At 71.3% G+C, this 57,671-nt stretch carries 47 protein-coding genes and 1 pseudogene (2 of these 48 running past the window's edge); 20 read left to right on the forward strand and 28 right to left on the reverse strand.

The window, feature by feature from the left end; all coding sequences use genetic code 11:
- The 3 genes from ACSHXC_RS04300 to ACSHXC_RS04310 form a co-directional block, all read right to left on the reverse strand.
- A protein-coding gene (locus ACSHXC_RS04300; RefSeq protein WP_438290247.1) for a GMC family oxidoreductase crosses the window boundary here: on the reverse strand, window positions 1-1,034 show its 5' portion. It extends 568 nt beyond the left edge of the window; the window shows 1,034 of its 1,602 coding nt (coding positions 1-1,034); its start codon is at window positions 1,032-1,034; the stop codon falls past the left edge of the window.
- A gap of 150 nt (window positions 1,035-1,184) precedes the next feature.
- Window positions 1,185-1,436 (reverse strand): WhiB family transcriptional regulator, encoded by a 252-nt coding sequence (locus ACSHXC_RS04305; protein ID WP_438290248.1) that lies wholly within the window; start codon window positions 1,434-1,436, stop codon window positions 1,185-1,187.
- 125 nt (window positions 1,437-1,561) lie between these two features.
- Window positions 1,562-2,347 carry a VOC family protein gene (locus ACSHXC_RS04310; protein ID WP_438290249.1) on the reverse strand — a complete coding sequence of 262 codons (786 nt, stop codon included), beginning with the start codon at window positions 2,345-2,347 and terminating at the stop codon, window positions 1,562-1,564.
- Between the two features lie 122 nt (window positions 2,348-2,469).
- Here ACSHXC_RS04310 and ACSHXC_RS04315 point away from each other — a divergent pair.
- Window positions 2,470-3,069 (forward strand): annotated as a pseudogene (locus tag ACSHXC_RS04315) (PTS transporter subunit EIIC); the annotation flags it as partial.
- A 197-nt stretch (window positions 3,070-3,266) separates the two neighbouring features.
- Window positions 3,267-4,319, forward strand: a complete 1,053-nt coding sequence (locus tag ACSHXC_RS04320) for an SIS domain-containing protein (protein ID WP_438290250.1) — start codon at window positions 3,267-3,269, stop codon at window positions 4,317-4,319.
- Here the strand turns inward: ACSHXC_RS04320 and ligD are convergent, their stop codons facing one another.
- Window positions 4,320-5,333 (reverse strand): non-homologous end-joining DNA ligase, encoded by a 1,014-nt coding sequence (gene ligD / locus ACSHXC_RS04325; protein WP_438290251.1) that lies wholly within the window; start codon window positions 5,331-5,333, stop codon window positions 4,320-4,322.
- Window positions 5,334-5,388: 55 nt separating this feature from the next.
- On the opposite strand from ligD, the gene ACSHXC_RS04330 reads away from it, so the two are divergent.
- On the forward strand, window positions 5,389-6,465 hold the full coding sequence (locus ACSHXC_RS04330; RefSeq protein ID WP_438290252.1) for an ATP-dependent DNA ligase: 1,077 nt from the start codon (window positions 5,389-5,391) through the stop codon (window positions 6,463-6,465).
- Here the strand turns inward: ACSHXC_RS04330 and ACSHXC_RS04335 are convergent.
- From ACSHXC_RS04335 to ACSHXC_RS04400, 14 genes are all read right to left on the reverse strand, one after another.
- The gene (locus ACSHXC_RS04335; RefSeq protein ID WP_438296425.1) at window positions 6,451-7,554 is read right to left on the reverse strand and encodes a lytic transglycosylase domain-containing protein; all 1,104 of its coding nucleotides are present in this window, start codon (window positions 7,552-7,554) and stop codon (window positions 6,451-6,453) included. The genes ACSHXC_RS04330 and ACSHXC_RS04335 overlap by 15 nt on opposite strands.
- Window positions 7,555-7,643: 89 nt before the next feature.
- Window positions 7,644-8,411, reverse strand: a complete 768-nt coding sequence (locus ACSHXC_RS04340) for a hypothetical protein (protein ID WP_438290253.1) — start codon at window positions 8,409-8,411, stop codon at window positions 7,644-7,646.
- Window positions 8,412-8,441: 30 nt separating this feature from the next.
- On the reverse strand, window positions 8,442-8,969 hold the full coding sequence (locus ACSHXC_RS04345; RefSeq protein ID WP_438290254.1) for a hypothetical protein: 528 nt from the start codon (window positions 8,967-8,969) through the stop codon (window positions 8,442-8,444).
- 47 nt (window positions 8,970-9,016) lie between these two features.
- A complete protein-coding gene (locus tag ACSHXC_RS04350) occupies window positions 9,017-9,778 on the reverse strand; it encodes a hypothetical protein (RefSeq protein ID WP_438290255.1) in 762 nt (253 codons plus the stop codon).
- Between the two features lie 25 nt (window positions 9,779-9,803).
- A complete protein-coding gene (locus ACSHXC_RS04355) occupies window positions 9,804-10,310 on the reverse strand; it encodes a hypothetical protein (protein WP_438290257.1) in 507 nt (168 codons plus the stop codon).
- Entirely contained in the window at window positions 10,307-11,599 is a 1,293-nt protein-coding gene (locus tag ACSHXC_RS04360) for an MCE family protein (RefSeq protein WP_438290258.1), read from the reverse strand. Before ACSHXC_RS04360 ends, ACSHXC_RS04355 begins: the two co-directional genes overlap by 4 nt.
- Window positions 11,599-12,729, reverse strand: coding sequence for an MCE family protein (locus ACSHXC_RS04365; RefSeq protein ID WP_438290259.1), 1,131 nt, complete (start codon window positions 12,727-12,729; stop codon window positions 11,599-11,601). The genes ACSHXC_RS04360 and ACSHXC_RS04365 overlap by 1 nt, the downstream gene beginning before the upstream one ends.
- On the reverse strand, window positions 12,726-13,865 hold the full coding sequence (locus tag ACSHXC_RS04370) for an MCE family protein (protein ID WP_438290260.1): 1,140 nt from the start codon (window positions 13,863-13,865) through the stop codon (window positions 12,726-12,728). Before ACSHXC_RS04370 ends, ACSHXC_RS04365 begins: the two co-directional genes overlap by 4 nt.
- Window positions 13,862-14,935 carry an MCE family protein gene (locus tag ACSHXC_RS04375; protein ID WP_438290261.1) on the reverse strand — a complete coding sequence of 358 codons (1,074 nt, stop codon included), beginning with the start codon at window positions 14,933-14,935 and terminating at the stop codon, window positions 13,862-13,864. Before ACSHXC_RS04375 ends, ACSHXC_RS04370 begins: the two co-directional genes overlap by 4 nt.
- Window positions 14,932-15,963, reverse strand: coding sequence for an MCE family protein (locus tag ACSHXC_RS04380; RefSeq protein ID WP_438290262.1), 1,032 nt, complete (start codon window positions 15,961-15,963; stop codon window positions 14,932-14,934). Before ACSHXC_RS04380 ends, ACSHXC_RS04375 begins: the two co-directional genes overlap by 4 nt.
- Window positions 15,960-17,213: an MCE family protein gene (locus ACSHXC_RS04385; protein WP_438290263.1), complete on the reverse strand. Its 1,254-nt coding sequence runs from the start codon at window positions 17,211-17,213 to the stop codon at window positions 15,960-15,962. The genes ACSHXC_RS04380 and ACSHXC_RS04385 overlap by 4 nt, the downstream gene beginning before the upstream one ends.
- Window positions 17,210-18,013: an MlaE family ABC transporter permease gene (locus ACSHXC_RS04390; RefSeq protein WP_438290264.1), complete on the reverse strand. Its 804-nt coding sequence runs from the start codon at window positions 18,011-18,013 to the stop codon at window positions 17,210-17,212. Before ACSHXC_RS04390 ends, ACSHXC_RS04385 begins: the two co-directional genes overlap by 4 nt.
- 4 nt (window positions 18,014-18,017) lie before the next feature.
- Complete coding sequence (locus tag ACSHXC_RS04395) at window positions 18,018-18,851, reverse strand: MlaE family ABC transporter permease (RefSeq protein WP_438290266.1); 834 nt, start codon at window positions 18,849-18,851, stop codon at window positions 18,018-18,020.
- Window positions 18,848-19,831 (reverse strand): ABC transporter ATP-binding protein, encoded by a 984-nt coding sequence (locus ACSHXC_RS04400; RefSeq protein WP_438290267.1) that lies wholly within the window; start codon window positions 19,829-19,831, stop codon window positions 18,848-18,850. The genes ACSHXC_RS04395 and ACSHXC_RS04400 overlap by 4 nt, the downstream gene beginning before the upstream one ends.
- A gap of 866 nt (window positions 19,832-20,697) precedes the next feature.
- On the opposite strand from ACSHXC_RS04400, the gene ACSHXC_RS04405 reads away from it, so the two are divergent.
- The 9 genes from ACSHXC_RS04405 (at window position 20,698) to ACSHXC_RS04445 (ending at window position 35,280) form a co-directional block, all read left to right on the forward strand.
- Entirely contained in the window at window positions 20,698-21,252 is a 555-nt protein-coding gene (locus tag ACSHXC_RS04405) for a hypothetical protein (protein ID WP_438290268.1), read from the forward strand.
- A gap of 130 nt (window positions 21,253-21,382) precedes the next feature.
- A complete protein-coding gene (locus ACSHXC_RS04410; protein WP_438290269.1) occupies window positions 21,383-22,909 on the forward strand; it encodes a DUF6801 domain-containing protein in 1,527 nt (508 codons plus the stop codon).
- 111 nt (window positions 22,910-23,020) lie between these two features.
- A complete protein-coding gene (locus tag ACSHXC_RS04415; RefSeq protein WP_438290270.1) occupies window positions 23,021-23,968 on the forward strand; it encodes a hypothetical protein in 948 nt (315 codons plus the stop codon).
- 226 nt (window positions 23,969-24,194) lie between these two features.
- On the forward strand, window positions 24,195-25,403 hold the full coding sequence (locus tag ACSHXC_RS04420) for a helix-turn-helix domain-containing protein (RefSeq protein WP_438290271.1): 1,209 nt from the start codon (window positions 24,195-24,197) through the stop codon (window positions 25,401-25,403).
- A gap of 165 nt (window positions 25,404-25,568) precedes the next feature.
- Window positions 25,569-29,717, forward strand: a complete 4,149-nt coding sequence (locus ACSHXC_RS04425; RefSeq protein WP_438290272.1) for a Pls/PosA family non-ribosomal peptide synthetase — start codon at window positions 25,569-25,571, stop codon at window positions 29,715-29,717.
- Window positions 29,714-31,132, forward strand: coding sequence for a M1 family metallopeptidase (locus tag ACSHXC_RS04430; protein ID WP_438290273.1), 1,419 nt, complete (start codon window positions 29,714-29,716; stop codon window positions 31,130-31,132). The genes ACSHXC_RS04425 and ACSHXC_RS04430 overlap by 4 nt, the downstream gene beginning before the upstream one ends.
- Before the next feature lie 303 nt (window positions 31,133-31,435).
- Window positions 31,436-32,434 carry an urea transporter gene (locus ACSHXC_RS04435; RefSeq protein ID WP_438296427.1) on the forward strand — a complete coding sequence of 333 codons (999 nt, stop codon included), beginning with the start codon at window positions 31,436-31,438 and terminating at the stop codon, window positions 32,432-32,434.
- 73 nt (window positions 32,435-32,507) lie between these two features.
- Window positions 32,508-34,580 (forward strand): MDR family MFS transporter, encoded by a 2,073-nt coding sequence (locus tag ACSHXC_RS04440; protein WP_438290274.1) that lies wholly within the window; start codon window positions 32,508-32,510, stop codon window positions 34,578-34,580.
- An 82-nt stretch (window positions 34,581-34,662) separates the two neighbouring features.
- Window positions 34,663-35,280, forward strand: a complete 618-nt coding sequence (locus ACSHXC_RS04445; protein ID WP_438290275.1) for a TetR/AcrR family transcriptional regulator — start codon at window positions 34,663-34,665, stop codon at window positions 35,278-35,280.
- Between the two features lies 1 nt (window position 35,281).
- Here the strand turns inward: ACSHXC_RS04445 and ACSHXC_RS04450 are convergent, their stop codons facing one another.
- Complete coding sequence (locus tag ACSHXC_RS04450; protein WP_438296429.1) at window positions 35,282-36,511, reverse strand: FAD-dependent oxidoreductase; 1,230 nt, start codon at window positions 36,509-36,511, stop codon at window positions 35,282-35,284.
- A 213-nt stretch (window positions 36,512-36,724) separates the two neighbouring features.
- Between ACSHXC_RS04450 and ACSHXC_RS04455 the strand changes: the two genes are divergently transcribed.
- Entirely contained in the window at window positions 36,725-39,598 is a 2,874-nt protein-coding gene (locus tag ACSHXC_RS04455; protein WP_438290276.1) for a glycoside hydrolase family 2 TIM barrel-domain containing protein, read from the forward strand.
- Here the strand turns inward: ACSHXC_RS04455 and ACSHXC_RS04460 are convergent.
- Entirely contained in the window at window positions 39,588-40,007 is a 420-nt protein-coding gene (locus tag ACSHXC_RS04460) for a YchJ family protein (protein WP_438290277.1), read from the reverse strand. The two genes, ACSHXC_RS04455 and ACSHXC_RS04460, sit on opposite strands and share 11 nt — an antisense overlap.
- Before the next feature lie 489 nt (window positions 40,008-40,496).
- Between ACSHXC_RS04460 and ACSHXC_RS04465 the strand changes: the two genes are divergently transcribed.
- From ACSHXC_RS04465 to ACSHXC_RS04480, 4 genes are all read left to right on the forward strand, one after another.
- Complete coding sequence (locus ACSHXC_RS04465) at window positions 40,497-41,744, forward strand: hypothetical protein (protein ID WP_438290278.1); 1,248 nt, start codon at window positions 40,497-40,499, stop codon at window positions 41,742-41,744.
- Between the two features lie 94 nt (window positions 41,745-41,838).
- On the forward strand, window positions 41,839-42,447 hold the full coding sequence (locus tag ACSHXC_RS04470) for a GOLPH3/VPS74 family protein (protein WP_438290279.1): 609 nt from the start codon (window positions 41,839-41,841) through the stop codon (window positions 42,445-42,447).
- 180 nt (window positions 42,448-42,627) lie between these two features.
- Window positions 42,628-43,287: a hypothetical protein gene (locus tag ACSHXC_RS04475; RefSeq protein WP_438290280.1), complete on the forward strand. Its 660-nt coding sequence runs from the start codon at window positions 42,628-42,630 to the stop codon at window positions 43,285-43,287.
- A 100-nt stretch (window positions 43,288-43,387) separates the two neighbouring features.
- A complete protein-coding gene (locus ACSHXC_RS04480; RefSeq protein WP_438290281.1) occupies window positions 43,388-45,163 on the forward strand; it encodes a hydroxysqualene dehydroxylase in 1,776 nt (591 codons plus the stop codon).
- Window positions 45,164-45,193: 30 nt separating this feature from the next.
- Here ACSHXC_RS04480 and ACSHXC_RS04485 read toward each other — a convergent pair whose 3' ends face one another.
- The 3 genes from ACSHXC_RS04485 to ACSHXC_RS04495 all read right to left on the reverse strand — a co-directional run bounded on the left by ACSHXC_RS04485 (window position 45,194) and on the right by ACSHXC_RS04495 (window position 47,198).
- Complete coding sequence (locus ACSHXC_RS04485; RefSeq protein ID WP_438290282.1) at window positions 45,194-46,000, reverse strand: SAM-dependent methyltransferase; 807 nt, start codon at window positions 45,998-46,000, stop codon at window positions 45,194-45,196.
- A gap of 70 nt (window positions 46,001-46,070) precedes the next feature.
- A complete protein-coding gene (locus tag ACSHXC_RS04490) occupies window positions 46,071-46,337 on the reverse strand; it encodes a DUF397 domain-containing protein (RefSeq protein ID WP_438290283.1) in 267 nt (88 codons plus the stop codon).
- The gene (locus ACSHXC_RS04495; protein WP_438290284.1) at window positions 46,338-47,198 is read right to left on the reverse strand and encodes a helix-turn-helix domain-containing protein; all 861 of its coding nucleotides are present in this window, start codon (window positions 47,196-47,198) and stop codon (window positions 46,338-46,340) included.
- Between the two features lie 206 nt (window positions 47,199-47,404).
- On the opposite strand from ACSHXC_RS04495, the gene ACSHXC_RS04500 reads away from it, so the two are divergent.
- Window positions 47,405-47,869 (forward strand): ATP-binding protein, encoded by a 465-nt coding sequence (locus ACSHXC_RS04500; protein WP_438290285.1) that lies wholly within the window; start codon window positions 47,405-47,407, stop codon window positions 47,867-47,869.
- A 5-nt stretch (window positions 47,870-47,874) separates the two neighbouring features.
- Entirely contained in the window at window positions 47,875-48,345 is a 471-nt protein-coding gene (locus ACSHXC_RS04505) for a hypothetical protein (protein ID WP_438290286.1), read from the forward strand.
- Here ACSHXC_RS04505 and ACSHXC_RS04510 read toward each other — a convergent pair.
- The 4 genes from ACSHXC_RS04510 to ACSHXC_RS04525 all read right to left on the reverse strand — a co-directional run bounded on the left by ACSHXC_RS04510 (window position 48,342) and on the right by ACSHXC_RS04525 (window position 55,573).
- Window positions 48,342-49,256: a LysR family transcriptional regulator gene (locus tag ACSHXC_RS04510; protein WP_438290287.1), complete on the reverse strand. Its 915-nt coding sequence runs from the start codon at window positions 49,254-49,256 to the stop codon at window positions 48,342-48,344. The two genes, ACSHXC_RS04505 and ACSHXC_RS04510, sit on opposite strands and share 4 nt — an antisense overlap.
- Window positions 49,257-49,302: 46 nt before the next feature.
- Complete coding sequence (locus ACSHXC_RS04515; RefSeq protein ID WP_438290288.1) at window positions 49,303-50,484, reverse strand: glycine C-acetyltransferase; 1,182 nt, start codon at window positions 50,482-50,484, stop codon at window positions 49,303-49,305.
- A gap of 43 nt (window positions 50,485-50,527) precedes the next feature.
- Window positions 50,528-51,556 (reverse strand): L-threonine 3-dehydrogenase, encoded by a 1,029-nt coding sequence (tdh, locus tag ACSHXC_RS04520; protein ID WP_438290289.1) that lies wholly within the window; start codon window positions 51,554-51,556, stop codon window positions 50,528-50,530.
- Between the two features lie 438 nt (window positions 51,557-51,994).
- Window positions 51,995-55,573, reverse strand: coding sequence for a BTAD domain-containing putative transcriptional regulator (locus ACSHXC_RS04525; RefSeq protein ID WP_438296431.1), 3,579 nt, complete (start codon window positions 55,571-55,573; stop codon window positions 51,995-51,997).
- Between the two features lie 131 nt (window positions 55,574-55,704).
- Here ACSHXC_RS04525 and ACSHXC_RS04530 point away from each other — a divergent pair, with 131 nt between their 5' ends.
- The gene (locus ACSHXC_RS04530) at window positions 55,705-57,552 is read left to right on the forward strand and encodes a hypothetical protein (protein WP_438290290.1); all 1,848 of its coding nucleotides are present in this window, start codon (window positions 55,705-55,707) and stop codon (window positions 57,550-57,552) included.
- A gap of 13 nt (window positions 57,553-57,565) precedes the next feature.
- On the opposite strand, the gene ACSHXC_RS04535 is transcribed toward ACSHXC_RS04530, so the two are convergent.
- Window positions 57,566-57,671 carry the final stretch of an alpha/beta hydrolase family protein gene (locus tag ACSHXC_RS04535; protein ID WP_438290291.1) on the reverse strand. It continues 863 nt past the right edge of the window, so the window shows 106 of its 969 coding nt (coding positions 864-969); the start codon falls outside the window, past its right edge; it ends in the stop codon at window positions 57,566-57,568.

A 57,671-nucleotide genomic window follows, 5' to 3' on the forward strand; every position in this document is an offset into this window, starting at 1 on the left:
AAGGCCGCGGCCTCGCCGACGTTGGAGGTGAGCGGGCCCCGGCCGCGCAGCAGGAAGCGGGCCACGTTGGCGAGCGAGTCGGCGCCGGTGAGGCTGACGGGCTGCGCACAGCGCACCGTGACCGCGTACGACAGGTGGTCCTGGAGGTGGCGGCCGACCTCCGGGGATGCGGCCCGCACCGTGACGCCCGCGGCGCGCAGCCGCTCGGGGTCGCCGATGCCGGACAGCATGAGCAGGTGGGGCGAGCCGATGGCGCCCGCGCTGAGGATCACCTCACGGCGGGCGGTGAGCGGCTCCGGCAGCCCTTCGGCGGTGATGCCGGTGACGCGGGAGCCGTCGAACCGCAGCCCGCTCACCCGGACGTCGGTGAGGACGTCCAGGTTGGGCCGGCGCGCGGCGGGCTTGAGATAGCCGTCGGCGGCGCTCCAGCGGCGCCCGCCGCGCTGGTTGACCGGCGTGCTCGCACAGCCCGAGTGGTCCGGGGCGTTGAGCTCGGGCAGTTCGGGCAGGCCCGTCCCTCTGCAGGCGGCGAGGAACGAGGCGGTCGTCGGGTTCGGGTCGCGCTGGGGTGAGATGAAGAGCGGGCCGTCGGTGCCGTACACCGTGCCGTCGGCCGTGGGGCCCGTCCAGCGCTCGGCGCGCCGGAAGTAGCGGACGAGCCGGTCGTAGGACCACTCGGGCCCGGCCGCGGTGCCCCAGGCGTCATAGTCGTCGCGGTGGCCCCGCACCCACATCATCGCGTTCATCGACGACGAGCCGCCCAGGGTGTGGCCGCGCGGCCAGTACAGCTCGCGGCCGCCGAGGGCCTCCTGCTTGGCGGTGGTGAAGTCCCAGTCGTAGGCCGTCTTGAAGAGCTTGGGGAAGGCCGCCGGGATGCGGATCTCGCTCTTGCGGTCGCGCGGGCCGGATTCGACCAGGGCCACCCGGACGGTCGGGTCCTCGGAGAGCCGAGCCGCGACGACGCACCCCGCGGATCCCGCGCCCACCACGATGTAGTCGTACGTTCCGCTGACCGCTGTTCCCCGAGCGTTCAACTCGGCTCCCTTTTCCCGTAGTTGTGGATGCGGGGCCAGCATGGACCGCCCGGGCGGCGCGGCGCCAGGGGACATCGGGCGATCCGGCGCGATCGGAACGGGTGGGCCCGGGCAGGGTGGTGAGGGCCCGGAGGGTCCGGACGCGCGCGGTCAGCGCTGCCGGTTGCGCTGCAGGTTCAGCCGCTCCTTCTCGGAGAGGCCGCCCCACACGCCGAACCGTTCGTCGTTGGCCAGGGCGTACTCAAGGCAGGCCTTGCGTTGCTCGCACGCTCCGCAGAGCTGCTTGGCCTCCCGGGTGGAGCTGCCCGGGGCGGGGAAGAAGAACTCGGGCCCCGCCTGGGCACACAACGCGGTCTCCTGCCAGGCGAGTTCCGGGTTGATGGCGATGGTGTCGTTCAGCATGCTCCCCACGCTGCCGGGCACTGATCAACGTCCGGTCAACGAATGTTGAACGTGGGAGTTGATCGGCGCCCGGCCCCGCTCACGTGCCCGGAGTCGATCGGCGCCCGGCGCCGCTTACGGCCCGCCTACGCCGTCGCCCCCTTGATGATCGCTATGCGCGCGCCGTGCGGGTCGGCGAGTTTGGCGAGGCGGCCCACGCCCTCGATGTCCACGGGCGCCATCCGGACCGTGCCGCCCAGCTCCTGCGCCTTGGTGGCGACCGCGTCGACGTCGGCCACTTCGATGTACGGCATCCAGTACGCCCCGGCCTCGGCCTCCAGCGGGTCGCTGTCGAGCGGGACGACGCCGCCGAACATCGAGTCGGGGCCGGCTGCCGCGGGGTTGACCGTCGTGTACGTGCCGCCCGGGAAGGTCACTTCGGAGGTCTCCCAGCCGAACACCGCGTGGTAGAAGCCGGTGGCCGCCTTGACGTCCGGGGTGTACAGCTCGACCCAGGACAGCGTGTTCGGCTCGCTGGCGGCTTCCATGCCGCTCATCTGTTTCGGCTGCCAGGCGGCGAAGCCGACGCCCGCCGGGTCCCGGAAGTACGCGCTGCGGCCGAGCTCCATGACGTCCATCGGCTGGAGGACGACCGTGCCGCCGTCCCGCTCGACGGCCTTGGCCGTTTCGTCGGCGTCCGGCGTCCGGAAGTACACGTTCCAGGCGGGATCGCCCTGCTCGGCCGTGATGGCCATGCCGCCCGCGACGGTCTTGCCGTCGGCCTGGAACGTGCCGTACCCGCCGACTTCCGGGCCGCCGGGCTGGAAGGTCCAGCCGAAGACTCCGGTGTAGAACGCGGCCGCCGCGTCCAGGTCGGGTGTGCCGAGGTCGAACCAGCTGGGAGAGCCTGTGACGTAACGGGTGCTGAGCATGGTGAGCTCCTTCGTGGGTCCCGTTGTCCTGCCATCTTGAGTCTTGCACCAGGCACTGACAATTCGGGACGGAGCCATTCCGGGGCGCCCTGAAGCGGCGCCGGTGTGCGCGGGCGCGGACCCTCGGCGCAGGCCGGTTCGGCGTGGTGATCCGGGCGCTGATCCCGATCGGGATGCACCACTTCTTCTCGTTCTTCCCCTGGTTCGAGGCCGGCACGTTCGTCAACCCCCACACCGGCGCCGAGGTCCACGGCGACATCGCGCGCTTCCTCGCGGGCGACCCGAGCGCCGGCCAGTTCATGACCGGCGGCTTCCCGATCTACATGTTCGCGCTGCCCGCCGCGGCCATGGCCATCGCGCACACCGCGCGGCCCGAGAACCGCACGATGGTCAAGGGCATGATGATCTCGGTCGCGCTCACCGCGTTCGTCACTGGTGTCACCGAGCCCGTCGAGTTCAGCTTCGTGTTCGTGGCCCCGCTCCTGTACGCCGTCCATGCGCTGCTCCCCGGCGTCTCCATGGCGGTCTGTTACGCCCTTGGCATCCGCGACGGCTTCGGCTTCTCCTCCGGCGCGATCGACTACGTCGTCAACTACGGCATCGCCACCAAGCCCTGGCTCCTCATCCCGACAGGACTGGCGTTCGCGGCGCTCTACTACGTGATCTTCCGGTTCGCAATCGTGCGCTTCAACCTGCCGACGCCCGGCCGTGAACCGGTGGAGGGCGAGTCGGGCGCGGGAGATGCCGCCGACATATCCGCCGACGCACCGGCGGACACTCCCGTGCGCTCCCCTGACGCCATTCCCCCGGGCGCCGCCCGGGAGGACGATCCGGCCTCCAAGGCCTGACGCTCCGCCCGCTCCTCCCATTCCGCACTCCCGCCGCCCGCACGCGGCGGGGCCCACGAAAGGATCCCTTCATGTCCGGATCGCGTATCACCTTCCTCGACGGCCAAAGTGGTCAGCCGCAGGCGCTTGAGCGCGTGATCGCCCGGGTGCGGCGGCAGCTCGACGGCCCGGCCCTCGACCGGCTGCGCACGGCCGAGCGTCCGCTCCTGGCCGGGATCGGCGCCTCCTACGCGGCCCTCGCCGTCCCGGTCGAGGTGCTGCGCGGTCACGGTGTGCCGACCCAGCGGGTGCTCGCCAGCGAGATCGAGGACGGGCTGCACGGCTTCGACACCGATCTCCTGATCGGGGTCTCTCAGGGCGGCCGCAGCTCGGAGACGATCGCGGCGTTCAGGGCGGCGGAGGACGTGCCGACGCTCGCCGTCCTCAATGTCACCCCCTCGCCCCTCGGCGAACTCGCCGACCTGACCGTCGACATGGGCAACGAGCCCGACTCGTACGCTTCGACCATCGGGTTCACCGCCACGGTCGTCGCCCTCGATCTGATCGCCGGCGCCATCGCGGGCCGCCGGGGCGACCCGTGGGACGGCATCGCCGCGCACGCCGAGGCCGCCCGTGCCCGCGCGGGCCAGGTGGTGGCGGCCCTCCGCTCTCGCGCGGCCCGGTGCGTGGCGGCCGACTGCGTGGCCTCCGGCGCCTCCCGCGTCAGCGCCGAAGAGGCGGCCCTGCTGCTTCGCGAGGTGCCCCGGATGCCGGCCGCGGCCTCGGTCACCCGCAACTACCTGCACGGCGAGATGGAGTCGGCGGGCAACACGCTGCACCTCGTGTTCGGCGACGGCCGCGAGGTCGAACTCGCCCGATCCCTGTCGGCGGCCGGCCATCTCACCCTCCTGATCACCACCCAGGACGTCGAGGTGGCCGACAGCCTCGGTGTCGTACGCCTCCCCCGGTGCGCCCCCAGTGCCCGGGTCGTCCTGGAGACGGTCGTGGTGCAGGAGCTCGTGGCGGCGCTCAGCGACGAACGCGACGTGCCCATCGAGTCGTTCGTGTTCGCCAACGACGACACCAAGGAGGGTGGCGTCGACGCGGCGGACTTCGAGCTGGCCTCGCCGGTCGCGGTCGCCTAGCTACTTGTCCTTGGCACGGCTCGGCTGTACCCGCTTGGGCTCCCCCGGCATCTTCGGGTAGTCCGGCGGGTACGGCATGTCGCCGAGCTCGTGGTCGCGTTCGTCCCGCTCGGCGAGTTCGAGGAGCGGCTCCAGGCCGAAGGCGTGGGTGTCCATGTCCGCGTGCAGATCGCCGAGTTCGGCGTAGCGCGCGGGCATGGTCCGCAGGTCGAAGTCCTTGGGGTGTACGTCGTCGAGCTCGTCCCAGCGCAGCGGCGCCGAGACCGGGGCGTGCGGCTTGGGGCGTACCGAATAGGCGGAGGCGATGGTGCGGTCGCGGGCGGTCTGGTTGTAGTCCACGAAGATCCGCTCGCCGCGTTCCTCCTTCCACCAGGCGGTGGTGACCTTCCCCTCCATACGGCGCTCCAGCTCGCGGCCGATCGCGATGGCACAGCGCCGTACCTCGGTGAACGTCCAGCGGGGCTCGATCGGGATGAACACGTGAATGCCCCGGCCTCCGGACGTCTTGGGCCAGCCCGTGATCCCCAACTCCGCGAGCAGCGCACGGAGTTCATGGGCGACGGGCACCGCGTCGTCGAAGTCGGTGCCCGGCTGCGGGTCGAGGTCGATGCGGAGTTCGTCGGGGTGGTCGGTGGCCTCGCGCCGTACCGGCCAGGGGTGGAAGGTCAGACAGCCGAGCTGGGCGGCCCACAGGACGGCGGCGGGTTCGGTGGGGCAGATCTCGTCGGCGTGGCGGCCGCTGGGGAAGGCGATGCGGGCGGTGGGGATCCAGTCGGGGAGGTTCTTCGGGGCCCGCTTCTGGAAGAACGACTCGCCGTCGACGCCGTCGGGGTAGCGCTCCAGGGTGGTGGGCCGGTCGCGCAGGGCGCGCGTGATGCCGTCGGCGACGGCCAGGTAGTAGTTCGCCACGTCCAGCTTGGTGTAGCCGAACTCCGGGAAGTAGACCTTGCCCGGGTTGGAGAGCCGGACGGTCCGCCCGCCGGCCTCCAGCTCGATCGCCTCGCCCTTGCCCATGCAGGCCACGGTAGGCGGCGGGCACCAATGCCGCATATCGGTGAGAATCGGTTGTATGGATCTTCCGGTGATGCCGCCCATGAAGCCGATGCTCGCCAAGTCCGTGGCGAAGATTCCGCCCGGCATGCAGTACGAGGCTAAGTGGGACGGGTTCCGGGCGATCGTGCACCGCGACGGCGCCGAGGTCGTCGTCGGCAGTCGCAACGGCAAGCCCCTGACCCGCTACTTTCCCGAGCTGGCGGCCGCCCTCGCGGAGCGCCTGCCCGAGCGCTGCGTGGTCGACGGCGAGATCGTCATCGCGCACGAGGGCCGCCTCGACTTCGACCGGCTCACCGAACGCATCCACCCCGCCGCGTCCCGGGTGAAACTGCTCGCCGAGCAGACCCCGGCGAGCTTCATCGCCTTCGACCTGCTCGCCCTCGGTGACGCCTCGCTCCTCGACACCCCGCTGGCCGAGCGCCGCTCGCTCCTGTCCGAGGCCCTGAAGGGCGTGTCGCCGCCTGTGCACCTCGCACCGGCCACCACCGACATCGAAGTGGCCAAGCAGTGGTTCGAGCAGTACGAGGGAGCCGGCCTCGACGGGGTGGTCGCCAAGCCCCTCGACCTTCCGTACCGGCCCGACGCCCGCCTCATGTACAAGATCAAGCACGAGCGCACGGCGGACGTGGTGGTGGCCGGATACCGCCACCACAAGAGCGGCCCGGTGGTCGGCTCGCTGCTGCTCGGCCTGTACGACGCCGCGGGCGCTCTCCAGCACGTCGGCGTGTGTGCGGCCTTCCCGATGAAGCGCCGCGCGGAACTGATCGACGAGCTCGCGCCGCTGCTCATGGCCGACCCGGTGGCCGAAGGTCACCCGTGGGCGGCCTGGGCCGAGGAGGCGGCGCACGAAAGCGCCCGGCTTCCGGGGGCGACCAGCCGCTGGACCGGCAAGAAGGACCTGTCGTGGGTGGCGGTGCGCCCCGAGCGGGTGGTGGAGGTGGCGTACGACCACATGGAGGGCGACCGGTTCCGGCACACCGCGCAGTTCCGCCGCTGGCGCCCGGACCGCTCCCCCGACAGCTGCACCTACGCGCAGCTGGAGGAACCGGTCCGGTACGACCTCGCGGAGGTGCTTTCGTCAGGGGGTGGGTGAGGGACAGGTCGGTGCGGTCGGGGTGCCGGTGGGGTCCGGCGTCGTCGGCGCGGAGGGGGATCCGGTGGGACAGCCCGGCAGGCCGGGGCTGCCCGACGGCGAGGGCCCGGGGCTCGTGCTCTCCGAGGGCGAGGGCGACGGGTTCGGGGATCCGGAGGCGGACGGAGAAGGAGAGGGGGACGGCGACTGCGGAGGTGGCGACGCGGACGGGCTGCCGCCGGGACGCGCGGGGACGGAGGCGGAGGGCCCGCTGCTCGGCTGGGGCCCGATGACGATGCCGCCGCCCTGCTTCTTGCCGTGATCGGCGTCGAGCTGCTGGGCACTGCCCGCGCCGGGCGTGGTCGGCAGCACGCCCTTCCCGTCCGGTACGGCATGGGTGCCCCGGCGGTAGAACTCCAGCCACGACAGGACCGTACGCAGATAGTCGGCGGAGTGGTTGTAGCTCAGCACCGCGCGGTCCAGGTCGGCCGGGATCGCGAGGTCGCGGGAGTCCGCGCAGAGATACACCCCGGCGGCGAGCGCGGCGTCGAAGACGTTGTTGGGGTCTTTCCGGCCGTCACCATTGCCGTCCTGGGCCCAGGTTGACCAGGTGGACGGGATGAACTGCATCGGGCCCACCGCACGGTCGTAGCGGGTGTCCCCGTCCAGGGTGCCGTGGTCGGTGTCGGCGATGACGGCGAAGCCCGCGCCGTTGAGCACCGGTCCGAGGATCGGCGTGAGGGTCGTGCCGTGTGCGTCGACCCGGCCGCCGCCCGCGTGCCCCGACTCCACCTTGCCGACGGCGGCAAGGAGTTGCCAGGGCAGGTGACAGCGGGGTTCGGCGTTCCTCAGCCGTGCCTCCGCCTGCTGGTACGCGGCGAGGACGGTGGCCGGGATGCCCTCCTGCGTCCACACCGGGTCGATCACGCCCACGGCGGGCGGCGCACTCGGGGGCCGTGGCGGGACCAGCGGCGGGAGCTCGGTGTGGTAGGAGCCGTCGGCCGGGGGCTGTTCGTGTACGGAGGCGGAGGGACCGGCCACGGGATCGTCCGGGCCAGGCGGCACCGCGTGCAGGAGCCCGGGGGCCTGCGAGGCGGTGAGCGCGGCCATCGCGACGGCTGCGACCGCCGTACCGGCCAGCCCGCGCCGTAACCGCTTCCCGCCCGGCAGCCGCGTGACGAGGTGGAGCTCCGGGGCCTTCACGATCCCTGCCCGAAGGTGTCGATGCCGGAGATCTGCCAGGTGGTGCCGCTTCCTCGCACCATGTCGACGGTGAACATGGCGGCCGCGTAGGTGGTTTCGGGCTTCTTGCCCGCCGTTCGCGTGCTGCTCTGGTCGGCGTAGACGAGGACCCGGGCGCGAGAGCCGTCGATCATCTCCACGCCGCTCTCGGTCACGGTGGTCGTAAGGACCAGCTTCTGGTCCTTGGCCTGGGACCGCACGGCGGCCAGCATGTCGCGGTGCTGCTGAACTGCCTTGCCGGTTAGGAGAGTTGAGGCCGCCTTGTCGGCAGGTGCGGTGTCGGCATAGTTGTACGAGAACAGTGCGGCGACGGCCTTGGCGGTCTGCCCCTTGGCCTCACTCGTACGGGCAGGATCGGTGAGGGCGGCGTTGCGCGCGGCCGGATCGGAGCGCAGCGAATCGGCCCGGGTGGCGGCGAGCGCACCGCAGGCCCCGAGCAGGACGACGAGTACGCACAGGACGACGGGAGCACGAACGGAGACCAGGCGGCGCAGGCCGCCGAGGGACTGCTTGGCGGCCCACCGGAGGGAGACGGGGCGCGTCCTGGTCGACGACGGGGGCGCCTCGGTATCCGAACTAACCCTTTCTTTAAGGGAGTTGGCGTCCTTGGACGCATGGGAGGATCGCTTCCCGCGCTCCGTCGGTGTCTCCGTGGCGGCGACACGGGCAGCGCCCGCATGCGCGAGTCGGCGTTGGCGGTTGACCAGGTGGCGGGTCGTCGACATGTGCGGCTCCTGTCCGGGGGCGAGTGGGGCTCAGTTGGCCGCGCTGTTGCCGACCGGCGCCTGGCCGAGGGCGTTGAGCTTCCAGCCGGCGGGCGTACGGGTGAGTTCACCGAGCATCCGGCTGTCCTTGGCGGCGGGCTTCTCCTTCGGCGCCTGCACGGTGATCCGCAGCGCCACCATCACCCTGGCCCGGCCCGCCCGGTCGTCGAGCTCGGTGACCGCGCCGTCGAGCACCTTGGCAGTGGTGACGGTCTGCGCCTGCCGCACCTGTTTCTCGAACTCGCTTCGTCCGTCCGCCAGTTGCTGATGGAGATCGCCGGTGGTGGAGTCCTGCCACATGTCGAGGCCGTGGGCCAGGTCCTTGTGGTCCAGGGTGGAGAGGTTCTGGACGGCCTGTTCGCCGGCCGCCAGGACCTTGTCGCGGGAGGCGGCATAGGCGGCGGAGTCGTCGTGCGCCGCGCCGTACCAGGACCAGCCCGCCCACACCGCGAATCCGCCTGCCAGCAGGGTGAGCACCATCGCGGCGATGAGCAGGGGCTGGATCGTCATGCGTGCCATGTTCTTCGTGATCCCTCTCGCGGGGGCCCGGCGGCAGCGGGCGCGTCCTAACGGGCTCGGATGTCGGTGATCTGCCAGTGCCCGTCGGCGAGTTGGGCCGTGATGGACAGCTGGGCGGCAGCGGTGGTGGCGGGCTTCCCGTCGCGCTGGGCCCGCTGGTCGAGGAAGACGAGCAGCTCCGCCGTGTCGTGGGTCAGCCGGGTGACGCCGGCCCGTACGACATGGGTGGTGAGACTGAGCTTCTGGTCGGCGACCCGTTGCTTCAACTCGCCGAACAGTGCGGCGTATTGACCGGCGGCCCGCCCACCGAGCAATGCCTTCGCCGCGTCCTCCGTGGCACGGGTGTCCTGGGGTACGTACGAGAAGACCTTGCCGAGGGTGTTGCTGACGTCGCCGATGACGCGGGTGGTGGCTGAAGTGTCGGTGAGTGCGTGGTTGCGGGTGGCGGTGGTGTTGGTCAACTGCCGTGCCTGGAAGAGGAGTCCAGCTCCGGAGAGGAGAAGAGCGAGCATGCAGGCGAGGGTGAGGGCGCGGCGGAGGCGGTTGGCGGGGGGTGTCGATTCGGCGGGGCCGTCGGGGTGAGGGCCGGGGGTCGCCTCGTCGGGTTCGGCGGAGCCGATGGGGTTGCGATCAGGGTTCGCCGCGTCGGCTTCGGCGGAGCCGATGGGGTTGCGATCAGGGCTCACCGCGTCGGCTTCGGCGGGGCCTTCGGGGTGAGGATCAGGGCCTGCCGCGTCGACCTCGCCGCCCGCATCACCCCTGGGATCCCGCTCCGGATCCTGCGCCGCCTTCAGCTCTGCTGTGCTCACGCTGCTTCTCCCTATCGGTCCGGGGTCAGGGGGCGGTGACCGGGACCGCGTTGAGTGCCTTCAACTTCCAGCCGGAGCCGGTGCGTTCGAGCGCCGCCTCGAAGCGTTTGCGGTCGGTGCTGGCCGTGCCGCCTGCCGGGGTGAGCTGGATCTGCACTGTCGCGATGAGCTTCGCCGTGCCGGAGCGGTCGTCGAGTTCGGTGACGGCGGCATCGGTGACGCTGCCGCGCGCCGAGGTGGTCGGCTTCCCCGCTCCCGTACGGCGCAGCTCGTCGTGGAGCGGGCCCGTCGAGGCGTCGAGCCAGGTGCGCAGCGCTGCGTCGGGGTGGGCCGCGTCCAGCGTGGAGAGCGCGACGATCTGCGTCCGGCCCGCCTTCAGGGCGGCGTCGCGCGAGGTGGCGTAGGCGACCGTGGAGTCGTCCCGCGCGTCCAGGTACGCCCACCCCTCGAAGGCCGCGAAGGCGAGCAAGGCGGTGAGTGCGGCCACCACGAGGGCGCGGCGGAGCCGGGGCCGGCCGGGGAGCCCGATCACGGGTGCGCCTCCTTTCCGTCGGCGGCGGGTTTCAGGCCGAGCAGCCCCGCCAGGTCAAAGGGGCCGCCGCTCGGCAGCACGGGCAGGGCCAGGGCTCCCGGGAGCGTCGCCGCCGGGACTGCGGGTGCGACGGAACGCTCCGGAGGAAGTGCCCCTGGCTGAGCGGGAGTTGGGACCGGTCCGCCGGTCGGGGCGTGGGCCGAGCCGCGCACGTCGGTGCCGCTGCTCGCGGGCGTGGCGCATCTCGCCTTGGTGTTGAGGTTCGGCGTGTCGAGGGTGTCGAGGCCGTTGCGGTAGACCGTGCCGCCGTATCCGTCGGTGCAGGGAAGCGGCGCGAAGAAGGTGACCGCCATGCCCAGATTGGCGCCCTTGGCGTCGATGGCCGTTGCTCCGGCCGCTGCCAACGGCGGTAGTTTCACGAGGAGTTCCTCGATTCCGCGCTGCCGTGTCACGGCTACGTCGGCGGTCGTGAGGAGGTTGGCGAGCACCACGCTGATCCCCGGGTTCAGATCCCGGAGCAGCCCGCTGAGCTGGCCGGCCGCGTCCGGCGCGGCGGCGATGAGGCGGCGCAGATCGGTGTCCGAGCCCTTGAGCGTGGCGGCCAGCTGCTGCGCCCCCGAGGCGAAGGTCTTGATGGCCTGCCCCTCCTCGGCCTGCGTGCTCAGTACGGTCTGGCCGTCCGCGAGCAGCGTGGTCGTGGTGGGCAGCGCCTTGTCTGCCGCCTTCACGAAGTCGGTTCCGTTGTCGAGGAGTACCTGGAGGTCGTCGCCGCGCCCTTCGAAGGCCTTGCCGAACTCGTCGACGACGGTGCGCAGCGAGTCCAACGGCACTGAGGAGGCAAGGCTGTTGACGCTGCTGAGCACAGTCGTGACGGGCGCCGGGGTAGCGGTGTCGTGCTGGTCGATCTCGCCCCCGTCGCCCAGATAGGGCGCCCCACTGGAGGTGGGCCGCAGGTCGATGTACTGCTCGCCGACGGCGGACAGGTTGGCCACCACCGCCTTCAGCGCGGTCGGGATGGGCGGGGCCGAGTTGTCGATGTGCAGCTCGGCGACGACCCCGTCGTCGGTGAGCCCGATGGGTCCGACGCGGCCCACCGACACACCCCGGTAGGTGACGTTGGAGTGGGTGAACAGGCCGCCGGTCTCGGCGAGATGGACCTTCACCGTGTAGTAGTCGCGGATGCCGACGTAGTGGCCGACGTCCGCGTACCGGAACCCGGTGTAGCCGAGCACCAGCACCGCGATCACGAGGAACGCGAGGTTCTTGAGCTTCGTCGCGAGGGTCAGCATCAGCGCGTCCCTCCCGCACCGCCGACGGACGGCAGGCCGAGTGGCGCCTTCTGCGCGCCCGAAGCGATCGACGTCGGTGGTGTGGTGAGCGGCGGAATGACCTGAGTGCCGGGAGCGGCCGTCACATCGAGGTAGACGTTGAGGTAGTCGCCCTTCACTCCGCGCAGCACCTCGTCCGTGAACGGGTAGGTGACGAGCACCTGGAGCGAGTCCGGCAGGTCCTTGCCGGAGTCCGCGAGCGCCTTCAGCGTCGGTGCGAGCGCCTTCAGATCGGCCACCATGTCGTCCTTGCTCTTGTTGATCGTCGAGACGGCGACCGTGGAGAGGGTGTCGAGCGACTTGAGCATCGTGAGGAGTGAACCCCGTTGGTTCTCAAGGACTTCGAGGCCCGGAGACAGTCCCGTGAGTACGGTGCCGACCTGCTGTTTGCGGGTGGCGAGGGTGGCGGAGAGCCGGTTGACCCCATCGAGCGCGTCGGTGATGTCGCTGCGGTGCCCGTCCAGGTCGGTGACCAGCGTGTTGACGCGCTGGAGCATGGAGCGGACCTCGGGCTCGCGGCCGCCGATCGCCTTGTTGAGCTCGGTCGTGATGGTCTTGAGCTGGTTGACGCCGCCTCCGTTGAGCAGCATGGAGAGCGCTCCCAGGACCTCCTCGACCTCGGGGTTTCGGTTGGTCCGCGCGATCGGGATCGCGGCGCCGGGCCCGAGGCGCCCCTGGGCCGTCTCCTTGGACTCCTTCGCCGGCGCGGAGAGCTGGACGAACTTCTCGCCGAGGAGGCTGGACTGTTCCAGCCGGGCGTACGCGTTGGCGGGCAGCCTCACGTCTCCCCTGATCCGCATGGTGACCTTGGCGGACCAGCCGCCGGGGGCGAGCGACACTTTGGTGACCCGGCCGACGGCGACGTCGTTGACCTTCACCGCGGCCTGCGGCACCAGGCTCAGCACGTCGGCGAAGTCGGCGGTGATGTCGTACGGGTCGCTGCCCAGGTCGGCGCCGCCGGGCAGCGGGAGCTGGTCGATCCCGGAGAACGACGGCACCGAGCAGCCGCCGAGGGTGAGGGCCAGGGCGACGACGACCGCGACTCCGGCGCCCACTGCGGCTCCGGTGCGGCGCGTGATGCGGGCCCTCATCCCTGGCCCCCGTTCTTCGCCGAAGGGTCATCCTTGGCGGGGTCGGCCGCCGTCCCGTACACCGTGCCGACCGGGGGCAGCGGCAGCGTCGGGAGCGCTTTCAGGCGGGCCTGTGGCACCGGAACGAGCCCTGCGCTGCCCGCGACCGCCGGGTTGAGCGGGAAGGCGATGGCGCCGCCCATGCTGATCTCGTTGATGTTGCCGCGTCCGTCGAGGGTGCGGTGCGCCGGGTCGTAGGCGTTGAGAGCGTTTCCGGCGGCCAGGGGCGCGGTGTCCAGGGCTTCCGCGAGCGAGGCCCGCTGGTCGACGAGGATCTGGGTGAGCGGGGCGAGCTTGTCGACCTCGGCCTTGAGGCTGCCGCGGTTGTCCTGGACGAAGGTCTTGACGTTGCCGAGCGCGGTGCCGAGTTCCTTGAGGGCGCCCGCCAGGTTGTCCTTGTTGTCGGCGAAGAACGAGGTCACATCGGCGAGTTGGTTCTGCGCGTCGCGCACCGCGCCGTCCTTGTTCTTCAGCATGGTGGTGAACGTCTGCAGGTAGGACAGCGTGGCGAAGAGGTGCTCGCTGCTGCCGTCCAGCGTCTTGGCCGCCTTGCCGAACTGCTCGACGGAGTCGCCGATCGCAGCGCCGTTGCCGTCGAGGTTCTTGGCCCCGGTGTCGAGCAGCCCGGAGAGCGCTCCCGAGGCGTTCACGCCGCCGGGCCCGAGCGATTTGCTGAGCTCCGTGATGGAGGCGTAGAGCTGGTCGACCTCGACGGGGGTGGCGTTGCGCGAGGCCGGAAGTTCCGCCCGGTCGGCGATCTCGGGGCCGCCGGTGTAGGCCGGGGTGAGCTGGACGTACCGGTCGGCGACGACGCTGGGCGAGACGACGGCGGCCCGCGCGTCCTTGGGCACCCGTACGCCCGGGTCAAGCGTCACCACCACTTTGACCTGCTGTCCCTGTGGCGTGACCGAGTCGACCTCGCCGACCTTGACGCCGAGGATCCGCAGGTCGGACCCGGGGTAGATGCCGACGGCGCGGTCGAAGTAGGCGGTGATCCGCTTGCCGCCCGGGTCGGCGAACACGCGCAGCCCGCCGACCACGGTCGCGGCGATCACCGCGAGGGCCAGGACGATCGTGAGAGCGCGTCGCCGGCTCATGGGTAGCCTCCGTTCTTCGGCGGCATGCAGCCGTGGTCCGGAAGCGACTTCGCCGGCAGATAGTTCCTGGGGACGAGCCCGCAGAGGTAGGTGTCGAACCAGCGGCCGTTTCCGAGGGTGTTGCCGACGAGCCGGTAATAGGGGCCGGCCAGGGCCAGCGTGCGGTCGAGGCCCTGCTGGTTCTTCATGAGGACGTCCGTGACGCGGCCCAGCGCCGTGAGCGTGGGCTTCAGTTGGGCCGAGTTGTCCTTGACGAGCCCGGTGAGCTGGGTGCCGAGGCTGCGGGTTCCGGTGAGAAGTGCCTGGATGGCGTCACGGCGCTGCTTGAGTTCGCCGAGGAGCAGTCCGCCGTCGTCGATGAGGGTCTCGAAGCTGCTCTTCTTGTTGGCCAGCGTCTTGGTCAACTCCTCGCTTCCTTTGAGGAGTTGGGCCAGTTGCGTGTCGCGCTGGGACACGGTCTTGGACAGCGCCGAGAGGCCGGTGACGGCGGAGCGCACCTCGGGGGGCGAGTCCTTGAAGGTGTCGGAGATCGTCTCGAAGCTCTTGGCGAGCTGCGCGGTGTCGATGTCGCCGATCGTGTTGCTGAGCCCCTCGAAGGCCTGCGTGACGTCGTACGGGGATGTCGTGCGGGCCAGCGGGATGCGGCTGCCGGGGTCCTGCTTCGCGGTGCCGAGCGGGTCGATGGCCAGGTACTTCTCGCCGAGCAGGGTCTTGATGGCGATGGCCGCGGTCGAGGCGTCGCCGATCCAGGCGTGCTTCACCTTGAAGGTGACCTTCACCTTGGCGCCGTCCAGCGAGACGGCGCTGACCTCGCCGACCTTGACCCCGGCGATCCGCACCTCGTCGCCGTCGCGCAGCCCGGCGGACTCGGAGAAGTCGGCGCTGTAGGTCGTGCCGCCGCCGATGAGCGGCAGCGAGTCCGCGTTGTACGCGGCGATGCCGATCAGGGCCAGGAGCAGCAGCCCCACCAGGCTGACCGCGACGGGGTTGCGCTCCTTCATGGGCTTGAGGCGGGGGCGCTTCAAGGGCACGCGCTTCGGAGCGGGGCGCCTCAGGGCGGGGAGTCTCATCCCTGGCACCTCGAATCGCTGACCGGGATTCCGGTGGGCGGCGGGCTGCCGTCCTGGGTCGTCACGCCGGACACCTTGGCCTCGCAGAGATAGAGGTTGAGCCACGATCCGTACGACGCGACCCGCGTGATGGCCCGCATCTTGTCGGGGGTCTTGCGCAGGAAGTTCTCGATCTGCGGAGCGCTCTCGGCGAGGTTGGAGGAGAGGCGGCCGAGCTGTTTGATGTCGTCCTTGAGCGGGGCCCGGCCGTCCTCGAACAGTCCGGCGGTGACGGTGGTGAGGTCGCCCATCGCGGCGATGGCGTCGCCAAGGGGCTTGCGGTCGCCGGCGAACCCGGAGACGAGCTGCTGGAGCGTGACCACGAGGTCGTTGAAGCCCGCTTCGCGGTCGTTGACGGTGGCCAGGACGGTGTTCAGGTTGGTGATGACCTCGCCGATCACCTTGTCCTTGGCGGCGACGGTCTGGGTCAGCGAGCCGATGTGTTTCAGCAGGCCGTCGACGGTGCCGCCCTCGCCCTGGAGTACCTGCACGATGGAGCCGGCGAGCTGGTTGACGTCCTTGGGTGAGAGTCCTTCGAAGAGGGGCTGGAATCCGTTGAAGAGCTGGGTGAGGTCGAGGGCCGGGGTGGTGCGCTCCAGCGGGATCGTCCCGCCCGGCGCGAGTGTGGCGCCGACCGCGCCGGTGCCCCGGCCCAGTTCGATGTAGCGCTGGCCGACCATGTTGAGGTACTTGATCGAGGCGGTGGCCGTGCCCGGCAGCGTCCGGCCGCGCTGCACGGAGAACGTGACCTGGGCGAGCCTTCGGTCCACGACCTCCACGCTGTCGACCTGGCCCACCTTCACCCCGGCGATGCGGACGCTGTCGCCCTCGATCAGGCCGGTGGTGTCGGTGAAGCGCGCCTTGTACGTCCGGGTGTCGCCCACCCCGGTGTTGGCGATGGACAGGGCGAGCACGGTGGTCGCGAGCGCCGTCACCAGGACGAAGACGAGCGACTTCACGAGCGGGCCCGCGATGCTGCGGCGCTTCACTTGATGGTCACCTCCGTCCCCCTCAGGGCGGGCCCGACGAGCAGGCTGCTCCAGTCCGGCAGGGACTGCGGGGCCTGTGGCAGACCGGGCGCGAGCAACTCGTTCACCAGCTGGTTCTCCTGCGGCGAGTTCGCCGGCCCGAGCCCGGCGTCGGAGGCGGCCGCGGTGTTCGTGGGAGCGCTCTCGGCGGGCAGCGGCGCACCGAGGTAGGGCACCGGGTAGCAGTGCGGGCCGCCGCTCGCCGTGTACGCGGGGGTGTCGCGGCCCGGGACGTACTTGCCGAGCGAGGGCACGGCCTTGACGGTGACATGGAGTCCGGGCTTGTCCGTGCCCTTGCCGAGCGCCTTGTCCATCGCGGGGACGAACCCGGCAAGGGTGCGCAGAGTGCAGGGGAAGGACGAGGAGTACTTGGCGAGGAGCTCCAGGGTGGGGCGGCTCACCTCGCTCAGCCGGATGATGTTGTCCTTGTTCTGCTGGAAGAAGGCCGTGAGGTCCTGGGCGGTCTTCGTCGTCTGGCCGTAGACATCGAGGAGTCGGGTCTGCTGGTCGACGAGGGTGCCGGTGGTTGTCGTGGCGTCCGTGAGCGCTTTCAGGATGTCGGGGGCGGCATCGCTGTAGGTCTGGGAGACCTTGACGAGCTGCTTCAGGTCGGCGTTGAGGGTGGGCAGGTTCGGGTTGAACTTCTTCAGGTGCGCGTCCAGGGTGACGAAGGTGTCGCCGAGCTGGGAGCCGCGGCCGCGCAGCGCCTGAGCCACGGCGGAGAGCGTCGCCGACAGCTTGTCCGGCTTGACCGCGGTGAGCATCGGCAGGACGTTGTCGAGGACCTGCTCCAGCTCGATGGCGTTGCGGGACCGGTCCTGCGGGATGACCGCGTCGGCCGAGAGCGCTCTCGTGGACGGGTTCGGCGGCGGTACGAGCGCGACGAACCGTTCGCCGAAGAGCGTGGTCGGCAGCATCTGCGCCCGCACGTCGGACGGGATGTGGCTGCGCTTTCCGGGCTGGAGGGCGAGGGTGAGTCTCGCGCCCTGGCCGTCGGCGCTGATGGTGCGGACCTCGCCGACGACGACGCCGCGCAGCTTCACCTCGGCGCCCGGGTGCATCTCGTTGCCGACGCTGCTCGTCTCCACGGTGATGGTGTCCGAGCGCGTGAAGTCCTTGTCGTACACGGCGATCGAGAGCCACACGAGGAGCACCGGGACCACGAGAAAGACGACTCCGGCGAGGCGGCGGCGGACGGTCGGGGTGTTCATCCGGCCACCTTCACGGTCGTGGTGGCGCCCCAGATGGCCAGCGAGAGGAAGAAGTCGGTGACCGCGATGAGCACGATCGCGTTGCGGACCGAACGCCCCACCGCGACGCCCACTCCGGCCGGGCCGCCCGTGGCGCGGAAGCCGTAGTAGCAGTGGGCCAGGATCACCATCACGCTGAAGATGAGCACTTTGAGCACGGAGAGCAGCACGTCGGTCGGGGAGAGGAACAGGTTGAAGTAGTGGTCGAAGGTGCCGCGCGACTGGCCCTTGAAGACGACCGTGGTCAGCCGGGACGCGAAGTAGGAGCTGAGCAGCCCGATCGCGTACAGCGGGATGATCGCGACGACTCCGGCGATGATCCGGGTGGTGACGAGGTACGGCAGGCTGCGTACGCCCATGCCTTCGAGGGCGTCGACCTCCTCGTTGATGCGCATCGCGCCGAGCTGGGCGGTGAAGCCGGCGCCCACGGTGGCGGACAGGGCGAGGCCTGCGACGAGCGGGGCGATCTCGCGGGTGTTGAAGTAGGCGGAGACGAAGCCGGTGAAGGCGGCGGTGCCGATCTGGTTCAGCGCGGCGTACCCCTGGAGGCCGACCACGGTGCCGGTGAACAGGGTCATGGCGATCATCACGCCGATGGTGCCGCCGATGACGCCGAGCCCGCCGCTGCCGAAGGCCACCTCGGCGAGCAGCCGCTGGACCTCCTTCGTGTAGCGCCGCAGCGTGCGCGGGATCCACAGCAACGCCCGTACATAAAAGGCCAGTTGGTCGCCGGAGCGGTCGAGGAGGGTGAAGAGGGCCATCGGGTCAGCCGCCCTTCGGGGGGACGATCTGGAGGTAGATCCCGGTGAGGACCATGTTCACGAAGAAGAGCAGCAGGAAGGTGATCACGACGGACTGGTTGACGGCGTCGCCGACGCCCTTGGGGCCGCCACGCGGGTGCAGCCCCCGGTACGCGGCGACGATCCCGGCGATGAACCCGAAGATCAGCGCCTTGATCTCGCTGACGTACAGGTCGGGGAGCTGGGCGAGCGCGGAGAAGCTGGAGAGGTAGGCGCCCGGGGTGCCGCCCTGCATGATGACGTTGAAGAAGTAGCCGCCGAGGGTGCCGACGACGGAGACCATCCCGTTGAGCAGCACGGCGACGAACATGGTCGCCAACACCCTGGGTACGACGAGGCGTTGGACGGGCGAGACGCCCATGACCTCCATGGCGTCGAGCTCTTCGCGGATCGTACGGGAGCCCAGGTCGGCGCAGATCGCGGAGCCGCCGGCGCCCGCGATGAGCAGCGCCACGATGAGCGGGCTCGCCTGCTGGATGACGGCGAGGACGCTGGCGCCGCCGGTGAAGGACTGGGCGCCGAGCTGCTGGGTGAGCGAGCCGACCTGGAGCGCGATGACGGCGCCGAACGGGATGGAGACGAGGGCCGCGGGCAGGATGGTGACGCTGGCGACGAACCAGAACTGCTCGATGAATTCCCGGAGTTGGAAGGGGCGTTTGAAGACCGCCCGGGTTACGGCAGCGGCGAGCGCGAAGAGCTGCCCGGTCTGGCGGAACGCGCCGAGCCCGGGGAGGGGGCGGCGCGGCGCTGGTGGTGTCGGGGTCGGGGTCGGGGGGTTTCTCTCGGCCTGCGTCGTCACGGCGTCGCCTCCTGAGCCGGCGCCATGCCGTTCTCGATGGCACGGCGAGCCGCGGGCGGCAGCTGGTCGAGCATGGCCATCACCCGCAGCTTGCGGCGCAGCACCGCCTGCCGGGCGGGCAGGCCGGGCGAGGGCTCCAGTTGTGCGGGGATGCGGCGGGGTGAACTCTCGTACTCCTGCGTGGAGTTGAGCTGTTCCATGGCGAGCGTCGCGGCGTCCTTCTCCTCGGACATGCCGATGGGGCCCTCGCGGCGCCCGCTGAGGAACTGGGCGACGACCGGCTCCTCGCTGGTGAGGAGCACCTCGCGCGGGCCGAAGGTGACGAGGTTGCGGCGGAAGAGCATGCCCATGTTGTCGGGCACGGTCGAGGCGATGTCGAGGTTGTGGGTGACGATCAGCATCGTCGCGTCGATCTGCGCGTTCAGGTCGATCAGGAGCTGCGAGATGAAGGCGGTGCGGACCGGGTCAAGCCCCGAGTCCGGCTCGTCGCACAGAATGATCTGCGGGTCGAGCACCAGGGCGCGGGCGAGCCCGGCGCGCTTGCGCATCCCGCCGGAGATCTCCCCCGGCAGCTTCTCCTCGGCACCGAGCAGGCCGACCATGTCCACCCGCTCCATGACGATGCGACGGATCTCGGACTCCTTCTTGCGGGTGTGCTCGCGCAGCGGAAAGGCGATGTTGTCGAAAAGGGACATCGAGCCGAACAGGGCACCGTCCTGGAACATGAGGCCGAAGAGTTTCCGGGTCTCGTAGATGTCCCGCTCGGGACTGCTCACCATGTCGACGCCATTGATGAGCACTCGGCCGCGCTCCGGCTTGAGCAGCCCGATGAGCGACTTGAGGAAGACCGTCTTTCCGGTGCCGGAGGGCCCCAGCATGACGCTGACTTCTCCCGCGGGCAGGGTGAGGGTGACGTCCTGCCAGATGTTCTGCTTGCCGAAGGACTTCGTCAGGCCTTCGACCACGACTTCAATTCCCATCCCACCTCCAGCAGGCACATACGGAGTGACGCGAGGGCACCGAGGGGCGCACGGTAAGTTGCGCGGCGGCACCGAAACAAGATCCCGGACGGCCACATCGGTGAAATCCCTTTTCCTTGTCACTCGTTGACAAGTTTCCAAGTCGGCCTGGCGGACGACTGCGCAGCAATTGAGCAGTTGTGGGCGGCCGCACGAAAGGACGGGGGCGCCGTGGCCGAGGGGAGCTTGACCGTGACGCCCCCGCCCCGGGCAGCGAGCCCGGGCCCGGAATCAGGGACGGGCCTGGGGCTTCGCCCATGTGGCTCCCGGCCTTCGGGGGCGCGGCCGGGAGTGTGGACGCCGGTGGACCGAATGCCGGGTGAGCAGCGGACCGGACCGACCTCACACCGGACGCTACGACTGGGTAATCTCGCTCTGCAATACCGGTTCCGGAAGTTTCCGCGAGCCCGCGCCCGGCCGTCGGCAACTTGTCATCACAGCAGTGCTTTCACTCCGGAACTTGTCACAAGGTGAGGGGTTGCACCTGTAACCGGCCGTCCGGCCAATCCTTTTGGGGAGAGAACCGGGAACTTCGGCACGAATGCCCTGACTCCGTCGGCGGTATTGCGCACCTATCGACAAGAAAAACCGGCCGGTTGCTCACCGGGGACACAAGGAAGGGCCTTGCTCGGCACAATCTTCAACGACAGGATTGTGCACCGATGTTTCTCGCAAGTAACGTCCGCCTCGTCACAGATCGTACGTGGCTGAATCCGTACCCGTAGCTGGTGAAATCGGAGGAATTTACCGTGCGAAGCACTCTTGGAAAGCTTGCCCTTTTATGCGGCGCCGCGACGGCCGCATTCGCCATGGCGACCGCGCCCGCCATGGCTGCGTCGCCCACGAACTGGGTGATCGGCCCCAACTCGCCCGAGAGTTTCACCGCCACGTCCAGCAATGTCGTGCTCTCCGTCAACGGCATCGACATGACCTGCACCTACTCGGACGCCGGGGGCTCCCTCCAGAGCGCCACGGGCAACCCGGCGGCGGTCGGCAGCATCGACCCGGTGCACTTCGGCAGATCCGGTGAGCCGTGCACCAGCTTCCTCGGCGCGGTCGACACGGTGGCGAACACCCCCTGGACGCTGAACGTGACCGACTTCGACGCGGGCAGCGGCGTCTCGCAGGGTTACATCTCGGGCATCAACGCCCGTGTGTCCGTGGCGACTTGTGCCTTCACCGTGACCGGCACCGCGCACGGCACCTACACCAATGCGTCCGGTGACCTGGCCATCGCGACCAACCCCACCGAGCTGACGGTCTCGGACCCGACGGCGGGCTGCTCGGGCGTGGTGTCGGCCGGTGACCACCCGACGTTCAACGGTGACTTCATCGCGGTGGTCAGCGGCACCAGCACGCACCCCTCCATCGTCGGCTCGTAACGCCGCATGACGCAGCGCGTACGCCCGGGACCGCCCGGCCGGGGCCCATGGCCGGCCGGGCGGTCCCCCAGCCGCGGCGCAGGCGCCGCCGGCCGCTTCGAGGAGCTGAGCGAGTGGAGCTGAACGCGACGTGACAGGGACTCCGAGCCCGGCCGGGCGGTGGCGGAGCATGCGCGGGCGGGGCGCGGCCGCGGCGGCGGCCGTAGTCCTGGCCGGGATCGTGCCGGGCGCGGACGTGGCCCGCGGCGACCAGCAGGTCAGCACCGAACTCGCCTACAGCTGCGCTTTCCCGGACGGGGCGCGGCCGGTGAAGGTCGGGGTCGGCGCCAGGTTCCCCGACCGGGCGGCCGTGGGCACGCCCATCAGGCCCGCCGAGGTCACCGCATCGGTGACCCTGCCCGATGCCGCGGTCGCCGAGCTCACGAAACTTCATGCGGCCAAGAGCGGCGCCACCACCCGCCTCACGACCGAGGTGGCCCAGAACGGCGCCGCGGCCCAAGCCCTCTGGCAGGGTGCCGCGCCCTCCGTGCCGCTCGCCGCGACGGGCAGCGCCACCCTCAAGGCGACCGGTGAGGTCCCCACCATCACCGCGAACAGCCCCGGCGGCCTCACCGTGACGGCGGCGGGCCTCACCATCGACTTCAGCCCGGTCACCGCCGAGGGCGCCGCGACAGATCCCGCCACCCTCTCGGTGACCTGCACGCTCGCCCCCGGCGGATCGGCCCTGCTCGCCAAAGTGCCGGTGAACGCGGCCAGTTCCTCCCCCAGCCCGACCCCCAGCACCTCGGCGACGGACCCCGCGACCGGCGGTCCGCGACAGCCCTCACCCTCCGCACCCAAGGTCGTCCCTCCCAAAGCCCAGGGCGCACCGACCGCCACCGCGCCCGAGTGCCGGGGCGACACCACCCAGCCGCTCGCGCTCTCGGCGTACGTCACCGGGTTCTCGAACGTCACCAAGCTGGGCGGCGCCTCGCTGATCCCCGTCTACTGCGCCAAGATCGTCCAGGGCCCCAGCCGGCTCAAGCGGATCGAGGTCCGACCGGGCGTCTTCGAACTCCATCTGTTCCAGAGCTCCGTCGGCCGGCTCGACCACCAGGGCCGCACCCAGACCCCGCCCGCCCCCGCGACATTCCTGACCTTCGGGTTCATGCCGACCACGGCCATGATGACGCTGGAACAGACCGGGCCCATGGCCATCGACTCGGACCTCAACAACACCGCGGGACACGGCGAGACGTACATCAGGATTCCGCTGACCCTGCGTCTGAGCGACGTCAAGGTCAACGGGACGCCTCTCGACGTCGGCCCCAACTGCCGTACCACCGGCTCCGTCTACTCCGACGACCCGGACCCGGCGAAGAACACCAAGGACCACTTGGTCCTGCTCGGCAAGCTCAAGAAGGGCACCGACACGGTCTGGCGCGGTTACTCGCTCTCCCGGGGCGGACCGCTCGATGGCTCGGTGACCATTCCGCCGTTCACCGGCTGCGGGGTGGGCGAGGACCTGAGCCCGTTGTTCACCGCGTCCGTGTCCGGGCCCGCCAACACGGTCAAGCAGAACCAGGGAGCGCCGTGTGCGTCCGGCATCCCGGACGACCCGGCGAAGCTCTGCACCTCCGACAAGCAGCCGACGAACGTACCGCCACCTCTGCGCTGAGCACCACGGCATGCAGATCCGGCCAACTCCCGTACCGCACACGGCCGTTGCCGCACCCGCCCATATCCGTACAGGACGTCGTGAGTCGAGACGTCGAGAGGGGACGAACTCATGAGACCCGTATCCACCCGTCTGCGCGCGGGGCTGCTGGCCACGTGCACGGCCCTGACCGTGCTGGTGACCGTGGGCCCGGCCTCCGCCGATTCCGCCCCGGCTGCCCAACTCGCGGGCAATTGGGCCCCGTTCACCCGCTGCCCGGTGGACGACCCGGCGATGCTGGCCGCCGACGGCCGCGCCGAGATCGTGCAGTGCATCGCCTCGCACGCGGCGAGCGGTTCCATCAAGCTGGGCAGCACCGAGGTCGTCACCGGCGCCAGCGATCTGCAGGCCGGCGTGGTGCAGCACACCGGCGGCGCGCCCACCCTGGTCGCACCGGCGGGCGGCGCCCTGATCGCCGACTCCGCCGACATCCCGGGCGGCCTGCTCGGCCTGATGTGCCCGAGCGACATCCCCGTCATCGGAGACATCTGCCGGCAGATCACCAACAGCACCCTCAACCGGGTCACCGCGACCGTCGAATCGGCCGGCGCGCCCACCGGCTTCGACCTCACCGCGGGCGCCACCTCCGGGAAGCCGATCCTCTCGATCCCGGTCCGCATCCACCTCCAGAACCCGTTCCTCGGCGGCTCCTGCTACGTCGGCTCCGCCACCCACCCGATCGTGCTGCACCCGCAGAACGTCACCGCCCCGGCCTTCGGCATCAAGCGCTTCGACGGCAACGGCACGCCCAATACCACGGGTGTCATGAACCGGCTCAGCCTCACCGGCGCCGACCAGACCGACACCACGTTCGCGGTGCCGGGAGCAAGCGGTTGCGGGCTCGCCGGGATGCTCGACTGGGCGGTGAACCTCAAGACCGGGCTGCCCTCGGCGGCCGGCAACAACAGCGTCGTGCTGAACAGCGCCTCGACCTACCTCGCCGGCCTCCACGCCCCCGGCACGGTCGTCCCGAACAACGGCAAACTGCTCTCCCAGTACTGGCATTCAGCGGTGCAGTAGCCTTCGCCGACCCACCCGACGGCGGCCCGTGCACGCCCAGGCCGGGCCGCCCCGGAATCGGCCGACAACCGATGCCCCATGAATCGAACACCGCCCCAAGTGTTGTCCATCACACGGGAGTTGTTCTAGGTTCGGCAGTCCGCGAAAGGTACGCACCTGACGGTCGGTGGGAGCGCTTTCTCCATCGGCCCTCCCCCACCGGGCGCCGTAGTGCAAGGGGAGTGAGATGCCCGCAGCCGCGCATTCACCGGACACCCAGGAGCCGTTGGGACCGCTCCCACAGGAGTTCGCCGCGATCATGCGGCCCGAACTGCCGGGCCTGCTCAAGGAGATCGGCGCCGAGATCACCCGCGCCTACCCCGAGTACGCCCGGCTGCTCGACGGGCCCTACGGCGAGGCGATCCGGGTCGGCGTGGAGCAGAACCTCGCCGTCTTCGTCGACCAGGTGGCTTCCCCCAGCGCCCCCTCCACGCTGCGCGACGAGATGTGCCGCCGCTTCGGCCGGTTCGAGGCGTACGAGGGCCGGAGCCTGGACACCCTCCAGGGCGCCTACCGGCTCGGCGCCCGGGTGGCGCTGCGCCGGGCGAAGAAGATCGGCCGGCGCTACAACCTCTCCCCCGCCCTGATGCTCAGCTTCGCGGACGCGCTCTTCACGTACGTCGAGGAGCTGGAAGCCCTCTCACGGGAGGGCTATCTGGAGGTCACCTCGTTCTCCGGGGAGCGCTCGGACGCGCTGCGAAGACGGCTGCTGCATCTGATCCTGGCCGGGTCCCCGGTGCCGCGCGCGGCGATCGCGGAGCTCGCCGACCAGGCCCACTGGCCGCTGCCCGAGCGGGTCACGCTGGTAGCGCTCCGGTCCGGGGCGGGGCTCACGCGGGCGGCGTTGGACAACGATGTCCTGATCGATCCGGGCGAGCCGCTGCCCCATCTCCTGGTGCCCGGCCCGGTCGACGAAGTACGAAGACGGATGCTGGACGCGGCCCTGCGCGGGTCCAGGGCTGCGGTCGGCTTAGAGGTCCCCATCGGCGATGCGTCCGATTCTCTGCGCTGGGCCCGTCAGGTCCTCGAACTCGCCCAATCGGGGGTCATCGAGAGCGACTCCAGCACGCTGTACTGCGAGGACCACCTCGTCACGCTGTGGCTGCGCTCCGCCCCGGCGCTCCTCGAACACCTCGGCCGCCGCGAGCTCGCGCCGCTCGACGCGCTCACCCCCGGGCGGCGCGACCGGCTCGTCGAAACCCTGCGGACCTGGCTCGCGACCCGTGGCACGGCCGCCCAGATGGGCGAACTGCTTGACGTGCACCCGCAAACCGTGCGCTACCGGATGCGCACCCTGGAGTCCGTCTTCGGCGAGCGGCTCACCGATCCCGAACACCGGTTCGCCACCGAACTTGTGCTACGCGCAAGGGACCTCGGCCACCGCGATCGGCCCTGAACTTGCCCCGATCGGCGCCATAATCATCCGATTCACTTCGAAAACAACGGATAAATATCGTCAAGTCCCAAGGCCGGAGCGAACCCGCCGCTGGATATGCCCGTCTGAGTGGGCGGATGTCCGAAGGATGTCCGTACCACCCGCACTACGCCAGAGGCATACCGTATGTCTTCGCATCTGCCGGCCGTCTTCCGCGGCGCCGCCGCCCCGCAACCCCGCACCCTGCTCGACGTACTGGACGCGACGGCGGCCGCCCACCCGGGCGCACCCGCACTCGACGCGGGCGGCGAGAGGCTCACCTACCAAGACCTCTGCGACCGGATCACCGAACGCGCCGTGCGGCTCACCCGCCACGGCATCGGCCCCGGCGACCGGGTCGGCGTCCGGATCCCGTCCGGCACCTGCGACCTGTACCTCGCCATCCTGGCGGTCCTGCTGTGCGGCGCGGCGTACGTGCCGGTCGACGCGGACGACCCCGAGGAGCGCGCGGCGACCGTCTTCCGCGAGGCGGGGGTGTGCGCCGTGATCGAGGCCGACGAGCGCATACTGCCGGGGCCCGTGGCGCCGCTGGCCCAGCGCTGGCGGCCCGCGTCGCCCGACGACGACGCCTGGATCATCTTCACGTCCGGTTCGACGGGGCTGCCCAAGGGCGTGGCGGTCACCCATCGCTCGGCGGCCGCGTTCGTGGACGCCGAGGCCCAACTCTTCCTCAGCGAGCGGCCGTTGGGCCCTGGTGACCGGGTGCTCGCCGGGCTCTCGGTGGCCTTCGACGCCTCGTGCGAGGAGATGTGGCTGGCCTGGCGGCACGGCGGCTGCCTGGTTCCGGCGCCCCGCTCGCTGGTGCGGGCGGGCCACGAGCTCGGGCCCTGGCTGATCGAACGCGGCATCACGGTGGTCTCCACGGTGCCCACGCTCGCAGCGCTGTGGCCGGACGAGGCGCTCGACGAGGTCCGGCTCCTGATCGTCGGCGGCGAGGCCTGCCCGGGCGCCCTCGCGGACCGGTTCGCGGTCAAGGGCCGCGAGATGTGGAACACCTACGGCCCCACCGAGACGACGGTGGTGGCGACCGCCGCACGCATGCTGCCGGGTGAGCCGGTACGCATCGGACTCCCCCTGTCCGGTTGGGAGTTGGCGGTCCTGGACGCGACCGGAGAGCCCGTCCCGTACGGAGGCGAGGGCGAGCTGGTCATCGCGGGCGTGGGCACGGCGCGCTACCTCGACGCCGCCAAGGACACCGAACGGTTCGCCCCGCTCCCCCTCCTCGACACCCGGCGCGCCTATCGCACCGGCGATCTCGTACGGGCCGACGCGGCCGGGCTCATCCATCTCGGGCGGGCCGACGACCAGGTCAAGGTGGGCGGGCGGCGCATCGAACTCGGCGAGATCGACGCCATGTTGAGGGCACTGCCGGGCGTGCGCGCGGCGGCCGGCGCGGTACGCGGCACCCCGGCCGGCGGCCAGATCCTGGTCGGCTACGTGGTGCCCGAACAGGGCGGCTTCCGAACTGCCCACGCGCACCTCGGGCAAGGTCGACCGGGACGCCCTGCCCTGGCCGCTGCCCGCCCAGCGCGGCCCCGCCGTCGACGCCGCACAGGACGGCTCCACCCTGGCCCGCCTCGCCGGGGCCTGGGAGCGGATGCTGGGCATGCGCCCCGAGCCGGACAGCGACTTCTTCGCGCTCGGCGGGTCCGAACTGCGCGAGCCGTCCTGTGCGGCGCCGACCAGGCCCGCGGCTTCCTCGCCGAACGCCTGCCGGCCGCGCTCGTACCGCTGCTCGTCGAAGTCACCGAACTGCCCACGCGCACCTCGGGCAAGGTCGACCGGGACGCCCTGCCCTGGCCGCTGCCCGCCCAGCGCGGCCCCGCCGTCGACGCCGCACAGGACGGCTCCACCCTGGCCCGCCTCGCCGGGGCCTGGGAGCGGATGCTGGGCATGCGCCCCGAGCCGGACAGCGACTTCTTCGCGCTCGGCGGGTCCAGCCTGAGCGCGGCACGCCTCGCCTCCGAACTGCGCGAGCACTACCCCGGCGTTTCCGTCGCCGACCTGTACCGCCGCCCCGTACTGCGCGACATGGCCCAGCACCTCGAATCCCTCGAAGGCCCGGCCGCCGAGGCCCGGCCCGTACAGCCGGTGCCGCACCGCGCGGGAGTGGTCCAACTCCTCGTCACAGCAGGCCTGTTCGGGATCGCGGGACTGCGCGCGCTCGTCGGTCTTGCGATGCTCGACAACGTTCTGGGGTCGCTCGCCCCGCAGGCCTGGGCGCCGCACACCTCCTGGTGGCTCGTGCTCATCGCCGCGCTGGTCCTGATGAGCGCGCCCGCCCGCTTCGCGATCGGCGGCGGGTCGGCGCGGCTCCTTACCCGTGGCGTGGTGCCGGGCGCGTATCCGCGCGGCGGCCGCGTCCATCTGCGGCTGTGGACGGCCGAGCGCATCGTGGCCGCGTTCGGCGTCTCCTCCCTGCTCGGCACGCCCTGGGCCCGGCTGTACGCGCGCTCGCTCGGCTGCCGGGTCGGGCCCGGCGTCGCCCTGCACGCCATGCCTCCGGTGACCGGTCTCGCGACGATCGGCCGGGGTGCGAGCGTGGAGCCGGAGGCCGACATCAGCGGCTGGTGGCTGGACGGCGCGACCCTGCACATCGGCGCGGTCCGCATCGGCGACGGCGCCCGGGTCGGCCACCGCAGCACCCTGATGCCCGGCGCGGTCCTCGGCGCGAACGCCGAACTGGAGCCGGGCGCCTGCCTGGACGGGCAGGTCCCGCCCGGCCGGCGCTGGCTCGGCTCACCGGCGCGGCAGGCCGAATCGTACGAGCGCGTCGCCGGCACCGGCTGGCCCGCACCGCGCCCCGATCGCTCGCGCCGCTGGGCCGCCGCGTACGCGCTCTCCCTCATCGGTCTGCCGCTCCTTACGGTGCTGTCCACGGCGCCCGCGCTGGTCGGCGTGTACTACCTGGTGCGGTCCTGTGACACCCTCTCGGCGGTCGCCGTGCGCCTGCTCCTCGCCGCGCCGCCCGTCGCGGTGGTCACCACCCTGTCCTCGGCGCTGACCCTCGCCGTCCTGGTCCGGATCCTCGGGCGGGGTCTGAAGCCCGGCTTCCACCCGGTGTGCGGCGGTGTCGCCTGGCGCGCCTGGCTGGTGACCCGGCTGCTCACCGGCGCCCGCGGCAGCTTCTTCCCGCTGTACGCGAGCCTCGCGACCCCGGTGTGGCTGCGGCTGCTCGGCGCCAGGGTGGGGCGGCGCGCCGAGATCTCGACCGTGCTTCCGCTGCCCTCGCTCCTGACGGTCGAGGACGGCGCGTTCCTCGCCGACGACACCCTGGTCGCACCGTACGAAATCCGGGGCGGCTGGCTGCGGCTGGGGACGGCGACCGTCGGGCGCAGGGCCTTCGTCGGCAACTCGGGCATCGTCGGCCCGGACCGCCGGGTGCCCGACGGGGCCCTGATCGGCGTGCTGTGCGACGCGCCCGCGCAGAGCGAGCCCGGCAGTTCGTGGCTCGGCCGCCCCGCGCTTCCGCTGCCGAGGGTGCCGACCGCGGCCGATCCCGGCCGCACCTTCGAACCGCCACGGGGGCTCGTGCTCGCCCGGTCCGCGGTCGAGCTGTGCCGGGTGCTGCCGCTGATGTGCTCGGTGCTGCTCGCCGAGGCGGTGCTGATCGGCGAACAGAGCGCTCTCAACCGGGGCGGGCTTTTGCCGGCCGCGCTGGCGGGGACGGTGCTGCTCGTGGCCGCGGCGGCGGTCGCGGGGCTCACGGCGACCGCCGCGAAGTGGATCCTGGTCGGCCGGTTCGAGCCGGGCGAGCATCCGCTGTGGTCGTCCTTCGTGTGGCGCAACGAGCTGTACGACACCTTCGTCGAGTCCCTCGCGGTGCCGTGGATGGCGGGCTCGTTCACCGGCACGCCGGTCCTCAACTGGTGGCTGCGCAGCCTCGGCGCGCACATCGGGCGCGGGGTGTGGCTGGAGACGTACTGGCTGCCGGAGACCGACCTGATCACCCTGGGGGACGGGGCGAGCGTGAACCGCGGGTGCGTGCTGCAGACCCATCTCTTCCACGACCGGATCATGCGCCTGGACACCGTGCGGCTCGCCGAGGGCGCGTCGCTCGGCCCGCACAGCATCGCGCTGCCCGGCACCGACGTCGGCGCCCGGGCGTCGGTGGGCGCCGCCTCGCTGGTGATGCGAGGCGAGAGCGTGCCGCCGGACACCCGCTGGGCGGGCAACCCCATCGCGGGCGAGCAGTCTCCCGAGGTACAACTCCCCATGACTCAGCCCTTTGTGACGGTCCATCAGGGATCCTCGCGGGAAGGGAGCGCCGCATGACCCGGTGCACGCGGCGGTCGCTCGTCCGGGTCGCCGCCCTGTCCGCGCTCGGCGGCCTTGCCGTGGCGGACCAGGAGGCCACCGGCCGCCGGGACCGCTACTTCCCGCAGCACGGCTCGTACGGTCACGACACGCTCGCCTACGACCTGCGGATCGCGTACGACTCGGTCAGCGGCCGGCTCGCGGGCACGGCGCTGATCCAGGCCGTGGCCCTGCGGCCGCTGGAGCGGATCGAGCTCGACCTGTCCCGGCTCAGCGCGCACGCGGCGCACGTCGACGGCAGGGCCGCCCGCATCCGCCAGCGGCAGGGCAAGCTTTATGTGACGCCCAGTCAACCCGTCGCGGCGGGCGAGCTGTTCACGGCCAAAGTCAGGTACGGGGGGCGGCCCGCGCCGATCCGCTCGCCGTTCGGCAGCATCGGCTGGGACCGTACCGGCGACAGCCACGACGGCACCCTGGTCGCCTCCCAGCCGCTGGGGGCGCCGTCCTGGTTCCCGTGCAACGACCGCCCCGACGACAAGGCCGCGTACACCTTCCGGGTCACGGTGCCGCGCGACCGGCAGGCACTCGCGAACGGCACGCTCACCGAGTGCCGCAGCGAGGGCTCCACGGAGGTGTGGACCTATCACCACCCCGGCCCCATGGCCACCTACCTGGCCGCGCTCTACACCGGCCGCTTCCAGCACGACAGCGTGCTCGCACCGGGGCCGCCGGGCGGCAAGCCGATCCCGGTGCACAACGCCTATCCGTCCCGCATCGCCGAGGCGGCCCGGCACGACCTCGGCCGCCAGCCCGACATGCTGCGGCACTTCTCGGAGCTGTTCGGGCCCTACCCCTTCGAGGCGTACGGGGCGGTGGTGGTCGACGCGGACCTCGGCGCCCCCGTCGAGAACCAGACCCGCGCGGTGTTCGGGCGCAACCACATCGACGGGCAGCGGGGCTGGGAGACGCTGGTGGCCCACGAGCTGGCGCACCAGTGGTTCGGCAACAGCGTGGGCATCCGCGAGTGGCGGCACATCTGGCTCAACGAGGGCTTCGCGACGTATGCCGAGTGGCTGTGGTCGGAGCACATCGGCGAGGACAGCGCCGACGAGATCGCGCGGCGCGAGTGGCGGGGCCTCGCGAAGCGCACCCAGAACCTGCGGCTCGCCGAGCCGGGCCCGCGCCGCATCTTCGACGACCGGCTCTACAACCGGGGCGCCTGCACCCTGCACGCGCTGCGCCTGACGCTGGGCGACGAGCGGTTCTTCGCGATGCTGCGCGGCTGGCACGCGGCGCGGCGCGGCCGGATCGGCGACACCGCCACCTTCATCGCCCACGCCGAGACCACGGCCGGAGAGGCGTTGCGCCCGCTGCTCCAGGCCTGGCTCTACGACAAGAGGCTCCCGGATCTGCCGACACAGAGGGTGAGTTGACGGCCTGTCACTTCTGGAAGGGGCCCTGCGTGTCCGGCGCGTACGCGGCCGCCACCGCGTATCGCTGGATCTTGAGCGAGGGGGTCCGGCGGGGCCGGCCGGGACCCGCTCGTTCTATCGTCCGTAACCGCCCGCTCTGCGCTGTCGTCGTATACAAACCTTTCCGGCCGCGCGGGTTCCGGCCGCATTTATGGCACATTCTGCCGATGCATGTCCCTTGCTAAGTCCTCTATGCCAGCCCTTACTGTGCGCTTGGCTGTTACGGGCCGATTTCTTGGTGGTTATGGGGAGGGTCACGTGCGGATGCCGCGGGCGCGACGAGGGAGGCTGTTCGCGGTGCACGTGCTGCGCGGGCAGGCGCAGGTGCAGTTCATGCCGAGCGCGCTCACCGGGGCGATCTTCACGGTCGCGCTGTTCACCGCCGGCTGGCAGTACGGCCTCTACGGGCTGATCGGCACCGCCATAGGGACCGGCACCGCCCAGCTGCTCGGGGTGGACCGGAGCAGGGTGTCCGCCGGGCTCGAAGGGTTCAACGCCTGTCTCGTCGCGGTCGGCTTCGCGGTGTTCCTCGGGCCCGCGCATCCGTCCACGATGGTGCTCGCTGCGGGCGGCTGCGCGGTCGTCATCGTGGTGACCGCGGCCGCCGCGACCCTGCTGCGCGGCTGGGGGCTGCCTACCCTGACGCTGCCTTTCTGCCTGATGGCGAGCGCCATGACGATCGCGGCGCCCGGCTTCGAGCGGGTGTGGCACGGCGGTCCGGCGTCGGCCGGGCTGAGCAGGGCCGCCGAGGGGACGGTCGCGCTGGCCGTCGACGACGTGGCCCGCGCGTTCTTCGCGAACATCGCGCAGATCTTCCTCATGCCGCAGTGGTACGTCGGCCTGATCTTCCTCGTCGGCATCTTCGCGGCCAGCCGGACGGCGGGGGCCATGGCCTGCGTCGGCAGCGCCGTCGGCGTGGTGACCGCCTGGGCGCTCGGTGCCCCCACCGCCAGGATCGTGGACGGCACCATGGGCTACAACGCCGTGCTCGTCGCGATGGCGCTGTGCGGGGTGCTGCTCACGGCCGACCGCTGGAGCCTCGGCTTCGCGGTGGCCGGGGCGGCGGCGGCCACGGTGCTCGGGCCCGCCCTGAACGCACTGTTCGCACCGGCGGGCGGGCACTCCTTCACGTGGCCGTTCGTTCTCACCACCCTGGTGTTCGTCGCCTCCGTACCCGCGCTGCCGAGGCTCCACCACACCGGGGCGCCAGCCGTCCTGCCGCTCACCGAGCCGGTCGGTTCCGACGTCGTGCTCGGCGCCTGAGAGACCCCCCGGCACTTCACTCGCACGGCCTACAGGGCATGCGTGTCACCTGGGGCGGTGTGAGGGTGCCAGTGTGACCACCGCCAGCGATACAGCACCCGTGTCCGCGCCGCCCGTGCTGGATGTCCGGCAGCGGAACATCGTGTTCGGGACGATCATGCTCGGGATGCTGCTTGCCGCGCTCGACCAGACCATCGTCGGCACGGCGCTCCCCACGATCGTCTCGGACCTCGGCGGCGCCGCCCACATGTCGTGGGTGGTCACCTCCTACCTCCTGGCGGAAACCGTCGCGACGGCCCTGGTCGGCAAGTTCGGTGACCTCTTCGGCCGCAAGGTCGTCTTCCAGGTCTCCGCGATCACCTTCATCACCGGCTCGTTCCTGTGCGGTCTCGCGACGAACATGTCGCTCCTCATCGCCTGGCGGGCGCTCCAGGGCATCGGCGCGGGCGGCCTGATGGTGACCGCGATGGCATTGATCGCCGATGTGATCCCGCTGCGCGAACGCGGCAAGTACCAGGGTGCGATCGGCGCCGTGTTCGGCGTCTCGACCGTCATCGGGCCGCTGCTCGGCGGGCTCTTCACCGACCATCTGAGCTGGCGCTGGGCGTTCTACGTCAACGTCCCCATCGCCATCCTCGTGGTGATCGCGGCGGCTCGGACCATCCCCTCGGTCCGCTCGGTCGCCAAACCCGTCATCGACTACCTAGGTATCGGCCTGGTCGCGGCCGGGGCCAGCGCCCTGATCCTGGCGACGAGCTGGGGCGGCAACGAGTTCGCCTGGAGCTCGCCGACGATCATCGCCCTGTTCGCAGGGGGGCTGATCTCGCTCGCCCTGTTCTGCTGGGCGGAGACCCGGGCCGTCGAGCCCATGCTGCCGATGCGCCTGTTCCGCAACCCCGTCTTCACGGTGTGCTCGGTGCTCAGCTTCATCGTGGGCTTCGCGATGCTCGGCGCGATGACGTTCCTGCCGACCTATCTCCAGTACGTCGACGGCGACTCGGCCACCGTCTCCGGCGTGCGCACCCTGCCCATGGTCATCGGCCTGCTCATCGCGTCGATCTTCAGCGGCAACGTGGTGAGCAAGACCGGCCAGTACCGGATCTTCCCCATCGTCGGCGCCCTGGTCATGGGGGTGGGCCTCTATCTGCTCTCGCTGATGGGGCCCGGCGTCAGCGCGTGGCTGGAATCGCTCTACATGTTCGTGCTCGGCCTCGGCATCGGCCTGTGCATGCAGGTCCTCACCATCGCCGTGCAGAACACCGTCGACTACGCGGACCTGGGCACGGCGACGTCCGGTGTCACCTTCTTCCGTACCCTCGGCAGCTCGTTCGGCACCGCCGTCTTCGGCACCATCTACGCCAACACCCTGAAGCCGAACCTCCGGGACGGGGTGGCCGCGGCGGCGAAGGTCGGCGGGGCGAATCCTGCGCAGCTCGCGCAGGCCGCGCAGTCCCCGGCCGGGCTGCACCAACTGCCGCCGGCGACGTCCGCCCCCATCGTGCAGGCGTACTCCGACAGCCTCCACACCGTGTTTCTCTGGACGGTTCCGGTCGCCGCGGTGGGCTTCCTGGTGGCGCTGTTCCTCAAGCAGGTCGAGCTGCGCGACACCGCCCGGTCCGCCTCCACCGACATGGGTGAGGGCTTCGCGCAGCCGACGACGGGCGACTCCGCGAAGGTGCTCGAACTCGCGGTCGGCAAGATCGTGCGGGGCGCGGACATGAACACCGCGCGGCGCATCGTCGCGGCCTCCGACACCCGGCTCGACGTGGCCGGGGCCTGGGCTGTCATGCAGGTCGAGCAGCACACGCGCATGGTCGGGCACGCGAGCCTCGGCCTGATCGCATCCCGCCGCCATGTGCCGCCGGAGGTCCTGGTGCCGGTGTTCCAGCGGATGGTCGACGAGGGATTCCTCAGCCGCGAGGGCAGCTACTTCTCGCACACCCCGGCCGGTGAGCGCGAGGTCGCGGCCATCACCGACTCCTGGTCGGCATGGCTGAACGAGCAGTTGGAGAAGGACCGCGGCCGCCCGCGCAGCGCGGAACTCCGCGCCGCCGCGGACACCATCGCCAAGCGCCTGATGGCCGAGGACCTGGCGAACGGACTGCCCTCGGTCCGCGAGAAGGCGGCTGCGGCCAGCCCCTCCTGAGCTCGCGGGCGGCGCCCGCTTCATGCCTGATACGGTCGGGAACCGGCAGGTCAGCGAGTTCGGAGCAAGGGGTGGTGGCGGAATGTCGGCTCGTCGGAGTGCCGATCCGGACCGGCCCACCTTCACCGAACAGGCCCGCCGCCGGCAGCTGATCGAGGCCACCATCGACTCGATCGCCACCCGCGGCTACCCGGCCACCTCGCTCGCCGCCATCGCCGAACAGGCCGGAGTCTCCAAGGCGGCCGTCCTCTACCACTACGCCTCCAAGGACAAGCTGACCGAGGCGACCCTGGCGCATGTGCTCGGCCAGTTCATGGCGTACGTCGGCGAACGCGTCGAGCGCGAGGCCGACCCGAAGGCGGCCCTCGTCGCCTATGTGCGGGCGATGATCGGCTACCAGCAGGCCAACCGGCGCCATGTGCGGGTGATCGTCGAGATGCTGCTCGACGACCGGGGCGGCACCGAGCTGAAGACGCCGGGCTCACACGACACCGCCGGCCGCTGGCAGGGCCTGGCAGAACTCCTGACGAAGGGTCAGGAAGCGGGCGACTTCCGCGAGTTCGACACCCGTACGGTGGCGTTGGGCATAGGCGGGGCGATCGACGGGGTGATCTCGCACTGGCTCGTCCACCCCGAGCTCGACCTGGACGCGGCGGCGGCCGAGCTGGTGACCTTCACACTGCTCGCCGTGGAGCGCTGAACTACCCAGCGCGGCGGGCGAATTGGGGTGCGCGCTCCGGCCGTACGCCGATGCCACCCAGGTACGCGGTCACGCCGCTCAGTACCGGAAGCCGCCGTACCAGGCGCAGGGGCAGCGGAAGCCGGTCGCCGCGCAGCGTCCCGTCGAGGGCGGGCTTCAGGAGCATGTCGTGCTCACCGCGCTGCTGCTTCTGGACAACGGTCACGGGCAGCCCGCGACGCCGCTGGACGCGCTCCAACTCCCGTACGTTTACGACCCGTTGGCTCAGTGGACCCGCGAGGATACGGGCGGCGGCGACCGCGTCCTGGACGGCCAGGTTGACGCCCATGCCTCCCACCGGGGACATGGTGTGGGCGGCGTCGCCGATGCACAGCAGTCCGTCCCGGTACCAGCGGGACAGCCGCCCCATCGTCACGTCGAGCAGTTTTACGTCATCCCAGGAGCGGATCGCGGCGGTCGCTTCCGCGTCCCAGCCGAAGAGTTCGCCGAGGCGGTCGCGCAGCCACTGGATGTCGTGGCCGCGCAGAGCGGCGTCCTGGCCCTTCGGGATCAGGTAGGCGGTCTGGTAGTAGTCGCCCCGGTCCATGGTCACGGCCGCCTGGCCGCCGCCGAAGCGCGCGAAGACGCGGCCCTCCTTGACGTCGCCCCTGGGCGCCGGCACCCTCGCCTGCCAGACGTCCACCGGCACCTCGAACTCGTCCTGGAACAGCCCGGCTTCGCGGGCCACCACCGAATCCCGCCCGTCACAGGCCACCGTGAGATCGGCGGCCAGCTCGCCGGGCCTGCCCAGTTCGTCCACGTACCGCACTCCTGTGATGCGGCCGCCCTCGGTGCGCAGTCCGGTCACGGCGGTGCGCATGCGCAGCGTGAACGACGGTTCCTTGGCCGCCGCTTCGGCGAGCAGGCCGAGGAAGTCCCACTGCGGCACCATCGCTATGTACTTGTGCGGGCCGGGGATGCGGCGGAAGTCGGCCATGACGACGGCCGTGCCGCCGATCTCCATCCGCATCTCCTCCAGCCTGTGCGCGGGCAGCGCCGCGAAGCGCTCTCCGAGGCCGAGTTCGTCCAGGAGCCGCAGGGTCGAGGGGTGGACAGTGTCACCCCTGAAGTCCCGCAGGAAGTCCCCGTGCTTCTCCAGGACCGTCACCTCGATGCCGGCTCTGGCAAGCAGCAGTCCGAGCATCATCCCCGCCGGTCCCCCGCCGACGATGCAACAGGTCGTGCGCTGCACAGACTCCGCAGCCCCCACGTTCACCACTCCCTCTCCCGTTCCTCGCGATGCGACCGGGTTCGACTCTAACCGATCGGTCAGCATTCTGATCGATCGGTAGGCACCTGCATCGGAGTATGCGCATGACCGTCGGCGAAACTCCCCCGCCACAGGGGCTTCCTCGGCCCGCCGGTACGGCCGAGGATCTTCCCCAAGTCCCCATGAAGGAGATTCATGAGCAGCGCACCCTGGTATGAGCAACTTCTGTCGAGTACCGATCAGTTGGAGCCCCGCGCCTGGTTCGCCGCCTCCGACGCGGCACGCGTCTCGCTCGACGGGACGTGGCGGTTCCGGCTGACCCCGACGGCCGACAGCGAGGACACCTCGTTCGCCGCGCCCGGCTACGACGCGTCCGGATGGGGCGAGCTCGCCGTGCCGGGCCACTGGGTGCTCCAGGGGCACGGCAGCCCGGCCTACACGAACGTCCGCTACCCCTTCCCCGTCGATCCCCCGCGCGTGCCCACCGAGAACCCGACCGGCGACCATCTGCGCACCTTCGACGTGCCGGACGCGATGAGCACCGACGGCGAGGTGCTGCTGCGGTTCGACGGGGTCGAGTCCTGCGCCCGGGTCTGGCTGAACGGCACCGAGCTCGGCACCTTCATGGGCAGTCGGCTGCCCCACGAGTTCGAGGTCGGCACACTGCTCCGGCCGCGCGGCAACGTGCTTGCCGTCCGGGTCCACCAGTGGTCGGCCGGCAGCTACTTGGAGGACCAGGACCAGTGGTGGATGCCGGGCATCTTCCGCGAGGTGACCCTGCTGCACCGGCCCCCGGGCGCGGTCGGCGACTTCTTCGTGCACTCCCCGTACGACCACCGCACGGGCCGGGGCACACTGCGTGTCGAGAGCGCGGTCCCGGGGCGGGTGCTCGTCCCTGAGCTGGGGCTCGACCTCGCCACCGGTGAGAGCGCTCCCATCCCCGTCGAGCCGTGGACGGCCGAGACGCCCCGGCTGTACGCGGCCGAGCTGGTCACGCCCGGAGAGTGCGTTCAGCTGCGGATCGGATTCCGTACGGTCGTGGTCGAGGACGGGCTCCTCAAGGTCAATGGCCGCCGGATCCAGTTCCGCGGGGTCAACCGCCACGAGTTCCACCCCGAGACGGGCCGCGCCCTCGGCCTCGCCACCATGCGCGAGGACCTGGTCCTCATGAAGCGGCACAACATCAACGCCGTACGCACCAGCCACTATCCGCCGCACCCCGCGTTCCTCGATCTCTGCGACGAGCTGGGGCTGTGGGTGATCGACGAGTGCGACCTGGAGACGCACGGCTTCGAGGAGGTGGGCTGGCGCGGCAACCCGGTCGACGACCCGCGCTGGACGCCCGCCCTGCTGGACCGTGCGGCCCGCATGGTCGAGCGCGACAAGAACCATCCCTCGGTGGTGCTCTGGTCGCTCGGCAACGAGTGCGGCACCGGGCAGGGCTTGAGCGCGATGGCCGACTGGATACGCGACCGCGACCCGGGCCGCCCGATCCACTACGAGGGCGACCGCTCGTGCCGGGACACCGATGTGTACTCCCGCATGTACGCCTCACAGGAGGAGACCGGCCGGATCGGCCGCCACGAGGACACGGACGGGCCGGGCGAGAGGGCTCAACTCCCGTTCATTCTCTGCGAGTACGGGCACGCCATGGGCAACGGACCCGGCGGTCTCACCGAGTACCAGGACCTGTTCGAGACGTACGCGCGCTGCCAGGGCGGGTTCGTCTGGGAGTGGATCGACCACGGACTCGCCCACCCCGAGCTGGGCCACGCCTACGGCGGCGACTTCGGCGAGGAGCTGCACGACGGCAACTTCGTCTGCGACGGCCTCCTGTTCCCGGACCGCACCCCCTCCCCCGGGCTCGTCGAGTACAAGAAGGTGATCGAGCCGGTCAGGTTCGCCGGGGACGGCACGGCGGGCACGCTGCACATCACCAACTGCCATGATTTCAGCGGGCTTTCGCACCTCGCCTTCGACTGGTCGTACGAGGTGGAGGGCGAGGCGGTGGCCTCGGGTCCGCTCGCCGTTCCCGACCCCGCACCCGGCCGGAGCGTGGAGCTCGAACTGGGCCCTCCGCCGGTCGCCGACGCCTCGCGCGAGGCGTGCTGGACGGTGCGGGCGGTGCTCGCGCACGACACACCCTGGGCGCCGCGCGGGCACGAGGTCGCGTGGGGCCAGCTTCCGGTGGTCCCGCGCTCTGCGCCGGCCCCCGCCGCCGGGACCGTTCCGGTCCGCGAGGGCCACCGGGTCACGCTCGGCCCGGCCGCATTCGACTGCCGGACCGGTCTGCTCACGGAGCTCGGCGGCATTCCGGTGGACGGGCCGAGGCTCGATGTGTGGCGGGCGCCGACCGACAACGACGCGGGTGCGTCCTGGGCACCCGAGGAGCAGTACGCCCGCCGGTGGCGCGAGCTCGGCCTCGATCGCATGCAACACCGCCTGGATGACGTCCAGTTGATGGACCATCACCTCGTGGTGCGCTCGCGGGTGGCGCCCGCCGCGTCGGATCTGGGACTGCGGGTGACGTACACATGGAGCGCCGACGGAGAGCGGGTGCGGCTCGCGGTCTCGGTCACCCCCGAGGGCGCGTGGACGCTGCCGCTGCCTCGGCTCGGGGTGCGGATGGGGCTGCCGGGCTCGTACGGACAGGCCGAGTGGTTCGGCGCGGGGCCCGGCGAGGCCTATCCGGACACTCGGCGGGCCGCGCGCGTCGGGCACTGGAGCATGCCCGTCGAGGCGATGCAGACACCGTACGTACGGCCGCAGGAGAACGGGGCCCGCGCAGAGGTCCGCTGGGCCGAACTCGGCGACGGGCAAGGGGGGTTGCGGATCGAGGGCGACCCGGAGTTCTGGTTCACCGCCCGGCGCTGGACGAGCGAGGAACTTGCCGCGGCCCGGCATCTGCCCGATCTGGTCCCCGGCGACCGTATCTGGCTCAACCTGGACCACGGGATGCAGGGAATCGGCTCGGCCTCATGCGGTCCGGGCGTTTTGGCGGAGCATCAACTGCGGGTGGAGGGGGCCGAGTTCGGGTTCACTTTCGGTCCGCTCGCGGTCACTCGGTGAAGATTGCGTCGAGGTAGACCCAGGCGCCGTCGACGCGTGAGAACCGGCTCTGCTCGTGCAGGGAGCCGGCTTCGCCGCCATGGGTGTAGTGCGCCCGGAAGGTGACCGTGCCGGTGGTGTGGAAGGCGCTGCCGTCGGCGGTGTCCAGGATCTCCAGGCGGGTCCAGCGCATGCCGGGGTCGAAGTCGATCCCGGCGGGCCGGGTGTCCGGGTGCCAGGTGCGCAGCAGGTACGGCCCGTCCTGAACCGCGAAGGCGCTGAACCGCGAGCGCATCAGCGCCTCGGCGGTGGGGGCGGCGGCAGCGCCCGAGTGATAGCGGCCACAGCACTCGGCATAGGCGGCGGGCAGCCCGCAGGGGCAGGACGTGGGGACGGCGGGGCGTACGGGGCGCTTGGTGCGACGGGACATGCCCTTATCTGATCACAGGCGGCCGCCTCCGCGGCATCGCCCATCGGGTCGCGTGAGACCGCCCCGGCGACAGCGTCGACTCGCCCGGGGTGAGTCGCAAAAAGGGGCAATGGGATGATCCAGGGGGTGTCCGATGGGTCGGCTCTTGGTGGCCGACGTCGAGACGGAAGCGCGCGGCCGCCGGGTGTGATGTGCGTCTCGGGTGTCAACCAAGCTCCCCCTCCCAGGCGTAGGCATGACAAAGGACAGAGATCACGCGAGGAGTGGGGCTGCTGTTGACCGAGGAGGAGTTCACCGAGTGCTGGACCACCTCGGCCCCCGGCCTGCCGGCGGGCGGTTCGCCGTGACCGGCATCGAGACCTTGGGCCCGGGCACACCTGCCGTACGGCAGCGGTTGTGCGCCGCGCCGTACTACAGGTGCGCCCCGCCGGCCGGGCCGCCCGCAGCCCTCAACGCCCGACCACGCTGACCGCCTACCGAGAAAGCCTCATGAAGACTTCGACAACCACGGCGATCGGCGCCCACCGAATACCGGCGCAGGCCCAGCACTCCGCTCCCGCCGCCACGTCCACCCAGCCGCCCGACGGCACGCCCCGCACACCGGCCAGGAACACCTGGCCGCACAGAACCTGGCACGCGACATGGCCCGCGCTGGCGATCTACGCGACCTCCGCCGTCCTCCACCTCGTCCTGCTCGCGGTCATGAGCCCGCCCGGCGCACCCGGCGTCCACGACAAGCTGCTCTCCTGGGACGGCGACCTCTACCGGTCCATCGCCCAGAACGGCTATCCCGACAGCTTCACCCATGACGCCGCGGGAAAGCTCGTCGGCAACAACCTGGCGTTCTTCCCCGCCTACCCGGCGCTGATCCGCACCGTCCACGCCCTGACCGGGCTCGGCTACGGCACCGCCGCGCTGGTCGCCGCCCACCTCGCGATGATCGCCGCGCTCGTCGCGGTCCACCTCCTCGTGAGCCGGCTCTACGACCGCCGCACCGCCACCGTCGCCACCATCCTGCTGGCCTGCGCCCAGCCGATGGCACTGGCCTTCCTCATGGCGTACAGCGAGTCCCTGTTCCTGGCCCTGGCCGCCGCCGCCCTCGTGGCCGCCCACCGCAAGGCATGGCTCACCGCCGGCATCTTCGCGCTCCTCACGGGTCTGGCCCGGCCCGCCGCCGCAGCCGTGGCCGCGGCCCTGGTCGTGGCCGTGGTCCTGCATCTGATGCGCGAGCGCCGCGTGACGTGGCGCCCCCTCGCCGCCATCGCCCTGGCCTGCACCGGAACCCCGGCCTACCTGTGGTGGGTGGGCCGGCGCCTCCACCGGACCGACGCCTGGTTCACCATCCAGCAGGCCGGCTGGGACACCCGCTGGGACAACGGCAGCTCGTTCTGGCACTTCCTCGGCTACGCCTTCACCGAGGCCGACGGCTGGGTCCCGGTCAGCACCGCCGTGCTGCTCCTCGCGTCCATCGTCGCCACCGCTCTCGCCTGGCAGCGCGGCACCTGGCCGCCACTCCTGGTCTACGGCACCGGGATCCTCGTCCTCACCCTCGGACAGAGCAACTACTACCACTCGAAACTCCGCCTGGTGGTCCCCGCCCTGATCTTCCTCATCCCCCTCGCCCGCGCCCTCGGGCGCGCCCGCCCGCGCACCACGGCCCTTGTGCTGACCGCGGCCTCGCTGTTCGGCTCCTGGTACGGCGCGTACATGCTCACCAGCTGGCAGTACGCCATCTGACGGCCCGACGACCGGCCGGGGCACCCTCGCCGGGGCCGGGCGCCGACGGTGAGGCGCACTCCCGGTGCCGTCCCGGGCTCACTAGGATCCGCGCATGACCACAGCACGGGACCTGCTGCTCGTCAGCATGGATGGCACCGCCGCCCACCGCACCGTCGAGCAGGGCGACCTCTCGCTGGCCCTCGCCGGAGCCGAGCTGCTCGATCTCGCCGACGCCGAGATCCTCACACTCGACGGCGACCGCATCGTCCCCGGTCTGCCGCGAGAGCTGGATGACCGGCAGCTCACCGAAGCGGCGGCGGCCCTCGCCCGGCAGACACCGTACGAGACCGTCGAGGACTGGCTGTGGCGCCGGGGGCGTGGCCTGTACGCGGCCTACCTCGGCGCGCTGGAGACGGAAGGCGGCGTCACCCGCCGGCACCGGCGCTGGAGTCCGCTGCGCACCGGCCGCACAGCGGTGGCCGACTCGCCGGAGCGGCGTCGCGCGGTGGAGCGCTGGGCCTCGGGCGAGCCCGTTCTCACCGGTCTCGCGGCCGCTGCCCGGCTCCGCGACGAGCCGCCCGAGGAGTGCGCGGACCGCACGGGCGACGCGGTCGTGACCGTGCTGGCCGCCGTCGACGACGCGGTGACGGAACTGGCGGCCGTACGCCAGCGGCGCAGCATCGAGGACGCGGCCTTCGACAACGTCTGGCGAGGCCAGTGACCCGTCGGTGACCCAAGCCCGGGCGGGCGTCGCGCGTCGGCCGCCCCCTTGCCCTCCGGCACCACCACTCATTATCGGCCATACGTGGAGTTACCGCCGTTAACCCTGTGCCAGGGCCCTACGGTGATCCAGATGCGCCCGAGGCGCAGCAACGTGAGCCATGGGGCAGGGAGTTGAGGCATGAAGCAGAAGTTGCGCGTCCTGGTCGCGGTCGGGGCCCTGACACTGGGAGCGGCGGGAGCCGGAACCGCAGAGGCCGCCACGAAGGGGCAGAACTGCCCGACAGCGGAGATCTTCGCCACGAACAACACCGCGATCATCACCGATCCGGCCGACCCGCGGCTGGGGACCCGCCTCACCCGCTTCGACCGCGAAGTACGCGGCATCATCCGCGCCAACGGCGCCCGGCCCGGCGCCTCGAAGCTGCTCGACGGCGTCTTCTGGTCCGGTGACCTGAAGCAGACCACCTACGAGCGCTCGCGCGAGTTCGACGTCAACAGGGTCGGCCGCGACGGCCTTCACCACATCGCCGGGGTCATCGCCAAGCAGTACCACCAGGAGTCGGTGCTGACGTTCCGCTGTCTGCCGCGTACGTCGCCGGAGACCGACGCGGTCGAGATCCAGGCGCTCGGCGTCTCCGTGACCCAGCTGCATGACGCACTGGTCGCGAGCCCGGAAGCACGCGACGAGCTCGGCGGCGGCTCGGTCTCCCTGGACGGCCGGCTCACCCTCGTCGCCCCACTCGCCGACCTGCCGCTGGCCCAGAAGTTCACGAAGTCACTGGGCGTCGACTGGGCGAAGGCCCAAGTCCGTTACGGGGACGAGGAATTCGTCTCTTAATCGCCGTTGGTTGGATGCCCGTTCCATCTTCCGAGATCGACGGGGCGACCGTATGCTCCTGCGCCGGACGTGACCGTTACCACCGGTAATAGGGAGCACTGTGGCACGCACGGGCAGTACGAGACGGACTTTTGTCGCGGGTACGGCGGCGGTGGGCGCGGTGGCCGCCCTCGGGGTCGAGGCGCCCGCCGCCTCGGCCGCGCCGGGCACATCGGCGGCGGGCGGCCAGAGTGTCGCCGTGCTCGGTGGCGGGGTCGCCGGGCTCACGGCCGCCCATGAGCTCGCCGAGCGCGGGTTCCGGGTGACGCTCTTCGAGCGCCGGGCGCTCGGCGGGAAGGCCCGCTCCATGGACGTACCGGACAGCGCGAAGGGCGGCCGCAAGCCGCTGCCCGCCGAGCACGGCTTCCGGTTCATCCCCGGCATCTATCACAACCTGCCGGACACGATGCGGCGAATACCGTTCCCCGGCAACCAGCACGGCGTCTGGGACAACCTGGTGGCGCCGAAGGAAATGATGTTCGCGCGGACCGGCCAGGAGGATCTGCGCCTGCCGATGCCGGGGGCCGGCACACCCCAGCCACTCACCCTCGACGACATCCGCCGCGCCCTGACCGGGGTGCTCGGCACCTTCCAGCGGCTGCCCGCGCGCGAGGTCGCCTACTTCGTGGACCGGCTCGCGGTCTTCCTCACCAGCTGCCAGGAGCGCCGCGACAGCCAGTGGGAGTCCACGCCCTGGTGGACGTTCACCCGGGCCGCGCAGATGAGTTACGACTACCAGCGCATCCTCGCCGTCGGCGTCACCCGCAACATCGTGGCCACCAAGGCGGAGGAGGCGAGCACCCGCACGGTGGCCAGCCTGCTCGAAGCGTTCCTGTTCAACGCCCTCGGCCGGGGCGCGGACGGCCCCCTGGACCGCATCCTCAACGCGCCGACCAACGAGGCGTGGATCGACCCGTGGGTCGCTCAACTCCGTTCGCTGGGCGTCGAGTTCAAGGTGGGCTGGACCGTACGCGAAGTCACTTACGGTGGCGGCAAGGTGACGGGTGTTCAGGTCGAGGACGGCGACGGGGGCGTTCGGACCGTTACCGCCGATCACTACGTCTCGGCGCTTCCCGTGGAGCACGCACGGCCCACCTGGAGTGCGGCGATGCGGGCCGCCGACCCGCAGCTGGCGCGCTGCGACCGGCTGCGTACCGACTGGATGACGGGCATTCAGTTCTATCTGACCGAGCGGCCCGACATCGTGCACGGGCACGTCGACTGCATCGACTCGCAGTGGTCATTGACGGCCATAGCGCAGGCCGAGCACTGGCCGCAGCGTCCGTTCGCCGCCGACTACGGCGACGGGACGGTCGTCGACTGCCTCTCGGTCGACATCTCCGAATGGGACAAGCCCGGGATCCTGTACGGGAAGACGGCCAAGCAGTGCACCCGGGAGGAGGTGGCGCGCGAGGTGTGGGCGCAGCTGAAGGCGGCGCTCAACGACACCGGCAAGACGGTCCTCAGCGACTCCAAGCTGCACTCGTGGTTCCTGGACCCGGGCGTCTCCGGCATCGGGACGCCGAACCCGCAGAACGAGGACGAGCTGCTCATCCACCCCACGGGCACCTTCCACAACCGCCCGTCGGCCGCCACGAAGATCCCCAACTTCTATCTCGCGGGCGACTACGTGGCCGTCCCCATCGACCTGGCCACGATGGAGGGCGCCAACACCTCGGGCCGTCTCGCCGCCAACGCCCTTCTGGACAGAGTGGGTTCGACGGCCCCGCGCTGCACGGTGACCCCGCTGTACAGCGCGCCGGAACTCGACTTCCTGAAGGGCAACGACCGGCTGCGCTACCGGCTCGGCCTGCCGAACGTCTTCGACGTGGGGTGAGCGGGGCGGGCGCGGGCCCGCCCCGCGCCCTCACGCCTTTCGGGCCACGCCCGAGTACACCGGAATGGTGTCGTCGCCCTCGGCCGCCGGCTCGCCGAGCTCGGGGTGCCAGGCGGCGGCCAGGCCGACGCCAGGGGCGGCCAGTTCGCGGCCGTCGAAAAACCGGGTGACCTCGGCCTTGGTCCGCGGGCGCAGGGTGACGCCGCCGCCCTTGTACAGCTCCACGGCGCGGGCCGCGCTCTCCGGGTCGAAGTCGCCGGTGATCTGCGAGAGCACCAGATGGCTGCCCGGTGCGAGAACGTCGAGGAGACGGTCGACGATGCCGTACACATCGTCGTCGTCCCCGATGAAGTGGGTCAGCGCGATCAGCGAGAGGGCGACCGGACGCTCGAAGTCCAGGGTTCCTCGGGCCAGTTCGAGGATGCGCTCGGGTTCGCGGACGTCGGCCTGGATGTATTCGGTGATGCCTTCGGGGGTGGAGCGCAGCAGGGCCTCCGCGTGGCGCAGCACGATCGGGTCGTTGTCCGCGTACACGATCCGGGCGTCCGGCGCGGTGCGCTGGGCGACCTGGTGGAGGTTGGGCTCGGTGGGGATGCCGGTGCCGATGTCCAGGAACTGGCGTACGCCCTGCTCGGCGAGCCAGCGCGTGGCGCGGTGCATGAAGGCCCGGTTGACCCGTGCGATGTCGCGGCCGCGCGAGTCGAGGGCGAGCAGCTGCTCGGCGAGCGCCTCGTCGACCGGGTAGTTGTCCTTGCCGCCGAGGAACCAGTCGTACACCCGGGCCGGATGGGGCTTGCTGGTGTCGATCGTCACGGCGGTGCGGTCTTGCCCGGTCATGCGCGCTCCATGGGGATGAAGGTCAGTGAACAGGTGGGGGAATCAAGGCGGTTGAGGGGCGATCAGGGGATCACGTCAAAAGGAAGTCGGCCTGGCCCGACTTCGCGCCCTGGATGAAGGCGGCGATCTCACCGGGGGTGTAGATCAGCGCAGGGCCCTCGGGATCGGCGGACTGGCGCACCGCGACCCTGCCGTCGGCCAGCTTCATGGCCTCGAAGCAGTTGCCGCCGTTGCCGCCGCTCCACGGCTTGTGCCAGCCCTCGGCGCCGAGTTCGGCGGCGGGCATGCCGTTGTAGATGCGCCCGTCCGCCGGCCCGCCGTCGTATATGTGATCCATTCACAGCTCCTTGCGGAGATCCTTGAGGATCTCCTTCGTGCGTTGTGCAGTCGCGGCCTGAGCCGCCATGCGGTCCATGACCTCCAGATGGGTGGCCACCTCGGGGCGCGCGTCCAGGTAGACGGCGCCGGTCAGGTACTCGCTGTAGACCATGTCCGGCAGTTCGGGCACGGCGAAGCGGAAGAGGACGAAGGGCCCGTACGTCCCCGGATGGTGCCCGGTGGCGAACTCGGCCAGCTGCACGGTGACGTTGGACAGCGTCGACGCCTCCAGGAGGCGGTCGATCTGGTCCCGCATCACCTGCGCCGAGCCGACCGGGCGGCGCAGCACCGTCTCATCCATGACGACCCAGAGCCGCGGGGCGTCCTCGCGGGTGAGCAGCGACTGGCGCTCCATGCGCAGCGCCACGTGCCGGTCTATGTCGGCCTCGCTGGTGGCTCCGAGCGCGCCGCTGCGCATCACCTGGCGGGCGTACTCCTCGGTCTGCAGCAGTCCGGGCACGAAGTGCGGCTCGTACGACCTGATCAGCGAGGCCGCGCCCTCCAGGCTGACGTACATGCTGAACCAGTCGGGCAGGATGTCGTGGAAGCGCTGCCACCAGCCCGGCTTGTTGGCCTCCTCGGCGAGCGCGATGAAACCTTCCACCTCGCCGTCGTCGATCCCGTACGCCTTCAACAGCAGGACCACGTAAGGGATTTTGAGGGAAACCTCGGCCATCTCCATGCGCCGGACGGTGGCCGGGGCCACCCGCAGCACCTTGGCCGCCTCCTCGCGCCTGAGGCCCGCCCGCTCGCGCAGGTCCTGGAGGCGTCTGCCCAGCACGACCTGGCCCACGGTCGGGGCGGACCGGGGTTCACTCACTTCAGACCTCCCCACGCGCTGTTGCGAGCAGTGTGCCATGTCGTTGCAGAGAGGAGAACGGCACTCTGCAATTTTCAGAGTGCCCCTTGCCAAGTGTCCGCCGCGGGTACAAGGTAGGTCGGTGAACCAGTTCACACGCGGTGTTCGTGCGCAGCCTCGGGCGAGGCCGCGCCGGGTTCCGCTTCCCCACTGTGAGGATTCCGGTCGTGGCTCCTGGTAACGCGCTCATCCCTCAGCTGACAGGCGCACCTTCCGGGACCGCTGTGCGGCGGTACGCCTTCGACGTGCCGGCCCGTACCGATTCGGTGTCTCTCGCCCGGCGGCGCAGCAGGGACATGCTGACCGGCTGGGGTCACCACGAGGACCTTCACGAGACCGCCGCCCTGGTGATCTCGGAGCTCGTCACCAACGCCGTCGTGCACACCGCCGGCGACCACATACTGTGCGAACTCACCGATCTCCAGCGCGCGTTGCGGATAGCGGTCAGGGACCTGGGCTGCGGCTCCGCGGGCCCGCGCCTTTGCTATTCGGACGACGACGAGGAGCGCGGACGCGGGCTGCTGCTCGTGGACGCGGTGAGCAGCGCGTGGGGCGCGCACGACGCCCCGTACGGGCCCGGCCGGATTGTCTGGGCCGAGCTCGCGCACGGCGGGCCGGGCCGGCCGTGCTGAGAGAGATGCTTCCCTGGGGACCCCGGTCCGGGCGACAGGGCCCGCGACCCGATGGGTCCGGAACCGCCGGGCCCCGTGGCCCCGTGCGCAGTGGGGGTGCGCACGGAGTGCCCGGGCCCGGCGGCTCCGCCGCCCAAAGGGGCGGCGGGGTGCTGCTGCCCGCGGTACGGCCCGCCACGCTGGGGCGGGACGCGGTGGGGGTGCCCGCCGTGCACGGTTTCCGGCTGCTTTCCCGGCTGCCCCGGTCCGGCTGCGTCTTCGCCTCCGCCGACTGGTGGTGGTGGATCGTTCCGGCAGGCTCCGACCAGGATCTGCCCTGGCCCCGGCCGGTGCGCTACGCGCCCGGGGCCGTGGTCCCGGACGCCGACCGGCCGCGCCTGATCAACTTCCCGGAGGGCACGACGCCCTACACCCCGCCGATCCCGCTGTACCTGGTGGTCTGCCAGCTGACGGGGACGGCGCCGGCCTGGGCCTAGTCCGTGGGCAGGCCTCTCGCCGCCTCCGCCAGTGCCTCCAGGACCGGGCGGAACAGCGGGTGCCCCTCCGCTCCTCTGCGTACCGCGGCGAACACCCTGCGGGTCGCCGCCGGGCCCTCCACGGGGCGTACCACCGTGTCCTTCTGCTCCATGCCGCGCAGCGCGGAACGCGGCACGAGGGCCACCCCGGCGCCCGCTCCGGCCAGCGCCACCACCGCCCGGAAGTCGTCCGAGGAGTGCACCAACTTGGGCTGGAATCCCGCGAGTTCACAGGCGAGCAGCATCACGTCGTGGCAGGGGTTGCCCGGGTAGGGACCGATCCAGTCGTCGTCGGCGAGGGCCGAGAGGGGTACCTGCGGGGACTGGGCCAGGGGGTGCGCCGCGTGCAGTACGGCGTCGAAGGGCTCGGCGTACAGCGGGACGCGCGAGAGCCTGCTGTCGTCCTCGCGGGGCGCGCCCCGGTATTCGACGGCGAGCGCCAGATCGGCCTCGCCGTCCAGGACGAGCGGCAGCGCCTCGTCACCCTCGGCGTCCCGGACCCGGACCCGGATCGCGGGGTGGCTCGCGCGCAGCCGCGTGATCGCGGGCGCGAGGACCTCCGCGATGCCCGTCGCGAAGGCCGCCACGGTGACCTCTCCGGCCGCGCCGCCCGCGTAGGCGGCCAGCTCCGCCTCGGCCCGCTCCAGCTGGGCCAGGACGGCGTTCGCGTGCTCCAGGAGGATCTCGCCGGCGGCCGTGAGCCGTACGCCCTTGCCGCTGCGGGTGAGCAGGGTGTGTCCGGTCTCCTGCTCCAGGGCGGCGAGCTGCTGGGAGACGGCGGAGGGGGTCAGATACAGCGCTGCTGCCGCGGCGGTCACCGTGCGGTGGTCCGCCGCGGCACGCAGGATGCGAAGCCGGCGGGGGTCGATCACCCAGCCATTGTCGCGCGGGCGTCAGCCCTTCATCGACGCGCGGGCGTCAGGCCCTCATCGCCGCTCGCGCGTCGACGAAGGCGGCCACCGTCTTCTCGATGTCCTCGGTGGAGTGCGCGGCCGAGAGCTGGACGCGGATGCGGGCCGCGCCCATCGGGACCACCGGGTAGGAGAAGCCGATCACGTACACGCCGCGCTCCAGGAGCAGCTCGGCCATGCGGGCCGCCTCGGCGGCGTCGCCAATCATGACGGGCGCGATGGGGTGCTCGCCGGGCAGGATCTCGAAGCCGGCCTCGGTCATCCTCGTACGGAAGAGCTTGGTGTTGGCGGCGAGCTTCTCGCGCAGGTCACCGGCCGACTCCAGGAGGTCGAGGACCTTGAGGGAGGCGGCGGCGATGACCGGGGCGAGCGAGTTCGAGAACAGGTAGGGGCGGGACCGCTGGCGCAGCAGGGCGACGATCTCGGCGCGGGCCGCGACATAGCCGCCGGAGGCGCCGCCCAGCGCCTTGCCGAGGGTGCCGGTGATGATGTCGACGCGGTCGCTCACCCCGTGCAGGGCGGGGGTGCCGGCGCCGCCCGGGCCGGTGAAGCCGACGGCGTGCGAGTCGTCGACCATGACCATGGCGTCGTAGCGGTCGGCGAGGTCGCAGATCTCCTGGAGCGGGGCGATGTAGCCGTCCATGGAGAACACGCCGTCGGTGACGATCAGACGGCGCCGGGCCCCGGACGCCTCCTTGAGCTTGGCCTCCAGGTCAGCCATGTCGCGGTTGGCGTAGCGGAAGCGGGCCGCCTTGGACAGCCGGATGCCGTCGATGATCGAGGCGTGGTTGAGGGCGTCGGAGATGACCGCGTCCTGGGCGTCGAGGAGGGTCTCGAAGACGCCGCCGTTGGCGTCGAAGCAGGAGGAGTACAGGATCGTGTCCTCCTGGCCGAGGAACGCCGACAGGCGGCCCTCCAGCTCCTTGTGGACGTCCTGGGTGCCGCAGATGAAGCGGACCGAGGCCATGCCGTAGCCCCAGCGGTCCAGGGCGTCCTTGGCGGCGGCGATGACCTCGGGGTGGTCGGCGAGGCCGAGGTAGTTGTTGGCGCAGAAGTTGAGTACGTCGCCCGACGGCACGGAGACGGAGGCGCTCTGCGGGGTGGAGATCACGCGCTCGGGCTTGAAGAGACCGGCTTCCTTGATCTCGTCGAGGGTCTTCTGGAGGTCGTCGCGGACGTTCGCGTACATGCTCGGGGCTCCTAGGGGGTGTCCGGTGGGTCCGGGCGGGGACTCAGACGGTCCAGTCGAGGATGATCTTGCCGCTGCGGGCGGTGGCGGCCTCGTCGAAAGCCGCGTCGAAGTCCTGGTAGCCGTACTTGCCGGTGATCACGGGGCTGAGGTCGAGGCCGCCTTCGAGCAGCACCGTCATGGCGTACCACGTCTCGAACATCTCGCGGCCGTAGATGCCCTTGATGGTGATCATCGAGGTGACGATCTTCGCCCAGTCCACGGCGAACTCCTGCGCGGGGAGGCCGAGCATCGCGATGCGGCCGCCGTGCGTCATGTTCGCGACCATGTCGCGCATCGCCTCGGGGCGGCCCGACATCTCCAGGCCGATGTCGAAGCCCTCCTTGAGGCCGAGCTGCTTCTGGGCGTGCGCGATGCCGTGCTCGGCGACGTTGAGCGCGAGGGTGGCACCGGCCTTGCGGGCGATCTCCAGGCGGGACTCGCTGACGTCGGTGATGACGACGTTGCGGGCACCGGCGTGCTTGGCGACGGCGGCGGCCATGATGCCGATCGGGCCCGCGCCGGTGATCAGCACGTCCTCGCCGACCAGCGGGAACGACAGCGCGGTGTGCACGGCGTTGCCGAAGGGGTCGAAGATCGCGGCGACGTCGAGGTCGACCTGGGTGCGGTGCACCCACACGTTGGAGGCGGGCAGCGCCACGTACTCGGCGAACGCGCCGTCGCGGCCGACACCGAGGCCGATGGTGGAACGGCACAGGTGGCGGCGCCCGGCCAGACAGTTGCGGCACTTTCCGCAGACCAGGTGGCCCTCGCCGCTGACCAGGTCGCCGACCGCGATGTCCTGGACGTCCGCGCCGACCGCGGCGACCTCGCCGACGAACTCGTGGCCCAGGATCAGCGGGGTCTTGACGGCGCCCTGCGCCCAGCCGTCCCAGGAGCGGATGTGCAGGTCGGTGCCGCAGATGCCGGTGCGAAGGACCTTGATCAGCACATCGCCGGGCCCGGTCTCCGGCTCGGGAACGTCCATGAGCCACAGTCCGGGTTCGGCGTGCTGCTTGACAAGTGCCTTCATGGGCGGGGCTCCCGGCGTACGGAGAGGGGCGGCCGGCCACGGATCGGTGGCCGGACGTACGGGCTGAGGAAAGGGCGGATCCGACGGATGATCTTGCACATGCGGACGATCCGGCCGATCTTGCTGGTCACCAATCTGCCGAGCCGGGGCCGCCGAGTCCATCGAGGATTTCTTAAGCGGGCCAACAGCCAAGCTTCACGCGCGCCCCTCGCGCCCCACCCGGAACCCTGCCGGACCGTCCTGATGGCCGGGATGTCGGGGGATGTCGGCCATTTACAGACGCCCGCCGTGACGGCCGGGGCCCGGGCGTGAGACGCACTCCGGGGACACGGAGGAATAGCCGGATGGAGCAGTCAGCACCGGGGCAGTACCGGGTCGGCGGCGGGGCGGGCCAGGGCGGCGGGACCAGGGACCGCGCCGTATCGGCCCGGGGGCGGGTCAGACCAGGGTGGCGGCCCGCCGCACATCCAGGTCCGCTCCGTCCGCGTAGGCGCGTTCGTACGCCGCCGGGCCGAGCGCCGCGCGCAGGGCGGCCTCCGCCTGGCGCCGGGTCTCGGGCTCGGCGGGCAGCGGGCGGAACCCGAAGCTGTCGCGTCCGGTCGAGTTCCGGTCGTACGCACCGAGCAGTCTGGCCCCGTCCGTCGCGGCGCCCAGTTCGGCCTTCGCCCAGGCAGCGGACAGGAATTGACTGAGGATCAGATTGGGGGCGACCAGATAGGCCTGGCTCTCCAGATGGCGTACCGCGTCCTGGATCCGGTCCTGGGCGTCGGCGTACTTGCCGTCCAGACAGTCGAGCCAGCCGTGCATCCCGGCGACGAGACCGCGGAAGAGGTCGGGTGTCACCGGGGTGAACTCGGTTTCCATCAGCTGGAGTTGCTGGCGGGCCGCGCCCGTGCGGCCGGTGCGGCCGAAGTGCTGGGCGAGGAGCATCCGGGCGGTTCCGAGGCCCTCCTCCGGGGACTGCCGTGACTCCTCGACGGCTTCCGCGAGAAGCCGTTCCGCCGCTTCCCGCTCGGCCGGAGTGCGGGCCAGCTCAAGGCGAGCAGACGCCAACTTGCCCTTGAACACGGATACTTGGGCATGTGCCCCGATCCGCGTGACGCTCTCCAGAGCCCGCTCGAAGTCCGCGGCGGCCTCCTCGTACCTGCCCTCCCGCTCGTAGGACTCGCCACGCGCGGAGAGGGATTCGGCGATCCCCCACGGGTCGCCGGCACCCTCGAAGAGAGCGAGGGCATCCTCGGCGTCGGTGCCGTCGAGCAGTTTCGCGCGGAGCAGGAGAGCGAAGGCGAGGTCCCAGGGATCGCCGTGCCGCCGGGCGTCGGCGACCATCTCGTCGACCACCCGGTCGAATCCGGTGAACTCGCCTGTGAGGAGCCGGGCGAAGTACCAGACCGAGCCGGGCTGACGGCTGTTCTGCGGAAGGCCGGGGCCGTAGGCCCGGACGATCCTGCTCAGATACGCCACGGTCCCGGGGCTGTTGAGCTCCGTGTCGCCGCCGCCACTGGCCGCGAACATCATCAGGCGCACCCCGCGCCGGGCCTCCCACAGCTGTTCCTCGGACCAGGGCGGCGGAGTGTCCGTGCAGCGGTCGGCGAGGGGGACGGCGGGCCGCACGGGCTCGGCGAAGGGATCCGGACCGAGCTCGGCGACGGCCCCGGACCAGCTCCGCGCATCCGCCTGGTGCCCCCGCAGCTGCCAGAACCACGCCATGGCGAGGACGAGACACAGCCCGTCCTGTTCACGCCCTCGCCCAACTGCCGTGCGCAGGGCGGCTCTCACGTTGTCGTGCTCGGCTTCGAGGCACTCGACGACCTCGTGCTGGCGCGGGCCGCGCAGTGCCGCCTCGCCCATGCGGACGAGTTCGCGGTACGTGACGAGGTGACGCAGCTCGACCTCAGCGCGCTCGCCGGCCTCGTCGAGCCGCTGAGCGGCGTACTCGGCGACGGTCTCCAGCAAGCCATACCGCATCGTTCCGCCCTCGCCGGCGGGCGCAGACGTGACGAGCGACTTGTCGACGAGGGAGCCGAGAAGGTCCAGGACGTCGGCGGGGCCCACCCCAGGGCCCGGCTTCCCGAAGTCCGCCTCATCGGGGCCCGCCTCCTCAAGATCCGCGCAGACGGCTTCCGCTTCCGGCACGGCGAAGCCTCCCGCGAAGACGGCGAGGCGCCGCAGGACGGCCCGTTCCGGGATGTCGAGCAGATCCCAGGACCAGTCGACCACCGCGCGCAGGGTCTGCTGTCTCGGCTGGAGGGTCCTACTGGTCCGGGGTCCGGTGTTGAGTAGCCGGAACCGGTCGTCGAGCCGGTCCGCGATCTGGCGCGGCGTGAACAACCGCAGCCGCGCGGCGGCGAGTTCGAGGGCGAGCGGCAGCCCGTCCAGGCGCCGGCAGATCTCCGCGACCGCGTCCGGATCGTCGTCGGCACTGAAGCCCGGCCGGGCCGCGGCGCCGCGCTGCCCGAACAGCCGGAGAGCGCTCTCGTGCGGCAGCGGCCCGATGGCCATCACCCGCTCCCCCGGCACACCGAGCGGCTCCCGGCTGGTGGCGAGGACGGTGACGTCCGGGCATGAGGTGAGCAGCTCCTGCACCAACTCGGCTGCCGCGTCCACGACTTGCTCGCAGTTGTCGAGCACGATGAGCGTGCGGAGGCGTCCGCAGTGGGCCAGCAGTTGCGCGAGCGGGTCCCTGGGCGTCGTCTCGGCCGGGCCGACGAGCCGCGTCTCGCGGGCACCCAGCGCGGTGAGCACGGCCTCGGCCAGGCTCACCGCGTCCCGTACGGGCGCGAGCTCGACCAGCCACACCCCGTCGCCCCACTCCGCCACTACAGCATCGGCCGTCTCCACCGCGAGGCGCGTTTTGCCCGCGCCACCGGGCCCGGTGAGCGTGATCAGGCGCGCCTGCCGCAGGTCGTCGTGCAGGGCACGGACGTCGGGTTCCCGCCCGACGAAGGAGGTGAGGCGGGCACGGAGGTTCCCGGGCGGGCGAGCCGACGAGGCTTCGGGGTCGGCTTGCGGTGAAGCCGTGTGGGGCGAGGCCGTGTGGGGCGAGGCCGTGTAGGAGGACACCATGTCGTGAGAGGCGATGTGGCACGAGGCCGTGTCGGACGCGCCTGTGTGAGGCGGGGCCATGTGGGGTGAGGCCGTGTGGTTCGGCGCCATGTCGTGAGAGCCCACGTGAGGCGACGCCATGTCGCGCGGGCCCACGTGAGGCGGACCCATGTGGGACGAGGCCATACTGGACGACCCGGTGTGTGGCGCGCCCGTACCAGCGCCCTCCCCATGGCGCTCAGGGTTGAGCAATTCGGCGTGCAAGGACTGCAGCTCCGGCCCAGGGTTCGTGCCGAGGCGTTCCGAGAGCGCGCCCCGTACGGATTCGTAGGCGGCCAGCGCCTCGGCCGGGCGGCCGGCAGCCCGCAGCGCCCGGATATGGAGGGCCTGGAGGGGTTCGTCGAGGGGGGCGGCGGCCGCGAGCGCGGTCAGCTCGCCGAGAGCGCTCTCGGCGCGGCCCAGCTCCACCTCCGCCGCCAGCCGGTTGCGGCGCGCATCGGCCTGGCGCCGTTCGACCCGTACCACCAGCGGGTCGCTCCCCCGCGCCGGAAGGTCGGCCAGTGCGGGGCCGTGCCACAGCGTGAGCGCGTCGTCCAGGAGGCCGGCCGCGCGCTCCGCGTTTCCGGCGGCGAGCGCGGTCGCGCCCTCCGCTGCGAGACGTTCGAAGCGGAAGAGGTCGATCTCGTCGGCGTGGGCGGCCAGCCGGTAGCCGCCCGGCACGGATTCCACCGCGTCCGGCCCGAGCACCCTCCGCAACCGTCCCACCAGGGCTTGCACCGCAGCGACCTCGTCGGCGGGCGGCGCATCCCCTGCGCTCCAGACCTGCGCGATCAGCACGGACTGGGGCACCGCACGCCCGGCGCCCGCGGCGAGCGCGGCGAGGAGCGCTCTCAGGCGGGTTCCCCCGAGCCGCGCTTCACTGCCGTCAGGGCGCAGGGCCTGCGTCGGTCCGAGTACGCGGTAGCGGAGCATCACCCGCCTATTCTCCCCGGGTGCCGACCCGGATCGGCCCGGCACCCGGCACCCGATTCCCGCCACAAGGCCGCGACCCGCACGGGTGCGGCCCGGCCCCTTGGTTATCGTGGCCGGACCACAACGAGGGGATGGCAGGCGTGGAGCTGGGGGGTGGCGCGGTGAACGGGTCCGACGGACGGCACATACGGGTGCCGGTCGGGGACGACGCCGCCCGCTGGGCGACCCGCGGCCGGTGCCGGCGCGTGCTGTTCGTGGTGCACAACGTGACATCGGCGACCCGGCTGCTCGACGTGCTGCCGCTGTTCCACGACGACCTCCGGATACAGCTCCTGGCCACCTGTACGGGTTCCTCGGCGTTCGAGGACGGCGTGGAGGCCCTGCTCGCCGAGACCGGGCTGCCGGTGCTGCCGTGGGAGCAGGCCCTCGAAACCAAGGTCGACCTGGCGATCACGGCCAGCCTCGGCGGTCAACTCCACTGCATTCCAGGGAAGTTGGCTCTCCTCTCGCATGGTGTTGGCTACAATAAGACGCTCGCGACACCGGACACCGGACACCGGACACCGGACACCGGACACCGGACACCGGACACCGGACACCCTTCGCCCGAAGCCACAGCTTCGACTTCGGCCCCGGCCTCGAACCACGTGCGGCCGCCCGAGAACCCAACCCCTCCCGTCTTCGGTCTCTCCCCCGAGTGGCTGCTGCACGAAGGCATACCGATCGCGGATGCCATGGTCCTCTCGCACCCCGAGCAGGTGGACCGCCTGCGTGCCGCGTGCCCCGAGGCCGTTCCCACCGCTGAACTCGCGGGCGACCCCTGCTTCGACCGGATGCTGGCGGAACGCCCCTACCGAGAGCGCTTCCGGAAGGCGCTCGGGGTGCGCCGGGGCCAGCGTCTGGTTCTGCTGAACTCGACGTGGAACCCCGAGTCGCTGTTCGGCGACGGAGGCGGGGACGACGTACTCCCTTCCCTGTTGCCCCGGCTCACCGCCGAGTTGCCCTCCGACGAGTACCGGGTCGCCGCCGTACTGCACCCCAACATCTGGCACGGGCACGGCCCCGGCCAGGTCCGGGCCTGGCTCGACCGGGCCCAACGCGGCGGCCTCGTGCTCGTCGACCCCCTGCACGACTGGCGCCAGGCGCTGCTCGCGGCGGATGCGGTGATCGGTGACCAGGGCTCGGTGAGCTACTACGCGGCGGCCCTCGGCACCCCCGTTCTGCTCGGCGCAGCCCCCGTGGACGGCCTCGATCCGCAGTCCCCCGTGGCCGAATTCGTGCGGCAGGCACCCCCGTTGGACCCGCATCTGCCGCTGGCCACACAACTGGATGACCTGATGGCGAAACACCACCCGCTCCCGGGCCCGGCCACCCTCACCACATCCTCCCCCGGCAGGTCGGCGGCCCTGCTGCGCACTCTGTTCTACCGTCTGATCAACATCCCCGAGCCGCCGCGCCCCGCGCTCCTCGAACGCCTCCGCATGCCGCCGCTCCAACTCCCGTCCCCCACCGTTCCATTGCGCATCCTCACCCGTGTGACGACGGACCCGCCCGAGATCCACCTGGCCCGGTACGCCGACCCCGGGTACGAGCCGGACGGCGAGGGCCACGCCCACACAGCCGTCCACGAGGACACCCGCGACCCGGACCAACTCGCCCTGGCGGATGTGCTGTTGAGGCAGGGAGCACCGGACGACCTCCGCTTCGGTCCACCGGAGCAGTGGACGTCCGAGGTCCTCGCGCGCCACCCGCACAGCGCTCTGGCCGCCTACATCACAGCCCCGGGCGCATGCACCGTACGCACGCGCTCCGGCCCTCCCCTCCGCCTCGCCGGCGCCCCCACCGGCCTCGACCCGGCGGCCGCAGCCTCGGCCCTGCACGCGTGGCTGACTGCGGGCGGCACCCTTGAGCAGGCGATCGAGGAGGGGCTGGCCGTGCGCACGGGCCACACCGTGCACCGGGTGACAGTCACGAAGTGACGGCCGGGGAGCCCTACTTGGACTCGACCCGTCCCAGCGGATCAGCCTTCGCCACCAGCGCATCCTGCGCCAACTCCCAGGCCGGGTCCCCCGGATAGAGCTCGGAGCGGAGGTAGGCC

This window comes from Streptomyces sp. HUAS TT7 (genome assembly GCF_051550175.1).
Lineage (GTDB): Bacteria > Actinomycetota > Actinomycetes > Streptomycetales > Streptomycetaceae > Streptomyces.

Bases quoted from the DNA above. Each gene is read 5' to 3' on its own strand.
- ACSHXC_RS04385 (WP_438290263.1), bottom strand. From the start codon at position 17,213: ATGAACACCCCGACCGTCCGCCGCCGCCTCGCCGGAGTCGTCTTTCTC.
- ACSHXC_RS04340 (WP_438290253.1), bottom strand. From the start codon at position 8,411: ATGTCGACGACCCGCCACCTGGTCAACCGCCAACGCCGACTCGCGCAT.
- ACSHXC_RS04405 (WP_438290268.1), top strand. From the start codon at position 20,698: ATGGCTGCGTCGCCCACGAACTGGGTGATCGGCCCCAACTCGCCCGAG.
- ACSHXC_RS04375 (WP_438290261.1), bottom strand. From the start codon at position 14,935: ATGAGACTCCCCGCCCTGAGGCGCCCCGCTCCGAAGCGCGTGCCCTTG.
- ACSHXC_RS04505 (WP_438290286.1), top strand. From the start codon at position 47,875: ATGCTTCCCTGGGGACCCCGGTCCGGGCGACAGGGCCCGCGACCCGAT.
- ACSHXC_RS04430 (WP_438290273.1), top strand. From the start codon at position 29,714: ATGACCCGGTGCACGCGGCGGTCGCTCGTCCGGGTCGCCGCCCTGTCC.
- ACSHXC_RS04515 (WP_438290288.1), bottom strand. From the start codon at position 50,484: ATGTACGCGAACGTCCGCGACGACCTCCAGAAGACCCTCGACGAGATC.
- ACSHXC_RS04390 (WP_438290264.1), bottom strand. From the start codon at position 18,013: ATGGCCCTCTTCACCCTCCTCGACCGCTCCGGCGACCAACTGGCCTTT.
- ACSHXC_RS04335 (WP_438296425.1), bottom strand. From the start codon at position 7,554: ATGGCCGCGCTCACCGCCTCGCAGGCCCCCGGGCTCCTGCACGCGGTG.
- ACSHXC_RS04360 (WP_438290258.1), bottom strand. From the start codon at position 11,599: ATGCTGACCCTCGCGACGAAGCTCAAGAACCTCGCGTTCCTCGTGATC.
- ACSHXC_RS04320 (WP_438290250.1), top strand. From the start codon at position 3,267: ATGTCCGGATCGCGTATCACCTTCCTCGACGGCCAAAGTGGTCAGCCG.
- ACSHXC_RS04420 (WP_438290271.1), top strand. From the start codon at position 24,195: ATGCCCGCAGCCGCGCATTCACCGGACACCCAGGAGCCGTTGGGACCG.
- ACSHXC_RS04525 (WP_438296431.1), bottom strand. From the start codon at position 55,573: ATGCTCCGCTACCGCGTACTCGGACCGACGCAGGCCCTGCGCCCTGAC.
- ACSHXC_RS04305 (WP_438290248.1), bottom strand. From the start codon at position 1,436: ATGCTGAACGACACCATCGCCATCAACCCGGAACTCGCCTGGCAGGAG.
- ACSHXC_RS04485 (WP_438290282.1), bottom strand. From the start codon at position 46,000: ATGACCGGGCAAGACCGCACCGCCGTGACGATCGACACCAGCAAGCCC.
- ACSHXC_RS04530 (WP_438290290.1), top strand. From the start codon at position 55,705: ATGGCAGGCGTGGAGCTGGGGGGTGGCGCGGTGAACGGGTCCGACGGA.
- ACSHXC_RS04490 (WP_438290283.1), bottom strand. From the start codon at position 46,337: ATGGATCACATATACGACGGCGGGCCGGCGGACGGGCGCATCTACAAC.
- ACSHXC_RS04465 (WP_438290278.1), top strand. From the start codon at position 40,497: ATGAAGACTTCGACAACCACGGCGATCGGCGCCCACCGAATACCGGCG.
- ligD (WP_438290251.1), bottom strand. From the start codon at position 5,333: ATGGGCAAGGGCGAGGCGATCGAGCTGGAGGCCGGCGGGCGGACCGTC.
- ACSHXC_RS04460 (WP_438290277.1), bottom strand. From the start codon at position 40,007: ATGTCCCGTCGCACCAAGCGCCCCGTACGCCCCGCCGTCCCCACGTCC.
- ACSHXC_RS04470 (WP_438290279.1), top strand. From the start codon at position 41,839: ATGACCACAGCACGGGACCTGCTGCTCGTCAGCATGGATGGCACCGCC.
- ACSHXC_RS04455 (WP_438290276.1), top strand. From the start codon at position 36,725: ATGAGCAGCGCACCCTGGTATGAGCAACTTCTGTCGAGTACCGATCAG.
- ACSHXC_RS04365 (WP_438290259.1), bottom strand. From the start codon at position 12,729: ATGAGGGCCCGCATCACGCGCCGCACCGGAGCCGCAGTGGGCGCCGGA.
- ACSHXC_RS04310 (WP_438290249.1), bottom strand. From the start codon at position 2,347: ATGCTCAGCACCCGTTACGTCACAGGCTCTCCCAGCTGGTTCGACCTC.
- ACSHXC_RS04445 (WP_438290275.1), top strand. From the start codon at position 34,663: ATGTCGGCTCGTCGGAGTGCCGATCCGGACCGGCCCACCTTCACCGAA.
- ACSHXC_RS04435 (WP_438296427.1), top strand. From the start codon at position 31,436: ATGCCGCGGGCGCGACGAGGGAGGCTGTTCGCGGTGCACGTGCTGCGC.
- ACSHXC_RS04475 (WP_438290280.1), top strand. From the start codon at position 42,628: ATGAAGCAGAAGTTGCGCGTCCTGGTCGCGGTCGGGGCCCTGACACTG.
- ACSHXC_RS04415 (WP_438290270.1), top strand. From the start codon at position 23,021: ATGAGACCCGTATCCACCCGTCTGCGCGCGGGGCTGCTGGCCACGTGC.
- ACSHXC_RS04330 (WP_438290252.1), top strand. From the start codon at position 5,389: ATGGATCTTCCGGTGATGCCGCCCATGAAGCCGATGCTCGCCAAGTCC.
- tdh (WP_438290289.1), bottom strand. From the start codon at position 51,556: ATGAAGGCACTTGTCAAGCAGCACGCCGAACCCGGACTGTGGCTCATG.
- ACSHXC_RS04370 (WP_438290260.1), bottom strand. From the start codon at position 13,865: ATGAGCCGGCGACGCGCTCTCACGATCGTCCTGGCCCTCGCGGTGATC.
- ACSHXC_RS04345 (WP_438290254.1), bottom strand. From the start codon at position 8,969: ATGGCACGCATGACGATCCAGCCCCTGCTCATCGCCGCGATGGTGCTC.
- ACSHXC_RS04425 (WP_438290272.1), top strand. From the start codon at position 25,569: ATGTCTTCGCATCTGCCGGCCGTCTTCCGCGGCGCCGCCGCCCCGCAA.
- ACSHXC_RS04400 (WP_438290267.1), bottom strand. From the start codon at position 19,831: ATGGGAATTGAAGTCGTGGTCGAAGGCCTGACGAAGTCCTTCGGCAAG.